Source organism: Alteromonas sp. ABH4_457 (genome assembly GCF_056160625.1).
This window is the reverse complement of record NZ_JBSWXN010000002.1, coordinates 576,715-634,385: the sequence shown is the minus strand read 5'-3', so window position 1 is coordinate 634,385 and position 57,671 is coordinate 576,715. Positions and strand designations below refer to the sequence as shown.

Sequence of the window (57,671 nt, the reverse complement as noted above, 5' to 3'; positions counted from 1 at the left end):
TTGGTTAATAACGGCGTGGTCTGGTTTACGCATTTTAATGATCAGCGTGTTTACCGCATGGTCATTGGCGCAGCGCCGGTGGCTATCACTCCGGCAGCAAACATTCGTTTTGGAGCCTTTGAGCTTGATGCGCCCCGTAACCGGCTGATTTGTATCCGCGAAGATCATCGCGTATCCGGTGAGCCGGAGAATACGCTGGTCGCCATTCCGGCTGAAGGGATGTCAGAAGGCGACGTGCTTTTTTCAGGCAGCAGCTTTGTGTCTGCACCCGGCCTGTCCCCGGATGGCAAATCCGTTGCCTTTATCGCATGGAATCATCCGGATATGCCCTGGGATAACACTACGCTGTGGTCGGCTGCCTTTGCCGCTGACGGCAAACTGGAAGGGCTGACAGAACATAACCCGGATACCGGTGAATCGGCTATAGATCCCCAGTGGGATGCTGAAGGTAACCTGTACGTGCTGAGCGACCGGAATAACTGGTGGTCACTGTACCAGGTGTCGGGCACTGCATTTACTCTGTTGTCACCGCAGCCGCAGAATTCAGAGACAGGCGGACCGGCCTGGCAGGTGGGTAAGCATTACTACCGCATCCGTCAGGATGGCTCCATTCTGGCGAATGTGGTTCAGGGAGCCATTGGCCAGCTTTATCTGTTTGACAGAAAAACCGGCGAAATGCATGTGCTGACGCCGGAAAGTGCGGCTATTGAAGACTTTGTTGAGTCGGACTCTGCATTGTATGTCATTCAGGATCCGCAAACCCGCCCGGGTGAACTGATTGCCTTATCTGATTTAACCGCTGACTCCCCTGAAGTCAGTGTGATCACAACCTCCAGTGATTCCACGCTGCCCCCGGCGTGGGTGCCAGCCATTCAGGCAGTGAGTTTCCCGGTGGGTGAAAACGCGAAAGCATACGGCACGTATTTCCCGCCGGCGAATCCGGACGTGTCAGCACCAGAAGGCTGTGCGCCGCCACTCATTGTGATGATCCACGGCGGGCCGACATCAAAAGCGTCACCCACCTATTCAGTGAGTAAGTATTTCTGGACCAGCCGGGGCTTCGGTATTCTCGACCTTAATTATCGCGGCAGTACGGGTTATGGCCGTGAATATCGTCATGCACTTTACGGTGAATGGGGTGTAACCGATGTAGAAGATGCTGTAGCCGGCGCGCAGTGGCTGGCGGATCAGGGGCTGGCAGATGCCGGAAAGCTCATTATTCGCGGTGGCAGTGCCGGTGGCTACACGACGCTTGCGGCCCTGGCGTTCAGTGACGTGTTCAAAGCGGGTGCCAGTCATTATGGTGTCAGCGATCTTGAGGCGCTGGCGGGAGATACCCACAAGTTTGAATCCCGCTATCTTGACCAGGTGATCGGACCGTATCCGGAGCGAAAGGACTTGTACATTGAACGCTCACCCATCCATCATCTCGATGGCTTCAATGCGCCGCTACTGCTGCTACAGGGCCTGGAAGACAAAGTGGTACCTCCAAATCAGTCAGAGATGATTTTCGAAGCACTGAAAGACAAAGGAATTCCGACAGCTTACGTGTCGTTCGAAGGTGAAGGGCATGGTTTCAGAAAGTCTGAGAATATTGTGACAGCCCTGAATGCTGAGCTGTATTTCTATTCTCAGGTGCTGGGCTTTGATACTGCAGAGCCGTTACCGGAAATCGATATTGCAGGGCCTGGTAAATAATCAGCGCAGCGGTATGGCTTACTCAATTCAAGCGCCGGCGTTCTGCCGGTGTTTTTGTTTGCAGATATGGAATTTCAGGCATAAAAAAGCCCGACCAAAATGGTCGGGCAAGAGGGCTTGGTTAAGCACCTAACGACAGAAATCGTTACACACCAATGATGGCTTTCATGTCCGTCATGTAGCCGCGTAATTCTTTACCGATAGCTTCTACACCGGTATTACGGATGGCATCATTTACTTCTACCAGGCGGCGGTTATCAACTTGATTAGAGCTGACATTTAAACCTTTGCCGATAACACTGGTATCGATAGACGGCATAAACTTCTCACGCATCAGCGGTACTGCAGCATTTGCGAACAGGTAGTTACCGTACTCAGCAGTATCGGAAATTACCACGTTCATTTCATACAGACGCTTACGTGCGATAGTGTTTGAAATCAATGGTGTTTCATGCAGTGATTCGTAGTAGGCAGACTCAGGTAAGATACCTGCTTCAACCATTACGTCGAAGGCAACTTCTACACCGCACTTGATCATGGCAACTAACAGGATGCCGTGGTCAAAAAATTCTTGCTCAGTGATTTTACCATCATACTTAGGTGCGTTTTCAAAACCAGACTGACCAGTTTCTTCACGCCATTTAAGCAGGTTGGCATCACCGTTTGCCCAATCTTCCATCATAGTGCGGGAAAACTCGCCGCTGATGATGTCGTCCTGGTGTTTTTCAAACAGCGGACGTAACAGATCGGTCAGTTGTTCAGACAAATCAAACGCTTTGATTTTCGCAGGGTTTGACAGTCTGTCCATCATGTTTGTTACACCACCGATTTTCAGTGCTTCGGTGATGGTTTCCAGACCATACTGAATTAACGCAGCGGCATAGCCGGCGTCGATGCCATCAGCAGTCATTTTTTCAAATGCCAGGATAGCGGCGGCTTGTTGCATACCACATAAAATGGTTTGCTCGCCCATCAGATCTGATTTAACTTCTGCAACAAAAGAAGATTCCAGAACACCTGCACGGTCACCGCCAGTAGCGCTTGCCAGTGCTTTTGCGATATCCCAGCCTTCACCTTTCGGATCGTTCTCAGGGTGAACCGCAATCAGTGTAGGTACACCGAAACCACGCTTATATTCTTCGCGTACTTCAGTACCCGGACACTTAGGTGCACACATCACTACCGTGATGTCTTTACGGATTTGCTGACCTTCTTCAACGATATTAAAACCGTGAGAATAGCCTAATGCAGAACCTTCTTTCATCAGCGGCATTACCGCTTCAACAACGCTTGCGTGCTGCTTATCAGGAGTCAGGTTGTATACCAGATCGGCTTCAGGGATCAGTTCCTGATAGGTACCAACTTTAAATCCGTTGCTGCTTGCACGCTGGAAAGAGTCACGTTTTTCGTCGATTGCTGCCTGACGCAATGCGTAAGCAACATCCAACCCTGAATCTCTCATGTTCAGACCCTGGTTCAGGCCCTGAGCACCACAGCCGACGATAACAACTTTCTTGCCTTTCAAGAACTCACAACCGTCTGTGAATTCGCTGCGCTCCATGAAACGACAGCGACCTAGCTGGTCGAGTTGCTGACGTAGAGACAGAGTATTAAAATAATTAGCCATATAAAATTCCGAACATCATTAATCTAGTCATTATCTACGGGCTCAAAGCCAGTCGATGACCTCGTCGATGACGACTTGCTGCGAAGATTACTTGATCACTTTTGTTTTGAAAAATGATATATTCGCAAAACAGTATTTCATTTTTTGCAATATTTATGGATTTCCGTTCACTTCAACTTTTCAATCATCTCGCATCCAGTTTACATTTCGGTGACACCGCTGAGGCAATGTATGTGTCACCGTCCACGCTAAGTCGTTGTATTCAAAGGCTTGAAGAAGAGTGCGGTGCAGTGTTGCTGAAGCGGAATAACCGTTCTGTGGTCCTTACCCATGCCGGCCATAAGCTGCTGGCGTTCTCTACGGAAGTACTGAAAGACTGGCAATCTTTGCAACGTGAACTGCACGATGACAGCGAAGCATTACAAGGAGAGCTCAGTGTATTTTGCTCGGTAACTGCCAGCCAGAGCCATCTGCCGGCCCTGCTCAGGCAGTTCCGCTCCCGCTATCCCGGTGTGGATATCAGGCTGGTGACCGGTGATCCGGCGCTGGCTAACGAAAAGGTGAAGCATAAGGAATGCGACGTGGCGATCGCCATCCATGCACCTGATTTTCCTACCGATATGACATTCACACCACTGGACAAAGTGCCGCTGGTACTGATTGCTCCCCGTGACTGGCGGCTTACTGAACTGGCTCAGATAGACTGGCGGCGGCATCAGGTGATCATGCCGGAACACGGCCCCACGCGACGGATTGCTTATCACTGGTTTGCAGAACACGGGATAAGACCTAACGTGTATGCTTCTGTGGGAGGCAATGAAGCCATTGTGAGCATGGTCGCACTGGAATGCGGTGTGGGGTTTGTACCTCAGGTTGTGCTGGATCATTCCTCTATGGCAGGCAGTGTCAGCAAAATACAGGTTGGCGATATTGAAGCTTATGAGCTGGGGATCAGCTGTTTGTCTTCCCGCCGGAACGAGCCATTGGTTGATGCTTTATTTCAGATCCCGCTAAGCTGACGGAGCAGATTATCCAGCGCACGGTAGCCCAGTGCCTCTGACAGGTGATTGCGCTGAACCGTATCCTGCCCTTCAAGATCGGCAATGGTTCTGGCCACCTTCAGTGCACGATGAAATGCCCGCATAGAGAGTGACAATTTCTCAGCCGCCATCTGAATAAACTGCGTGTCCTGTGCAGACAGCGCGCACATTTCTGCCAGTGTATTTACCGGCAACATGGCGTTCAGGCTCCCCTGGCGGGCGTACTGTATAGTCTGCGCCTGACTTACTTTTTGCTGTGGCTGGCGGATGTCTTCCGGTTCGTGGTTTTCCGGGGTCAAAGTTAACTGATAGTCCGGTAAGCGGGGCACTTCCACCTGTATGTCGATACGGTCAAGCAGCGGACCGGATATGCGGCTCAGGTATCGCAATATCTGGTCCGGTGGCGTTCGGCCGTCATCTGCATCGCCGGTAGGACTGGGATTCATTGCGGCTATCAACTGGAAACGTGCCGGGAAGGTGGCCTGCCCGGATGCTCTTGAAATATGCACTTCACCGGTTTCAAGCGGTTCGCGGAGTACATCCAGCGCCCGCCTGCCGAACTCTGGCAGTTCATCTAAAAATAGTACACCGTGGTGTGCCAGTGAAACTTCCCCGGGAGCCGGTGATGCACCACCACCGGTAAGTGCAACGGCTGAGCTGGTATGATGGGGAGAGCGGAAAGGACGACAACCGGCAATGATGTCGCGGGTAACGGTATGTTTGACTGAATACAACGCCGCCACATCCAGAGCCTCATCCGCTGACAGTGGCGGCAGTAAGCGGAGCAGCCGGCTGGCAAGTAAACTTTTGCCGGTGCCCGGTGGTCCTGTGAAAAGTAAATTATGCGCGCCGGCCGCTGCGATCATAAGTGCCCGTTTCGCCTGATGCTGGCCATGAATACCTTCCCACACGGGCTGTGCGGAGCCATGAACAGGCTTTACCGGATGGTTTTCATCAGCGGCAAGGGGCTCAAGCCCTGCCAGGTGCAGAAAAACGGAAATTAAAGAATCGGCAGCAAAGCGCCTTGCACGGTCAACCAGTGCGGCTTCATTTTTGTTTGCAGCGGGATGAAACAGTGTGCGGTCTGCAGATCTACAGGCAATGACAGCCGGGATAATGCCGCTGACAGCCATCAGCTCGCCGGTAAGCGACAACTCGCCGGTAAATTCCATTCCGTCACAGGCGCTGTCATTAAGCTGACCATGTGCCATTAAAATACCTATCGCGATGGCGAGGTCGTAACGGCCGCCCTGCTTGGGAATACTTGCCGGAGACAGGTTTACCGTGATCCGTCTGGCCGGAAACTCAAAGCCGCTGTTAACAAGTGCACTGCGAACCCTGTCTCTGGCCTCCTTCACTGAGGTTTCTGCCATACCCACCAGTTGAAATGCCGGCAATCCGTTTGCCAGATGCACTTCCACCCTTACCAGCGGGGCATCAATTCCCGTACCGGCGCGGGTCTTAACCACTGCCATTCCCATGTCCGCACTCCTGTGTTCTTCTGCTGTGCAGTTTACAGAGGTGGCGGATTGGGAATAACTGAACCGGTGAACAGTTCTCAGTCGGGCTTAAATACCGGCAGTTGCCAGTGCCACCGCATAGCACACAGGCGCATGACGACGGTGACAAGCAAAGCAGCCCAGGGGCAGTAATGTTGATCAAAGCCGGAATAAAGCAGCAATGCGTAACTCAATCCGCCGGTAATGCAGGTAATGGCGTAAAGCTCTCCGTTCAGTACCAGCGGGACTTCGCGACATATAACATCACGCAGCAGGCCGCCAAAAACGCCGGTAATCGTCCCCATGGCAATGGCCACAGACATGGGCGCTTCATGAATAAGTGCCTTTTCCATGCCGACGACATTAAATAACGCCAGACCGAAAGCATCGGCGATCAATAGGTAGTGATAGGGAAATCGCGGGCTGACTCTGAGCCACGCAATGGTCGCCAGCGCAGCAATTAAAGTGGTATAGATATAATCTGTATTCTGAATCCAGAATACCGGCAAATCGAGCATAATATCCCGCAGCGTACCGCCACCAATCGCGGTCACCGATGCCAGTACAACGACCCCGAAGCCGTCCATTTTTTTCTGGTAAGCCATTAAGGTGCCGGAAATGGCACAAACAGCCACACCCGCCAGGTTTAACCAGTGAAACCAGTCTGTCATTTCTTTACTCAGCTTTTTTTATTGTTTAACACGCACGCCGGTTAAACGGAAAATCGGCGTTCAGGGCGCAAAATACTTGATTATGGCATGGGTTTCATGCTATTTCTTCACACCATACAGATTCGTGGTCAGCCAGCCACGATCCGGGGGCCTGTTCCGGCCCTTTATAAAATTCCGAACTATCAACAATCCAGTCATAACAAGTCTGTATTCAGGGACTATCCTTTTCTGTGTCGACCTACAGGCGAAATCAGGCGTGAACAGGTGTGTCTGCAACCTTACAAAAGGTGTAAATATTCCTGTCCAGACGCAAGCAGAGTCCGGAGAGGTTATTGGGCACTTCACTGCGGTCATGTATCATTCGTCTTAAGACATTTGTCTTGTCACTTATTTTGTACCGAACTAACGGTTTCAGGCGAACAGCCTGCTACAGGAAGGAATTAACATGGCTAAGCAACCAGCAGAATTTATTTGGTTTAACGGTGAAATCAAGCATTGGAAAGATGCAACTGTGCATGTAATGACACATGCTATTCATTACGGTTCATCTGTCTTTGAAGGGATCCGTGCGTACAACACGCCAGATAAAGGAACCTGCGTCTTCCGTCTGGACGAGCACAACAAGCGTCTGCTGGACTCTGCGAAAATTTACCGCATGACGATTCCTTATACGCTGGACCAAATCAATGAAGCAACCATGGATATCATTCGTAAGAATGAACTGAAATCAGCTTATATCCGTCCAATCGCTTATTACGGTGATATCGGTATGGGTCTGGCTGTACCTTTCGGTACTGAAACTGAGCTGGCCATTGCTGCCTTTGAATGGGGAGCATATTTAGGTGAGGAAGCACTGAAGAATGGTGTGGATGCCGGTATTTCTTCATGGAACCGTCTGGCGGCCAACACCATCCCTACCGGTGCAAAAGCCGGCGGTAACTATCTGTCTTCACAACTTATCTCTATGGAAGCCCGTCGTCATGGTTACGGTGAAGGTATCGCACTGGACCGTAACGGTTATATCTCAGAAGGTGCCGGTGAGAACATCTTTGTTATCCGCAACGGTATTGTATCTACCACTCCGAAGACGGCAGCCATTCTGCCCGGTATCACCCGTGACACGGTTATCACGCTGCTGAAAGAAATGGGCTATGAAGTCCGTGAAGAGAATATCCCGCGTGAAGCGATGTACCTGGCTGACGAAATTCTGATGTGCGGTACAGCAGCTGAAGTAACGCCGGTTCGCAGCGTAGACGGTATTTCAGTAGGTAACGGTGCCCGCGGCCCGATCACTGAGAAAGTACAGGATATGTTCTTTGGCTTGTTCAACGGCAAGACTGAAGATAAATGGAACTGGTTAACGCCGGTTTATAAGTAATTTTTTGAATTGAATTAAGAAACGGGAAAGCATTATGCCCAAGTTACGATCTGCAACCTCCACCCAGGGAAGAAATATGGCCGGCGCACGTGCGCTGTGGCGCGCTACCGGTATGAAAGACACTGATTTCGGTAAGCCGATTATTGCTATTGCCAACTCCTTCACGCAGTTTGTGCCAGGGCATGTGCATTTAAAAGATCTCGGACAACTTGTTGCCCGCAGTGTCGAAGAAGCCGGTGGTGTTGCTAAAGAGTTCAACACCATCGCGGTAGACGACGGCATCGCTATGGGCCACAGCGGTATGCTGTACAGCCTGCCTTCACGGGAAATCATTGCAGATGCCGTTGAATACATGGTGAATGCCCATTGTGCTGATGCCATTGTGTGTATTTCTAACTGCGACAAAATCACCCCGGGAATGCTGATGGCGTCTATGCGTCTGAATGTTCCTGTGGTGTTTGTTTCCGGCGGCCCCATGGAAGCCGGTAAAACCAAGTTGTCAGATCAATTGATTAAGCTGGATCTGGTTGATGCTATGGTTGCTGCTGCGGATGACCGCGTCAGCGACGAGGACACAGACCAGATTGAGCGTTCTGCCTGCCCGACCTGTGGTTCGTGCTCGGGCATGTTCACCGCAAACTCGATGAACTGTTTAACGGAAGCCCTGGGTCTGTCCCTGCCAGGGAACGGTTCTATGCTGGCTACTCACGCTGACCGCGAGAAGCTGTTTAAGCAGGCGGGTAAGCTGATAGTCGAGTTGTGTGAGCGTTACTACAAGAATGATGATGAAACTGCGTTGCCACGCAACATTGCATCTTTCAAGGCATTTGAAAATGCCATGAGTCTGGATATCGCCATGGGCGGTTCTACAAACACCATCCTGCACTTACTGGCAGCGGCTATGGAAGGTGAAGTGCCTTTCACCATGGCAGATATCGACCGTCTGTCACGCAAGGTACCACACCTGTGTAAAGTGGCACCGTCTACACCTAAATATCATATGGAAGACGTGCACCGTGCCGGTGGCGTACTGGGTATTCTTGGTGAACTGAATAAAGCCGGACTGCTGAATCAGGACGTGCATCATGTTCTCGGTAAGACGCTTCCGGAAGTGATCAGCGACTGGGATATCACTAATCCTGAAAACAAAGATGCTGATACTTTCTTCCGTGCAGGCCCTGCAGGTATCCGCACTACGCAGGCATTCAGTCAGGATTGTCGCTGGGATGAAGCCGATGCCGACCGTAGCGAAGGCTGTATCCGCGATCTTGAACATGCTTACAGCAAGGACGGTGGTCTGGCGGTACTGTACGGTAACCTGGCGGTTGATGGCTGTATCGTGAAAACTGCGGGTGTGGATGAATCTATCCTCAAATTTACCGGTTCTGCGAAAATTTACGAAAGCCAGGATGATGCGGTAGCAGGCATCCTGGGTGACGAAGTGAAAGCCGGTGATGTGGTTATCATTCGTTATGAAGGTCCGAAAGGTGGCCCGGGCATGCAGGAAATGCTGTACCCGACCTCCTACCTGAAATCGAAAGGTCTGGGTAAAGCCTGTGCACTGATCACTGACGGACGTTTCTCTGGCGGTACCAGCGGTTTGTCTATTGGTCACTGTTCACCGGAAGCGGCCAGCGGTGGCGGCATTGGTCTGGTGGAAGACGGCGATAAGATTGAAATTGATATCCCTAACCGGACTATCAACATTGCGATTTCTGACGAGGAACTGGCTCACCGCCGTGCGGCGATGGAAGCCAGCGACAAGCCCTGGAAACCGAAGAACCGCGAACGTAAAGTGTCTCTGTCACTGAAGAACTTTGCCATGCTGGCTACCAGTGCAGACAAAGGTGCTGTGCGGGATGCCTCTAAATTGGAAGACATATGACCGTCAGCGATCACGAATACCTCAAAAAGGTCTTGTTAGCGCCGGTTTATGAAGTTGCGGTTAACAGCGAGTTGTCTGTGTTATCCAGACTCTCGCAGTTAACAGGTAATGATATTTATCTGAAACGTGAAGATCAGCAGCCAGTTAAATCATTCAAGCTGCGCGGTGCTTACACCAGATTAAGTGCGCTGAGCAAAGCGCAACTGGATGCTGGTGTTATTGCAGCATCTGCAGGCAATCACGCTCAGGGTCTTGCATACGGTGCGAAGAAGAAAGGCGTACATGCCACCATCGTAATGCCGGAAACTACGCCGGACATCAAGGTGGATGCGGTACGTCGCTTCGGCGGCCACTTCGCCAACATTGTGCTCCACGGTACAAATTTCGATATGGCCAGCAAGCACGCGCAGATGCTGGCGAAAACTCACGGCTACACCTTTATTCCTCCGTTTGATGACCCTGATGTTATTGCCGGCCAGGGAACTGTAGCCCGGGAGCTGCTGGAGCAAAATCCTAACCTGGATATTCTGTTTGTGGCTATCGGCGGTGGTGGTCTGGCTGCGGGTATCGCGGTATACCTCAAACAACTGAAGCCGGACATCAAAATCATCGGTGTCGAGTCGGAAGAATCAGCCTGCTTTAAGGCGGCCATGGAAGCCGGTGAAATCGTGACTCTGCCCTCGGTGGGTATTTTCGCCGACGGTGTTGCGGTAAAAACTATGGGGACAGAAACGTTCCGTCTGTGTGAAAGATTGCTGGACGGCGTGATCACTGTTACCAATGACGAAATATGTTCGGCAATCAAAGATATTTTCGATGACACCCGTGTTATCGCAGAGCCTGCCGGTGCGATGTCTGTGGCGGCTATTAAGAAATATGTGGCAGAGCATAATATCAAGGGCAAGAAGCTGGGTGGTATTCTGTGCGGTGCCAACATTAATTTTCACACGCTGCGTTATGTGTCTGAGCGTTGTGAATTAGGTGAGCAGAAAGAAGCTGTTTTTGCAGTGAAGATCCCCGAGCGTAAGGGGGCTTTCAAGCAATTCTGTGAAGTCCTTGGCGGTAAAGCTATCACTGAATTCAATTACCGTTTTGCTAACGGGAAAGACGCGCACATCTTTGTGGGTGTAAATCTTAAAGGCGGTAAGCAGGAGTTTTCTGCGCTTAATGACTCGCTGACTGAACAGGGCTACGACTGCTTCAATATGAGCGACAACGAACTTGCGAAGCTGCATGTACGCCATATGGTTGGCGGCAGACCGCCGGCGTTGCTGAATGAAGCGGTGTTTACTTTCGAGTTTCCTGAGCACCCGGGGGCGTTACTTAAATTCCTTGGAACGCTGGGTGAACGCTGGAATATAACACTGTTCCATTACCGTAATCATGGTGCCGCTGAAGGCCTGGTACTTGCCGGTTTTGAAATACCACCGGAAAGCCGTGATGAATTTAATGCTCACTTGCAGCAGTTAAGCTACGAGTTTAAAGAGGTCACAGACGACCCCGCGTATAAATTCTTCCTGTCATAAAAAAGGGGCTGAACAGCCCCTTTTTTATGTCTGAATGAACTGGAACAGGCTACTTACCAACGGCCTGACGCAATTGCTTCGCATCAAATATCTGAATAGTGTCGAGCACAGGGCCCGGTGAGTCCTGATTGCCGCCAATCAGATAAACAGCGTCGTTGTAGGTAACCGCTTTTGCGTGTCTGACACCGGTCATGGATAAGTCGCTTTGATGCCAGGTGCCAGCCTTAAAGTCGTAAGTCCACACAGCATCAAGATTGTTGTAGTCACCAAACACTATCAGGTAATCACGCCACACGGTGGTGGTATGTGCACTGACAGGCACCGGCAGCGGAGGCAGAGATTTCCACTTTTTAGTCGCCGGATCGTACTGTTCAAACACATCCAGTTGCTCTTCACCAGTGTAACCGCCAACGACATAAATTTTATTTTGCCATGTGACAGCAGAGGTGGACTTGGCTGTGGGCATCGGCGCGCCCAGAGACCACTCGTCCTTGCTGATATCATAAACTGCCATCAGTGCTGTAGGTTTAAGCTTGCGGGTCTGCCAGTCGTGGTGAGAGCCGCCCAGCACATAGATTTTGCCATCCAGATATACTGCGGTGTTAGTACGCGTAGGGTAAGGTAATGTCGCCGCTTTAGTCACTTTACGGGTTACGGTATTAAACACCTCGACGGTGCTTTCATAGTTTGCCCGTTGTTTTGACGCAGAGATCCCGCCAATCAGATACACGTGGTTATTGTCATCGTAAACCGACGAAAAATAGCGGCGGGGAATAATATGGTTTTTCAGTACCTGCACGTTTTTGGTCGCCGGGTCGAGAATTTCCACATCATTCAGCAGACCCTTCTGGTTACTGCCACCAAACACAAATATGGTTTTCTGATCGGTAGCTGCACCGGCACCAAGACGGGGACTCTCCAGCTTGAACCCTGCCGGTTTCCGGTATTCACTGATATCCGGTACAGATGAACATGACGCCAGCATCAGTGTCACTGCGAAGGCAAATAAATATCGACAAGTGCCCTGTATCATAACTTTCCTTTTCACTTTTACACGTGGATCCGTTACCCGCACGTTGCTTCCACATTCTGCAAGTGCTGGGTAATTTCAGGCCACACCAGAGACAACACATCCTGGCGCAGCGCATCGCTTTCTTCAGAATACTTCAGACTGCCATCCGGCGCAGAATCCAGCCAGTGGTTCTCCCGCAGGGCAGAAATGAAAGAAGAAAGCACATTCTTGTCGTAAAACTCCGGAGAGTTCATGCCGTATAAGGTTGACAGACGTTCCGCCACCTGACGGCTGGTCCGTTCCAGACTATTGCGGCTTATCACCCGATCACGCTCGATAATGGTAAGTACCACCGCGTAGCGCTGGAAAGTTTCCTGCATACACCGGCTCAGCAGCCAGGCTGAATGGAACGCCCGGTCTGATGATGCCGGCGGATGCAACAGTCCCTGCTCCATCTCTGTCAGCATGCCTTGTTCCAGCAAAGTGGTGATGAGCTTGTCGGTGTAAGCCAGCGCCTCATCCTGAGTCATGTAGATAAAAAGCTCACGTTGCAGCAAAGGATACAGTGCTGCCATCAGGCGTAATATCTCATGACGGTGAATGCCGGGCCGGCCGAAGACAGCTGAAAGGATAACGCCGGGCAAGGCAAACAAATGAAGAATATTATTTCTGTAATATGTAAGGAATACAGCGGCATCTTTTAGTGGCGCGATCATCGTGCCGTAGCCATCCTGACTGATATCAAAACGTTTCAACGCCAGGGTTTCTTCCAGCATGGTTCTGCCGTTGCTGGCGGGAATGGTGGCGTCATCACTGTACGGCGCACTGCGCAGCAAAGCCAGGTAGTTGTCCATCACCCTGACCAGCTCTTTTTCCGTCATGGTCTGTGTTTTAGACGACAACAAACATAAAGAAATCAGCGCCATACCGTTAATGGCAGCATTTCGGTTAATACGCAGCATTACCTCGTGGGCCAGATCGTTAACCAGTGGCGTCAGCCAGTTTGGTTTTTTCTCCGGGTCTGCAGGTAAGGTTTCACGCCAGTCAGGAACGCTTTGTTCAAGGAACTGATTCAACTGAATCGGCTCACCGAAGTTTACGTAACCGTGGCCATAATTTTTCAGTTTTCTGATGGCAGAAAACACCTGCAAATTAGACTCTTTCTTTTTGCCGCTGCCTTTCAGTTCACTGAGATAGCTTTTTACTTCCATCACGTTTTCGTACCCGATGTACACGGGCACAATACTCACAGGACGTTGAACACCTTTAAGTACTGCCTGCATAGTCATGGCAAGCATACCGGTTTTAGGCGGGATCAGACGACCTGTGCGGCTGCGGCCACCTTCCGGATAATATTTAACGGAATAGCCTTTATTAAACAGTAATTCCAGATATTCACGGAAAACCGCAGTGTAAAGCTTATTACCGGCAAAACTGCGGCGCAGGAAGAAGGCGCCGCTACGACGGAAAATGGGACCCGCCGGCCAGAAGTTAAGATTGATACCCGCAGCAATATGAGGTGTCACCATACCTTCGTGGTAAATCACATAGGTCAGTAACATGTAATCCATATGACTGCGATGACAGGGCACGTAGATGATCTCATGACCGTTGGCAGCCAGTTCACGGATCCGCTCACTGTGGCCCACACTGATACCGTTGTAAATCTTGTTCCAGATTCGGGTAAGTATGCGATCGCCGAACCGGATCAGGCCTTCACGGTAATCTGCGGCAATCTCATCGATATACTCTCTGACAGCTTCTTTAGGATCCTGTTTCTTTGCCTTTTTCGACGCAGATTCTTCAGCCATGGCCCGTTTAACCGCTTCCGATCCCAGGATAGCATTGTGCAGTTCCTGACGTTCGAGCAATGTCGGGCCCGTCATACTCTGGCGCTTACGATGGAAGTGAGTACTTGCTACGCGCACAAGTTTGTGAGCAATCGAGTCATCCGTACCCCGCTGGGTCGACATTTCTCTCGCTGATACGGCTTTGCTAAAATTAATGAAGTTATCGCGGCCCAGAAACATCACGATAAAGAATTTTCGCAGCCAGCTTGGTGAGGCATGATGGGCAATTAAATCACTCAGACCGGGTTTACCTTTACCCGGCGCACGTCCCCAGGTAACGAATACCGGTACAACCTGCACATCTACATCTTCATGGTCACGATGCAAGTGGAAAAGATCTGAGAATATTGATTCTACATCCGTCTGGGACGGCTGCCCGAACAAGGGTTCCGTTTTACGCAGAAAGACACTGGCGGGATAGGTTTTGCCGGCCAGTTCGACATCTTTCACAGGGCTGGGCAAACCTAACCGCTGTGTGCACATACGCAGCGCAAGCTGGTCGGTCACAGAGTTGGTGGGCAGCAGATAAATGATCGGCTTAGTGCGGTCGATACCCAGTTCTTTTTCGACATTCGCGGGAATGTTGTGGTCTTTCACCAGCAACTTTACGGGATAATGAAACACTGACAAAAGCGTTTTGCGCATCCACGACATGAAAATGGAATCCTGTGTTGAGAAAACGGGCGCAGTCTACCATAAATTTACTGCGATCCAGATGAACATAAGACGGGGTTACCATGATAGGGGGTCTTTGGGCCTGAGTCACCCTCAGTGCGCCAGTTTATCGCTGATTTTTTGTGCTGCAAAACCGCCGCAGGTGGCAATGATTCCTGTGGCCACGGTTCCCCATATCCAGTCAATCAAAGTCATATTCAATGGCCAGTCCCGGATAATGGAATAGCAGGTCAGATTGTAGGTGCCGTAGGCGGTAGCCCCCAGGGCCAGGCCCGCTAATGAAGTATGAATCAGGTTCTTTCCGGCATAAGGACGTATCGTTAAACAGACGACCGAAGCACAGTAAAGCAGATAGAATGCGATCCATGGCCAGGTAATAAATTGCGGTCGCAATAGACTTTCAAACGCTTCACGATACAACGGCATAGCAATAACGCCCAGCCAGACTGCGTCCAGGCAGGCAAAAGCCAGTAGTACGGCGATGTATGCGCCGGTGAGTGTTTTAAAAGAATAATGCATAAGATCATAAACGGAAAAAGCGCGTAAAAGGTTCAGCGAAAAAATAGCTCAACCGTTTATCGCAACATAAGCCATACTAAACAGACTTACCCTGTGGCGATGACAGGTTTATTTACTGTTCACCCTACAACGATAAAAGGACAGAACGCGGGGATACCATGCAGAAAAAATTGTTTGAATTCGGTGATTTATTTTGGGTTCCGGAGTTTTATCACGCCTTTCTGCGTCGCTTTATGGGCGCATTGTATAAAGTATTCGGCTATCACAGATTATGGTTGCCTGAGCTGAACCGCTTTATCAACAAAGCCGGCGGCACAGTGATGGATCCTTGTGCCGGCAGTGGCTATGTCAACGAACTGTTGATGAAGGAGCTGGGTAAGAAAGATCTGCGTTTTTACCTGTCGGATTTCATGATTGATAAAAACCCGGAATTCCGTGAGCGCATCAACAATCTGGGTGATGACCGTATTCATTATCTGGAACAACCCATTGACGTGCTGAAAGACAATCCGGATTTCCGCTGCCCGAAAATCTTTATTAACTCTTTCCACCACTTTGACAACGAACAGGTGGCGCAGATCTTCAAGCTCAATCTGTCACACGGTGACGATGTGCTGGTGCTGGAGTATTGTGATAACTCCTTTATGAGTTACGTGTCTATGCTGTTAGGCCCGCTGGTGGCGATGATCATGTTACCGTTTATCACCGAGCGCCGGCTATTGCTGGTGACTGCCATTTTCACCTATCTGATCCCGGTAGTACCGGTGATGTTATTGTGGGACGGCATTGTATCGAGCCTGCGTTGCTATTCGAACAAGTCCATTAAAGCCGTACTGAAAGATGCCGGATTTGACGATGTAACGGTAACTTCGACCTTTCGTCGCAGTTTATTATATCCGGCGGGAGTAACGGCACATCACATCGAGGCGCCGTCTGCCGCTAAGGCTGAATAAGCGGTTTTAACTGCAGATATACGCTGTCCTGCGGATACACCTTACCCAGTGCCGTGACTGCTTTCTGGAGCATCACGGCGTTTTTGCTTAAATAGGCGTATTTAGCGCGTGTTGTCAGCAAATCATAATCGCCCGGCCATCTTGTCGCCGCGTCATCCAGCACCGTGAGTGCTTTTTCGGGTTGTTTGAGCTGCCACAAGGATACGCCGTAAACAAAGGCGAAACGCGGGCTGGCATCTTCAGCCCGGGCGGCCTTTTCCAGATGCGTCGTCGCTTCTTCATATCGCTTGTCCCGCACCAGCATCAGTCCGTAGGCAAACTGCACGGCTCCGGAATCCGGTGCGATGGTCAGTGCATTTGTCAGATATTTTTTCGCGCCGTCCTCATTACCCATGTTGCGTAAAAAATCGGCAAAGCTCAGCAGAGCCGGTAAGTTGGCAGGGTCAATGCGAAGCGCCGCCTCGTAATACATTTTTGCGTCGATTATGTTTCCTTTACGCAAAGCCAGCTGGGCCAGACCCGTGTTGGCGCCCGGGTGATCCCGCGTGGCCAGTAATGTTGCTTCATATTCTGCTAAAAGGGGGCTGATTTGCGCCTCCGGCAGAATACTGTCTGCCGGCGCATTCAGCAGTGCCGCTGCCACCTCACTGCGTACAGACAATGCCGGATCATCTGCAAGTGAGGCCAGTACAGCTGCCTGTTGCTGAGCTGATAATGACGGTGCTGCCATGGCAGCGCCCCGGCGTAAAGCCGCAGATGGAGAAGCCGCATGGGCTTTTATCAGTTTTACGGCTTGCTGCGGCGCCTGAGCGGCCACTTTTCTGGTCAGGGCACTGGTGAGTAAATCAGGCAGCGTAATTTTTAGATCAGTAAGCAGTGATACGGATTCAGCAATGGCTGCGGGATCCCACGTGGTTAATGCCGCATTTAACTTTGCCCATTCACCTGAGGTATCCGGCGATGCGCCGTCACGGGCTGGCCATTTTTCAACCGCATCGCGCAGCCAGGCCGTGGATTTGTCTTCGTGACAGGTGGCGCAGGGTCGTACACTGTCTTCATTCAGGGCAGAAGGCCGGTGGAATTTATGATCCCGTCTGTCATCCACGCCCATGTAGGTGCGCGCGGGCATATGACAGTCCAGGCAGTTGGCGTCTTTATGCCCGAAGGTATGGGTGTCGGCCATGAATACGTCAGGACGGTGACACGTTGCACACACCTGTGCATCGGGCAGGCGGGTTTTGCCTGAGTGGGGATCATGACAATGGATACAGGTAACACCAGCCTGCGCCATTTTGCTCTGCATAAATGAACCGAGTACAAAAACTTCATCACGGATTTGACCGTCACTGAAATATAGCGATTCGTCGATGGCATCTAACTGGAATTGCTGGTGGTATGGCTGTGTCAGATCCGGTTCACCTAATTCTGCTCTGCGGCTGTGGCACCCTCCGCAGGTATTCAGGGCAAGTTCACTGATTGGGGCGGGAGAAGACTGAGGCCGTGCAATGGCGTCTCCTGGCTTAAAATGAAAAGCGATGGCTTTGCCCAGTGCTTTAAGGCCAGTGTTGGTTGCGCTTAACGTGCCTTCACCGGCCAGTTTGATATGTTCACTGCCCGGGCCATGGCAGCTTTCACAGGCCACATTAACGTCTGAGTAGGTAGTATCGAACGTATTATTAACGGGGTCATAGTGCTTTTGTAAATTGGTCGAGTGGCAGGAAGCACACCGGCTGTTCCAGTTTTGATAGTATCCTGTCCAGAAAAAAGGATGTTCCGGATCGGTGACTTCATTGTTCTGCAACTGATACCAACGTTGCCCGCCCTGCTCTGCCGGCCGGCTGTCCCATGCCACATCAAAAGCTTGCAGCCGTCCTCCGGTTGTCCGCAATAAATACTGCTGCAGTGGTCTGAAGCCGAACGTATAAACCACGTCGAACGTTTGTTTTTCTCCCTGCCCGTTCAGCGTTTCGACAAAGTAAGCATCACCTTCTTTGAAGAAACGGGAAGTGCGGGCTCCCGCACTGAAAGTCATGTCGTTAAAGTTTCCCAGCACGCTTTCGTCACTGGCAGGCAGCATGCTGTGATAGTGATCAGACTGACGCCAGGCGTCCCCTTCCTTCTGATGGCAGGACAGGCAGGCTTCCGCACCGGTGTAGTGCTTATCGCTACTGGCTGTGGCGGTAAAGGTAATGCATAAAAACAGGGCTGCCAGGCAGCCCCTTATCAGGTTGTTCACTATTATCTGCTTTTCGTTACTGACAAAGTCGCGACCCTTTTTGACACTTATCAAGCTGGTTTTCAACCGGTTTAATGCTTGCCGCGTGCTGTTTCCGCAGTGCAGCTAGCTCTGCAACAATGGCTTTTTTCTCTGAAGCAATGTTGTATTTCTCGGAAGGATCGGCGTTCAGGTCAAACAATAACGGCTCTGCCAGTGTTTCTCCGGGGTTACCGCCATAGCCTTCTTTGTAAATAAAGTGGGCTTTGTAGCGGCCTTTACGGACAGCGAACACTTTTGCTCCGCGGTAGTAAAAATACACATCACGGACTGCATCTTCACCGTCCAGAAGTGTGCTTTTAACTGAATAACCGTCGCTGTCTTTGGGAATTTCACCACCGGCTAAATCGACCAGTGTGGGCAGTAAATCAATGGTGGAACCAATATCGTGACGTATCCCCGGTTTGATATGTCCTGGCCACCAGAAGATGCCGGGAACACGCATTCCCCCCTCAAAAACGTCGGCTTTACCACCGCGAAGCAGTCCGGCACTGCCGCCCATGGTTTCGAACCACAGCCAGGGGCCGTTATCCGAACTGAAAATCACCAGCGTGTTGTCATCGATGCCTTCATCTTTCAATGTTTGCAGAATTTGACCTACCGACCAGTCCAGTTCTTCTACCACATCGCCGTAAAGGCCTTGTGTGCTGCGTCCTTCGAATTCCTCCGATGCGAACAGTGGCACATGAGGCATCGCATGGGCGATGTACAAAAAGAACGGATTGTCTTTATGAGATTTAATGTAATCCTGTGCCTTTGCGGTATAGGTTTTGGTGATTTGATGCTGGTCTGGCGCACGTTCAATGACTTCCTCTCCCTGCATCAGTGGTACACGGAAGTATTCTGATTCGGGGTTTGTCCACTGTTTGCCTTTATTCCAGTTTTTAACGCTCCAGTCCGGACCATTTAACTGCTGAATTTTCTCAAAATCCTGATCCATATCGTTGGAGTAAGGAATACCAAACCAGCTGTCGAACCCGTGATTGACCGGCAGGTATTGTGGCAGATGGCCAATATGCCATTTACCAATCATCGCCGTGTCGTAGCCCTGTGTTTTGAGTGCTTCAGGTATGGTGGTTGCGCTGTCCGGCATGCCCCCTAAGGAGTCTTCGCGGAAAACCTGACGCATCGGCGTGGATGATGCCAATCCCGCACGAACGGGATATTGTCCCAGCATCAGACCGGCGCGGCTGGGGGAACACACCGGAGCAGCCACGTAGAAATTTGTCCATTTCTGTCCCTCCATCGCCATTTTATCCAGATTAGGCGTGGTGAGTGTAGGATGACCGTTATTGCTCATGTCGCCATAACCCATATCGTCAGCGAAAATGATAATGACATTGGGTTGCCCGGTGCTTTTTGCGCTGGCTGGAAATGCAGGTAGCAAACATGCTGCGCCGATGGTGGCAGATAACAGTGTTGCTACAGAAAACTTAGTCATGATGATATTGCTCCACATTACTTTCCTGATAGCCATAGCGGACGGCTTTTGCTTCGATATAACTGTTGGGTTGAACAGGAACGGGTTGGGTATACAGTTGCCAGGGCTCCCCGGCTGCCATTCGCCAGGCAACGGATGCATTGTCACTGGACGAGGTAATCGCAACGCACACCTGCCGGTGACATTCAGTCAATTTAAATTGCGGGCTGGCGGTCACCGGCTGTTCAAACCCCGGCCACATGGCCCTGACCATACTGGTTTCCGGCTCAGTGCTTTTATCATGAACCTGTACCTCCCAGTTTTTCAGCGCTTTCTTCATCCGGCTCAGGCGTGCTTTTTGTGACGGATCGTCTGCCAGGTTGCGGGTTTCCCAGGGATCATTGTCTGTATCGTAAAGTTCATCACCGGGCCTGGGAGCTTCAAAGTAAAACTGCTGTGCGGGATTAAGGCTTTGTTTATCCAGCCCTTCCCACCAGGCAATCATCACAGGAAACATGTCGCGGAAAACCAGTGGTCTGAAGTACGGCAGTTCAGGCATGTCATTTCTGATGTATTTAAAGCGGAGATCTCTTACGGCGCGCACTTTATCCGGCACCATATCCATGCGGTCTCTGGCTGCGTAGATATACTCTCTCTGTTCGCCGGAAAAGATACCGGTGCCCTGCAAAAAATCATGGAGCGGTGCACCGGCAAAGGATAAAAACGTGGGCGCAAAATCCACCATAGAAATTAACTTATCGTTTTGTGTACCGGCGTACCACAGGTGTGTCAGGGTAATAAGGCGGCACGGTAACGGAAGCCGGGTCGGTGACGGCCTGCACCCTTGCCAGATCTTGTTTGATTAAATCCGTAAAGCCCTTAAATTTTTCTGCGGCTTTACCGTCTTCTGTTAACAGGTGTCCTTCGTGAGTCGACATCAGGTTTATCATTGCGAAGAATGGTTTCCCGCCGGAGAGTTCATTCCATAAATCTGCTTTCAGTGGCGAAAAATAGTTACCAATATCTTTATCCCAGAGGGTCGAAGGTGTGCCGAACTGGTAATCCTTCTTGGCGAAATTCACCGTTTCATAACCGGCCCGCCGGAGCAGTTCCGGAAATGCTTTCATCTGCGCGGGAGTAACGGTTTCGTACCCGGTTTTACCATTCGGCAAAGGTAACTGGGAGGTACGCATTTGATGGGTTCCCATGGAAATGGGATACATACCGGATATGAGTGCAGAGCGGTTCGGCGCACACACGCCGGCCGCTGCATAAACGTTGGTAAAGCGAATGCCTTGCTCAGCGAGTGCATCAATATTTGGGGTCTTAGCAATCTCATCGCCGAAGGTTCCTATGCGCGGACTCAGATCTTCGGCAACGATGAACAAGATGTTGGGTTGCTTTCCCCATGCGGTTAGGGATAAACCGGCAACAACGGTGAAAGTTAACCAGCGTAACATTCGCATTTACCAAACTCCTTAGTGACGCGGCTTGTCAGCCGTTTTTTCCATCCACGGGAAGTACATTTCACCTTTGCGCTGCATGTCGATTTTCATCGGCGTATCAGGAAACAGTCCCATGTACATGTCTTTGCGGTTGGGCTCAACCAGCCACCAGTCCGGGAAAGGAGCGGCCTTCAACCCGTCTTTCTTGCGCAGGTTCATACCTTCAGCCAGCCTTGCGTTAAAGGGTACCGAGGGCTTGCTGTTATCAGCAGGACGCAGAGCGGCGTAGAGCGCCTGACGCAGTGGCAGTAACTCATGAGCATATTTCGGATCGCGGATAAGGTTATGCATTTCTTCCGGGTCGTTTTTCAGATCGTAAAGTTCTTCGATGTCCCAGACACCGTGATACTGGATGTATTTAAGATCGCCGCGACGAATGGCGAAGGTGGTCGGCGTCATGGGGAAAGACCATTCCCAGTAGTACTCATAAACAAAATCAGGTGACTGCCACTCGTCTTCTGCTACCTTGCCGGATGCCACGGGTAAAAAGCTTTTTCCTTCAAACTGTTCAGGTTGCGCAGCGCCCGCCAGTTCGAGGAAAGTAGGAGCCATATCCAGATTTCTCACCAGTGCTTCATTGGTCGCACCTTGTGGCAGCAGGCCCGGCGCGCTGATCACCAGAGGAACGCGTACTGAGCCTTCATAAGCATTGCGCTTGTCGATAAGGCCGTGATCGCCAATCAGAAATCCGTTGTCAGAGTAAAATACCACCATGGTATTGTCGTACAGATCGTTGTCTTTCAGGTACTGCACTAACTCGCCCAGGCTGTCATCAACGGCTGACAAGGTGGCGTAATACTCTTTGAGGTATGCTTCCATAGTGCGGTCGCTGGCATAGAAAAAGTCAGTGCCGTGCCAGCTGTTGCGCTGGTTATGTACCCACATGGGCTTGTTTTTAGCGTCCTCTTCTGTCACCACCGCTGAGTCCGGTAATTTGAAATCCACATCATCGTACTGTCCTTTATGGCGCTCAGCCGGCGTGGCATCGGAATGCACGGCTTTATGGCTCAGGTACATGAAAAATGGCTGGTTTCCTTTCACATCATTTTTCAGCCAGTCCAGTGCGTAATCCGTCAGCTCGTCAGTGATGTAGCCTTTCTGATTAACGTGTTTACCGTCCACGTTGAGCTGATTCACCATACCTTTCGCCAGCATCGGAGCCGGAATGGCGTCAGTCGGATAATACGCTCCCTGTCCGGGAAAGCTGACCCATTTATCAAATCCGTCACGGGGCATATCTGAATGGCTGCCCATGTGCCACTTACCGAAAAAACCGGTTTGATAGCCTGCCTGTTGCAGGTATTTGGGAAAGAAGGTCAGGCCTTCTTCACTGGAGTTATTGTTATCAACAATCTTGTGGTTACGGGCGGTCATGCCGGTAAGAATGGTGGCGCGGCTGGGTGAACACAGTGAAGATGTCACTACCGCATTGGGAAAATACACACCGGTTTCAGCCAGTTTATCAATGTTCGGGGTTTGCAGTTCTTCCTGCAGAAAACCCATACCGTCGTAGCGAAGGTCATCCATCAGTACAAAAATAACGTTACGCTGTTGTTCTGCAGCGCTGGCATTCATCGACAAGCTTAAGGCGATGGCGCTGGCAGCAGTTAACAGCTTCTTAGTGAATGTGTCGGGCATGGTTGCTTATTCCGTATTCGTAAAAGTGAAAGAGTGCGGATAAAAGCAACGTTGTCTTTTATCCGCGAAATGTACCACCGGGTTAGTAAGCGCCGAAGCGGTATGTAAATTCAACACCCATATAACGCTGGAAGTCTCTGGTCAGCTGCGCGTTAATGTTGCTCTGATCAAAGATAGCGGTACCGATTTGAGCAACATAGGTGTCGTTGAGTGCGTTTTTCGCAAATACACTGGCGACCCATTTACCGTCATCAGCCTGCAGACCGACAGTCAGATCCAATACGCTGTAGCTTGGCAGAATAAGATACGGTGCCTGGTTCTGATTCATCTGGGTTTCATCCTGCCAGCGGTAATTGGCGCTGACGAACATATCCATGTCGCCGTCCAGGTAGATGTTGTATTTGCCGGACAAAGTAAACTTGGTATCCGGAGAGTTAGGCACATCTCCGCCGGTAATCGACTGGAAGCCGTCAATACAGCCTTGTGCTGCTGTTTGATTGAAATAGCATTGTTGATCCTGGAATTCACCGTAGGTTGCATCGATAAAGGCGACACCACCACTGATCAGTAACTCAGGGACAGGCTTGGCGTTAAACTCTACTTCCAGACCTTCGGTGATCACTTCACCGGCGCTGGTGAGTGAGAAGGTCACCGTTTCCGGGTTGTAAGCCTGACCCTGGAAATTCTCGAAGGTAGTGTGGAAACCGGTGACAGACAGACGCAATCTGCGGTCGAAAAACTCTGAACGCACGCCGCCTTCCCAGGCTTTGTTTGTTTCCGCCGGTACCGGTGCGGTTCGGCTTTCGTTCAGCGAGAAAATCAGGTCGAACGCAGGGGCTTTGTAACCTTCGGCATAGCTACCGAAAATCATGGTGGTATCGTTGATATCGTACGACAGCGCCAGGCGACCTGTCAGTGCGTCGTCTTCGGTTTCATTGGTGAAATACCCGGCTGACGCAGGCAGTGCCGGTAATCCTGAGAACGGGCCGGTAATGACTGTAGCGCCGCGGGCGAAATCAAAAGATATTTCATCTTTGGTGTAGCGCAGGCCCAATGACGCAGTAAAATCTTCGGTTACATCCCAGTCTGCCTGACCAAAGAATGCGTAGTTGCGGGTATCAACTTTTGAGTCCATCGCAGCAAAACCGATGCCTGAGCCTTCTTCTGAACAGGCGACAGTGCCCACAGCCGGATCGTAGGCATCGGCGCAGCGCATCACTTCACGTTCAAAATAACGCTCAACGGTTTGCTCCCAGTAGAATGCACCCGCTGTCAGGAAAATATTATCAGTGGCCTGGCCGGATAAACGCAGTTCCTGTGAGAACTGGGTTTGTTGCTGATCGCCGCCGCCGGAAGCGCCGTTTTTGGTGAACAGTACATGGCCTGTTACCGGCGACGTGTACGGATTGATATCTGCATCCTGAGCTGTTTCCAGGGTGAAGCCGCGATAAGCAGTAATTGAGGTCAGCGCAAAGTCTTCAAAGCTGTGGTTGTATTCAACTGAGATCCCGCCGGTTTCAGTGTTGGAATATGCCGGACTGGCAATCTTGACCTTGTTGTTACCCCAGGATACATCCACGTCGGCATAGTCTTCTCCTAACTGATGCAAGTCTGCCAGTGAACCCCGGCCAATACTTTGTAAAACTGACGTACAGCAGTCCCTTTCCTGCTTGGAATAATCGGCAATAATATAAACGTTGTCATTCATACCCAGGTCGATATCGAGTTTACCTCTTACACCTTTACTTTCGTCTCCGTTGATGGTGTCGCCATTAGTAACATTTTCCACAAAACCATCGAAATCACGGTTATAAAAAGACAACCGTCCGCGCACATTGTCACTGATCGGGCCGGTCACCTGACCCATCATGCCCCAGGCGTCATCATCAGTGAGCGTAAGGCGGACTTCACCAAAGAATGAATCTTCCGGACGTTTAGTAAAAATACTCAGTACACCACCGGAAGCATTTTTACCAAACAAGGTGCCCTGCGGTCCGCGTAGTACTTCAACCCGGTCAATATCTGCCAGATCCGACAAAAACTGTACCGTACGGCCAAGGGGGACACCGTCAATGACTGTACTGACAGTAGGTTCAACAGCAGTCTGGAACGCGGTGGTACCAATCCCGCGAATGTTCACACCGGAACCACGCATATCGCCGGACTGGTTAAATGTCACCGACGGACTTACCTGAACTAAGTCCTGGAATTCTGTGGCCTGAGCGGCATCTAAAATTTCGCCGGATACTGTGGTAACGGCAACCGGTACTTCCATGAAGCCCTGTACCCGCTTTTGTGCGGTGACTTCAATGACCTCCAGTTGTGAGTTCGTTTTCGCGTCATCACTGGTGTTGTCCTGAGCCGCGGCATAAGTGGATGTCATCGTGCCCAGTGCGAGCAACAATGCGCGATTTAGTGGTTTTTTGTTAAACATCGGATTTTCTCCTCAGAGTGTAGTCCTTTTCGGGGCTGTTATCAGCACCCGGCAAATTAACGGTTTTTATTTTTATCACTCACCGGTACGGCAGATTCCGGTGTGGCAAATGTTTAATATCTGTTAAATGTTTAACAATCATACTACGTTGATATTTGAAAAGTCTATCGTTGTCTTTTAACTGTTTGTTAAATTAGTTAAGTTTAATTTTATGATTTAATTTATATTTATTTTACATATTCTGAATGGTTATAAATCTATTTTTATATAATATATGCTATCGTTGTCTATTTGCGAAACTTTTTACAACTTGATGGATTCTCTGTCAGGTGTCTTCTGTGGCACAATGTGTTCATAAATAAACGAAGCTCGCCATAATGAAGACGGATAAGAATCTCACGGTACATGATGTCGCCCGGGTTGCCGGTGTATCAATTAAAACGGTATCGCGTGTATTAAATAATGACCCGACAGTCAGAGATAAAAATAAAGAAAAGGTGCTCAGTGCAGTGGCCGTTACCGGCTACCGGCCGGACCTCAATGCCAGGCGCCTGCGCACCAAACAGTCTTATCTTATTTGTCTCTTATATATGGACTATGCCTCGAACTCCTATTCGGCGAGACTGACATCCGGTGCTATCGAAGTGTGTGACGAAGCTGGCTACGATTTACTGGTGCGGCCGGTAAAAGACAGAACCTCGCTGGCGGAACAGGTTAAGGCACTGGCGGAACGTTCAAACCCTGACGGTTACATTCTTACGCCACCACTGTGTGATGATCAGGGAGTATTGTCAGTCATCGAAGCTGAACAAAAACCGGCGGTTAAAATTCTGCCTATGTCACTGGACGCCAACAGCTGCGTCTCCTGTGACATTGTGGCCGGCGTGAAAGAGGCGGTGAGTCATTTACTTACGCTGGGGCACCGCCGTGTTGCGATCATTAATTTTAACAATGTACACGGTGGCTTACTGCGTTATCAGGGCTATGAAGAAGCGCACCGCGATTTTGATATTCCTGTTGATACATCGCTGGTTTTTCAGGGCCCTATGTCGTCAGATGAAGAATATGAAAAGATTATCCGCCATCTGCTGTCCGGGGACGATCGCCCCACCGCATTTTTTACCTTCAATGATTATCTTGCCACTCTGGTTTACAAAGTGGCCAGCCAGCTGAAATTGCGGATCCCTTATGATGTATCGGTGATAGGTTTTGACGACGACCCTTCCAGTAAGAATCTGTGGCCACCACTCAGCACTGTGCACCAGCCGGTGGGCAATCTGGGACGCGCAGCGGCCGGCAAGCTGATCCAACAGCTTGTGTTGCATCGTCCCTATGAAGAGAAAGAAGATCTGACTTGTAAATACGTGCAGCGAAGCTCCTGCGGGCCGCTGCTCTGATATGAATATGCCGGTTGCTATCCCGCCCTCCGGAAGCTGCTCATGCTGACATCTTTCCAGAGACAGGCCTATGCATCCGGTGCTTTTACTAAAAGTACACTCTGGAACTTTACTGATTTACTGCTGCTTTATTATTTTGCCGATATACAGGGACTGGGGGCAGCGGCAGCGGGCCTGATCCTGATGGTGTCTCTGCTTGTATCCGGCGTGCTGGATATCTCGCTGTCTCTGCTTCTCGACAGATATAATTTGCACTACCAGAAAGTCATCGCCTCAGGTGCGCCGCTGACAGTACTGTCGTTCGCTATTTTGTTTTATCCCCTGCCGGCCGGTGCGGACTACCTGTTTACTTTTTATCTTGTGGTGACCATCCTCTTTCGCATTGGTTATGCACTGGTAGACATACCTCACAACGCGATGATGGGGTCACTGACCAGAGACAGCCATGAGCGGACACGTCTGTCTTCATCCCGCATTTTTTATAATTCCTGTGCAATCCTGCTCTTCGCCGCATTTGCCGGCGATACACTTGCTATGCTGGAGTCACAGGATAACGGGATGCGGACTATCTTGCTTATCACGGCAAGCGTGTTCATGCTGGTGAATATTTATTTATGTATTTTGCCGGTCTGGCGGGAAGGTAATCTGACAGCGGTCAAACACCCGCCTCCGCTCAGTAAAGCATTCCGTGCACTCCTGCGAAATAAGGCATTCATGGTACTGGCGGTATATTCATTACTGCCGTGTATCTTTATTCCGGTGTTCTACAAATCCGGCGTTTACTTCGCAAGCATGCTTTTTCACGACGAGAAGCTGACGACCTGGTTCATTATGAGTCTGGCGGCAGGAAAGCTGGTGGCGCTACCCTGGTTTAACCACCTCTCACAGCGCATGGAAAAGCATCATGCCATGATCCTTGCGCTGGCCGGGCTGGCTGTGACTTTCCTTAGCTTTCTTCTGCTGACCCCGGCCACGATGACCGGTGCATGTGTTTATTTCGCTGTTTGTGGTTTTTTCTCAGGCGGACTGCTGGTACTGGTGTGGTCAGCATTACCAGACACCATTGAGTACGGTGCGAGGGATCAGGGGATACCTAATCAGGCGCTTACCTTTGGCGCATTTCATCTGGTGATGCGGATAAGCGACGGGCTGTCTTTTGCTGTGATTGCCGGTGCGCTGGAATATGCGGCGCAGAGTGCAAACGCTGATATTGAGTCTGTGCTGTTTGTCGAAATCATTTCGCTGGTAGCCAGCGCAGGCTGTCTGCTCGGGGCTGTGGTGCTCTGGTTTTATCCTCTCACCCGGGCGGTGCATAACGCGTTAGCTACTGAAAAAGATAAGTAATGGCGCCGGGGTAAACGGCGACATTACGACCATAATTGAGTGAGTAAGGTCTGTCTTGCGTGAGCAACGCGGACTTGACGTAAAGCACTGGGTAACCAAATTAGGTAGTAGTGAATTTCATGTGTACCAACTGGCGAAGGGATCTCCATGAGTTCGCTTTGAGCAATTTGCTGCTGACATAAGAACTCGGGCATAACAGACCAACCAAAGTCTTGTGCTGACAATATGCGCTTTACGGTACTTGGAGCGGCCACTGGGAGTAATTTACTGGTATAAATCAGCTCGCTTTTTAAACGATCATCTAAGACTGGGTGGGCTGAGATTCCCAGATCACAGTGCCCCTCAAGTAACATGTCCGACACCATACTGCCGTTACCGGTGTGCATACGAATTTTCACCCCCGACTCCAATAACGGTAGCATCGGTACACTGAGTATCTCAGCTATAAAATCCGCATGTCCGACTATCTGCAAGACACCAGAGATGTCCATTGATCGAGCTCTTGCTTAAGCCAAAGCCGCCTCAGCTACTTCCAGCTTATCACCAATGTCCATGGCTAATTCATCCGCTGTGGAGGTAGGCTCGACGCCACTAGAAGAACGCTCAAATAAAGGTCGCCCAATGGCCACCTCTAGTCCTGCAATGTGTTGTGATACAGCAGGTTGCGTCAAGTTAAGTGACCGCGCTGTATAAAATTAATCCGTGATAACCATAAAGCCATTGCTTCTGCCATGAGCGAAGATTTTGGACACCGTAGCTTATATCAGTCTTACGTGGCCGATATGGTAACAACCAGTAATATGTTGCAACACGCCATCGATAATCTCGATACCTGGATGGAGGCAGAACAAACCGCCTCACCTGATCCTGAAATGCACACTGAAATACAGTTTCAACCGTTAGGGATTGTTGGTGTCATTAGTCCCTGGAATTTTCCAATCAATTTAGCATTTGGACCGTTAGCTGGTGTATTTTCAGCGGGTAATAGCGCCATGTTAAAACCTTCTGAACTGACGCCTGAGACTTCAGAATTATTGGCTGAGTTAGTGGCCCGTTACTTCGGCCCTGAAGAGCTAACCGTAGTACTAGGGGATGCGTGCTGCTGCAGAGAACCTTGTGCCAGTGACTCTGGAACTGGGTGGAAAGTCGCCTGTTATGGTGGCTAAAGGTGCTGACCTGAGCAAAGCAGTTGAGCGCACATTAACGATTAAATCCTTTAATGCAGGTCAAATTTGCCTGTCACCAGATTACGTTTTGCTGCCTGCAGAGCAAACTCAAGCGTTCAAAGCTCAAGCGCGAGAATTTATGGGACAAACCTTCCCAAGCATTCAAGAAAATACCGATTACACCGCAATCATTAACGAACACCATTACCAGCGCTTAGTCGATCTATTAGAAGATGCACGTCAAAAAGGCGCAGAGATCATCAATCTTGCGCCGCAAAATGAACCGGCTTATGACGCCTCAAGCCGTAAAATCGCTCCGCATCTAGTGATTGGGACAACCGACGATATGGCAATCATACAGGAAGAAATATTTGGTCCATTATTGCCCATTCGTCTGTATCAATAAGAGGACGAGGCAATTGATTACATCAATCAACACCCTCGCCCTTTAGCCGCCTATTACTTCAATGAGGACAGCACAGCAAGTATTTGCACAACAAACGACTTCCGGAGCGCTGGTCATCAACGACGTCATGACCCATGTATCTATTGATGAGCTGCCTTTTGGTGGTGTGGGCGCGTCAGGTATGGGGGCTTACCATGGTATTCATGGCTTCCGCCAGTTCTCTCATGCCAGGGCGGTGGTAGTACAAAGCGAAGCGGGTGTATCAAATCTTCGATTGCGAGCACCGTATGCAGACAAACAAGCAGCCGTAGACGCTTTTTTTTAATCATTGATTCATCCATATTGTTAAAAGATAGAGAGGTTTATATGAAAATCTTAATGGTACTTACATCGCATAATGAGCTGGGTAACACCGGTGAAAAAACAGGCTTTTGGTTGGAGGAGTTTGCAGCGCCTTACTACACCTTTACAGATGCTGGTGCTGAGTTGGTGTTGGCTTCACCTCTGGGGGGACAACCACCTCTGGATCCGAAAAGTGATTTGCCTGATTTTCAAACCCCTGCGACTGAGCGATTTAAGCAAGACCAACAGGCGCAGCAAGTACTGGCGAACACTGTCAAACTTGAAAACGTGTCACACACAGATTTTGATGCGGTGTTTTATCCGGGCGGCCATGGCCCCCTGTGGGATCTTGCTGAGTCAGAACAGTCTGTTTCACTGATCGAAGCGTTTGAGCGGGCAGGCAAGCCAATCAGTTTTGTGTGTCATGCCCCTGGGGTCCTGCGTCATGTAAAAACTGATAACGGCGAGCCGCTTATCAAAGGTCGTAAAGTTACTGGCTTTACTAACGGAGAAGAAGCGGGGGTGGAGTTGACTGATGTGGTGCCATTCTTGATAGAAGATGAATTCATTCGTCTTGGCGGTCACTATGAAAAAGGTGCGGACTGGGAGCCTCACGTAGTTGAAGATGGCCGATTGATTACAGGCCAAAATCCAGCCAGCTCCGAAGCTGTCGCGCAAGCCTTGATTAAACAACTTGCATAATCTCCCTCAAATTTAGCCGGTGGCGTTCTGATTAGGAGGCCCCTGGCTAAAATTTCTTGATAAGAAGATACCTTTTTATTCCCAAGGAGAACTAAAACAGCGTATTACAATGTACAACTAATGCATATCGTTGCAATGAAAACCAGGCGCTGTTAACTGCGCCCCCTGAATAAGCGTAATAATTTCGCCGGCAGCCCTTGTCAAACCAGCGCAACTGTATATACTCACAGGAACTGTATAGAAAAACAGGGCTGTTTATGCGTCCACTTACTCCAAGACAAACGGAAGTTCTCGAACTGATCAAAACCACCATGCTGGAAACCGGCATGCCGCCCACCCGTGCGGAAATTGCGAAGCAATTAGGGTTTAAATCAGCTAATGCAGCAGAAGAGCATTTAAAGGCGCTGGCCCGTAAAGGTGTAATCGAAATTCTGGCGGGTACCTCACGGGGTATAAAGCTGAATATTCCGCTGGAAGCAGAAAACGATGAAGACGCAGGCTTACCGTTAATCGGCCGTGTTGCGGCAGGTGAACCTATTCTGGCGCAGGAACATGTGGAAATGCATTACAAGGTCGACCCTGATCTGTTCCACCCCCGTGCGGATTTCCTGTTACGTGTAAACGGTATGAGTATGAAAGATATCGGTATTCTGGATGGTGATCTACTTGCCGTTCACCGAACTACTGACGTGCACAATGGGCAGGTAGTTGTTGCCAGGGTTGATGAGGATGTCACGGTAAAACGTCTGGAAAAACGCGGCCGCGAAGTTTGGCTGCATGCAGAAAATGAAGAATTCGATACCATAAAGGTGGATCTTGCTGCTGAACCATTCAACATTGAAGGTCTGGCTGTAGGTGTAATCCGCAATGCTGACTGGATGTAAGTCCTTTCGCTAAGCGCGGTGCAATAACTATTGTGTGCGCTGGCCACAGCGCTAAAAATTGGAAGGGCGATGATATAAACCATCATCGCCCTTTTTCTTTACTATTGGCTGGTATGTGCAAAGTGCAGTGTCTTGAGCGCCAGCAGAAAAACATCAGCATTGTCTTCACCACTGACATTTTTTACTACAGTAACCGCTGTTTTATGTTCACGGCAAAGAATGGTCATTGTAATGCCGCCCATACTGCCACCTGAGTGCATCACTGCATCAGGAATATCGTCCATCAAAGCCAGCGCGCTCACGTTATCTTTATACGCTTTACGTTTTTTGTAATCGCCAAAACCGGTTTTCCAGCCTATGCCGAAGCCCACGGTTTCACCATTGTTAAGCCTGGCAGGAGTAAACATGGCGCGGGTAGTCTCTGGTTTCAGGTAATCGCTTGCCACATGGGCTACAGCAAACCGGACAATATCTGACGGCGTAGAAATAAAACCGCCGCCGGCCCATTTATAGCTGTGATCCGTTTGTGGCGCATTAATCAGCTCACCTTCGTGTACGGTGTAAGGTCTCGCCCGGTGATCGATGATGGTGTACTGGTCGTCAAATACCGTGTTGTCCAGTTTCAGCGGCGCGAACACTTCTTCGTTTATGATGGCGCGGAAATCCCGGGACGCGTCAGCCCCTTCCATTGCGGCACTGACCAGTGTCCAGGCAAACGTTGAATAACGGTGATCTGTGCCGGGTGCAAACAGCAGTGGATCATCTTTAAACATCGCCAGTGCACTGTCGATATCCGGATAACTTTCATTCAGAAGGAATTCATTGGCACCTTCTTTGTAGTGCCTGATGCCTGCTGTATGTGAGGTAAGCTGGCGCAGAGTAATGACCGGTTTATCAGCAGGCCATGCGCTGACGTATTCAGTTACCGGTTTATCCAGATCAATGTTGCCCGCTTCCGCAAGACGCATTAATCCGGCCGTAGCGATGAGTTTAGAGACACTGCCGATACGCACCTTGTGATCTGTCGTCATCGGTACATGGTTTTCCACGTCGGCAAAACCGTAGCCTTTAGCCATCAGCATGCCCTTATCGTTGCCCAGTGCCATGGTTATACCCGGCACTGTGTCATGACTTACCGCTTCTTCAAACAGAGCGTTAATAGCGCCGGAAGGAAGATCTTTGGCAAAAACAGAGGGTGTTAAAAATAACAGAAAAGAGGAGAAAACAGCGCGGCGCAACATAGAAGCAATCCCTGACAATAAAAACAATCAGACTACCGCAGTTAACAGGCCGCTACCAATAAAAAAGCCCGCTCGCGCGGGCCGGGCATCTGGACGGTGATGCGAAAACTTATTTAGCTTGTGCTTCTGTGGTGATGTGCAGCGTGACTTCGTCACTCACATTCGGTACATACATATCAATCCCGAAGTCAGAACGCTTGATGGTGGTCATTGCATCAAAACCTATCGCTTCTTTCTGTGTCATCGGGTGTACACCTGAACCATTCAGAGTGACATCCATAGTGACGGACTTAGTCACACCTTTGATCGTCAGATCGCCGGTCACTTCCATCGTCTTATCACCTGTCATTTCAACATCTGTACTGGTGAAGGTGGCAGAAGGAAACTTCGCTGCATTGAACCAGTCAGCACCGACAAATTCTTCATTCAGCTTTTTAACAAATGAATCAATGGTATCAATTTTCACCGACACATCGATTTTGCTGTCTTCCGGCGCGTCTTTGTCAAACACGATGGTGCCTTCAGCGCCGTTGATGGCGGCTGTCGGGTTAGAGAATCCGAAGTGATTCCATGAAGCGATAACGCTGGTGTGAGTAGGATCAATCTGATAGCTCACAGGCGCCGCGAATGCGCCTGCACTGATTAAACCTGAAACTAATACTGCCGGGATAAATTTATTCATTACACATTCCTTTCATAACGTTGATGTCACAAGTGTGAGGACGATTTACTTACCTATAATACGGCGTTCCTTAAATACGGATGTGTCGAAGATCTGAACGAAACATTCGAAATATCAGAATGAAGTGCTTTGACCCTGTTTCTGAGGCCACCCCGGCCATTTATTTTTTCAGAAAGACTAGACACAAGATGAAATCTGTTTAATTCTTATACCGTTGTTAACGAAAAAATAACAAAAATAGATAAAAATTAACAGGCGGATAGCCTGATACGACAGGGTCCTGTGAGCAGGGTATTACACAAGATCCTCCATCACGGAGGTGTTGAGTGAAGAAACTCGTATGTAACGCAATGATGGTTTGGGGGTTAGCGATGTCTGTTATTCCGGCGTCGCTGCAAGCAGAAACCATGGCAACATCAGACCGGGCAGGTGAAATCAACCTGAGACAAGGTGTCACAGACATCAGTGGACAGGTGTACGACCTGCATATGCTGATGTTCTCAATTTGTGTGGCCATCGCTGTGGTGGTGTTCGGTGTGATGTTTTACTCCATGTTCAAGCACCGTAAATCCCGGGGCGCCAAACCGGCGCACTTCCACGAAAACGTGAAAGTAGAAATCGCCTGGACAGTCATTCCTTTCCTGATCCTGATATTTATGGCCGTCCCGGCAGCACAAACCCTCATCGCGATGGAAGATGCCAGTGAACCTGAAATGACGGTTCTTGTCACCGGTTCCCAGTGGAAATGGCATTACAAGTACATGGACAGCGATGTGTCCTTTTACTCCATCATGGCCACACAGCGTGAGCAGATTGAGAACAAATTCGAAAAAGGGGAAAACTACCTGCTTGAGGTAGATCGTCCTCTGGTCATTCCTACCGGACAAAAAGTCCGCTTCCTGATCACCTCTGACGACGTTATCCATTCCTGGTGGGTGCCAGATTTCGCAGTAAAGAAAGATGCTAATCCGGGCTTCATCAATGAGGCGTGGACCAAAGTGAATGAGCCCGGTATCTACCGTGGACAGTGCGCTGAACTGTGCGGGAAGGATCATGGTTTCATGCCGGTAGTGGTGATTGCGAAGAGCCCGGATGAATATAAAAACTGGATGACAGAGCAGGAAGCCATTGTGAAACAGGCGAAAGAAGAAGAGCAGCGCCTGCTGGCCATGAGCATGAGCAAAGAAGAGCTGATGAGTACCGGCGAGAAAGTGTACAACGCGACATGCGCAGCCTGCCATATGCCTAACGGTCAGGGGTTGCCGGGCGTTTTCCCTGCACTTAAAGGCAGTCAGATGGTATTGGAGGATCAGAAAGCGCACATCGATATTGTGCTTAACGGTAAAGCAGGCACGGCCATGCAGGCGTTTGGCAAGATGCTGTCCCTGAAAGATATCGCTGCGGTGATTACCTACGAGCGTAATGCCTGGGGAAATAACACCGGCGATGTGATCCAGCCTAAAGACGTTAATGCAGTAGCAACCGGTAAATAGGAGCGTGCGATGAGTAAAGCAACTGAAACTATGACGCCGGAGCACATTGCGGCACATGATGAATATCACGATGATCACCACGGACACGGCGCTCCGGCAGGCCTGATGCGTTGGGTGCTGACAACTAACCACAAAGATATCGGTACGTTATATCTGTGGTTCGCCTTCATCATGTTTCTTACTGGCGGCGCGATGGCGATGGTGATCCGCGCCGAACTGTTCCAGCCCGGTTTACAAATCGTAGACCCGAATTTCTTTAATCAGATGACCACAGTGCACGGCCTGATCATGGTATTCGGTGCTGTCATGCCGGCGTTTACCGGTCTGGCTAACTGGCTGATCCCCATGATGATTGGCGCACCGGATATGGCATTGCCCAGAATGAACAACTGGAGCTTCTGGATCCTGCCGTTTGCATTTTCCATGTTGTTAGGTTCACTGTTCATGGAAGGCGGTGGCCCGGCTTTCGGCTGGACCTTCTATGCGCCGCTGTCGACGACATACAGCAGCGACAGTACCGCGCTGTTTGTGTTCTCAGTCCATATTATGGGGATTTCCTCCATCATGGGCGCAATCAACGTAATCGTGACTATCTTTAATATGCGTGCGCCGGGTATGACGTGGATGAAAATGCCACTGTTCGTCTGGACCTGGCTTATTACTGCATTCCTGCTGATTGCTGTAATGCCTGTACTGGCTGGTGCAGTGACCATGGTGCTTACCGATAAATTCTTCGGGACGAGTTTCTTTGATGCTGCCGGCGGCGGTGATCCGGTGATGTTCCAGCATATTTTCTGGTTCTTCGGGCACCCTGAAGTCTACATCATGATCTTGCCTGCTTTTGGCATTATCTCGCAGATTGTGCCGACCTTCGCCCGCAAGCGCCTGTTCGGCTATGCCTCCATGGTGTACGCCACTGCCTCCATCGCCCTGCTCTCATTCATTGTCTGGGCTCACCATATGTTTACCACAGGTATGCCGGTGTTTGCTGAAATGTTCTTTATGTTCGCCACCATGCTGATCTCCGTACCCACCGGCGTGAAAGTGTTTAACTGGGTGGCCACCATGTGGCGGGGTTCCATGACCTTTGAAATCCCCATGTTATTTGCTCTGGCCTTCATTGTGCTGTTCACCATCGGTGGCCTGTCCGGATTGATGCTGGCAATCACCCCTGTGGATTTTCAGTACCACGATACTTACTTTGTCGTGGCCCATTTCCATTATGTTCTGGTGACCGGAGCGGTGTTTTCCATTATGGCTGCGGTGTATTACTGGCTGCCCAAGTGGACCGGTAAAATGTTTGATATCACGCTGGCTAAGTGGCATTTCTGGTGCTCACTGATTTCCGTGAATGTGCTGTTCTTCCCTATGCATTTTGTGGGACTGGCGGGTATGCCGCGGCGGATCCCTGATTACTCGCTGCAATTTGCTGATTACAACCAGTGGATCAGTATTGGCGGGTTTGCTTTCGGGTTATCCCAGCTGATTTTCCTGGTACTGCTCATTAAAGCCTGCAAAAAGCAGGGCGAACCGGTTACGTCACAAGTGTGGGAAGGTGCAGAAGGTCTGGAGTGGGAAATTCCCTCTCCTGCTCCTTACCACACGTTTGAAACGCCTCCGGTTGTGAAGTGAGTTATCAAAATGGACAACCGCGCAGCCGGTAACCGCACCCTTACCCTGCGACTGCTTGTGGTCGTAGCGGGTATGTTTGGCTTCGGTTTCGCTCTGGTGCCTTTGTATGACGTGTTCTGTGATATCACCGGTATCAACGGAAAAACGGCTAACCGGGCCGCAGTGTGGCAGGGCAAAGATATCGATACCAGCCGCACAGTGACCGTAGAATTTATTACCCGCACAAACAGCGGTATGCCCTGGGAATTTCGTGCAGAAACACAGCGTGTGAAGGTGCACCCCGGGGAAGTGAATACCGTGGCGTTTTACGTCAGAAACCCGGCTGCCAGTAACATCATTGCTCAGGCAATTCCCTCTGTCAGTCCGGGACAGGCGGCCCTTTATCTGAATAAAACAGAGTGCTTTTGCTTTAACCAGCAGCCCTTACAGGCTGGTCAGGAAGCGTGGATGCCTATGTCGTTCTACGTGGATGCCGGGCTGCCAGAGGATATTACCTATTTTACCTTGCAGTACACACTGTACGACGTGACCGCCAGGGCCGGCGATCTGAGCGGCAGTGACAACCCTTATTTACGACAGCCTGTAAGCGGCAGCCGCTGACAGGCCGGAAGGAGAGTAGCCATGCAACAAGAATATCAACGGTATTATGTGCCTGCACAAAGTCCCTGGCCCATTGTCGGGGCGGTAGCCTTATTTCTGATTGCGGTGGGAGCCGGCAACACCGTCATTGAAAGTACCAAAGGGGAAGGCGGCTACGGGCCGCATGTTCTGGCGGCGGGCATCGTCACGTTGCTGGTGATGCTGTTTGGCTGGTTTAAAAATCAGATTGATGAATCCATGGGCGGATTATACAGCGATCAGCTTGGCCGCTCTTACCGTCAGGGTATGAGCTGGTTTATCTTCTCAGAGGTGATGTTTTTTGCTGCCTTTTTCGGGGCACTGTTTTACGCACGTATGATTTCGGTGCCATGGCTCGGAGGCGCCTCGAACAATGCGATGACCAATGACGTACTGTGGCCGGCCTTTGAAGCCATGTGGCCCCTTGTTACCACGCCCGGGGGCACGACCACTCAGGAAATGAGTGCCGCCGGATTGCCTACTATCAACACCATTATTCTGCTGATTTCATCCGTAACCCTGCACTTTGCTCACGTGGGCCTTGAGCAGAAAAAACGCAAACAGTTGACCGTGATGCTGGGCGTAACCATATTACTGGGACTGGGTTTTCTGACACTGCAAGTCGAAGAATATATCCATGCTTATCAGGAGCTGGGTCTGACACTGCAGTCCGGCGTGTACGGCAACACCTTTTTCATGCTCACCGGCTTCCACGGAATGCATGTGACGCTGGGTACCATCATTCTGATTGTTTTGTTTTTAAGGGTGCTGAAAGGGCACTTTACACCCAAAAGCCACTTCGCGTTTCAGGCCGGCAGCTGGTACTGGCATTTTGTCGATGTGGTTTGGGTAATGCTGTATCTGTTTGTGTATGTGCTTTAAGTGACTGCGCACCGGCCCGCCTCAGTAAGGGGCGGGATTCGGACTGATAAGTCCGGTAGCCAGTGCGACAAGGATCAGGGTAACAATGATGACAGAAGTTAAAACACGGCGGCCGATGTATTTGCTCATAGGTTCGCCGTCAGGGTCATCTTTCATCATTACCCGCATGGCGAGAAACAAGTTAGCGATCATGTAAATCACTAAGCATACAAGGACGATTTTTATAATCATTTTTTTCTCCGTCAATAAGGGGAGCCAATTATGAATCAGGCAAACCGGTTCCGTTCCTTACCTCTCGCTGTGGTGGTACTGACAGCGGTTATCTGCATGATTTCGCTGGGCTTCTGGCAACTCGACCGGATGCACCAGAAAGAACAGCGTCTGGCTAGCATAGCGCAAAAAAGCAGCGAAGGGTCAATCTCTCTCAGTCAGCTGGATCCTGTGCGGGAAGATATCCGTGATTATCAGGTGGGATTTAACGGCCGCGCAGATATAACTCAGATCCTGTTTCTGGATAACAGGGTGGAAAACGGGCGCGTGGGGTATGACGTTATCGTGCCTGTACATAGCAGTGAAGGCACGGTGCTGGTGAATTTTGGATGGGTGGAGGCGCCGTTAAGCCGGAATGAACTGCCCGGAGTGGATGTAGAAAGCAAGTTCCAGCACTTCCATGGCCGTATAACTATGCCGGGACACAATCCGGTGGTGCGCGAAACGCTGTCGTCTGATGCTACGTTTCCCGTGGTGGTGCAGGCGCTGGATATCCCCTTTATCCGCCGCCTGACCGGACAGCCTCTGCAACCCTTTGTGGTTGAGTTAACTGCACCGGAAAAAAGTGCGTTTGTCCGCAACTGGCAGCCCGTTGTAATGCCGCCGCAGAAGCACCTGGGTTATGCCATTCAATGGTTCGGGCTGGCCATCGCTGCGGCTGCAGTCAGTTACTTTTCAATGAATTCGAATAAAAAAGGATGATCAGTATGGCAGGAAAAAACAGCAAGTTGACTATGTTAGGCGTTGCCGCCGTATTTGTACTTCCGGTTATGCTGGCAAAGCTGGCCCTGGACAATCAGTGGTTTACCAATGCAGCCACTAACAAAGGAGAGCTGCTGCAGCCTGTGAGGGATCTGACCCCGGTGTTTGCCGCTGAAAAGCCTAAATGGCGCATTGTGTACTCTGTGCCGGAGCAGTGCGATGCCGCCTGCCAGAATGCGATTTACAGTATTCATCAGGTGTGGATTGCCCTTGGCAGGGAGACTGACAGAGTTGAGGCAACGGTACTGCTTACCGGTAACAGTGATGCCGCCATTGCTGAGAAGTTGCAGTCAGAACAAAACCTGCATGTTGTAAAGGTGGCAGACAGTCGTCAGCAGGCAGCGCTTAATGTCAGTGATGCAGGGTCTATTCTGCTCGTCGACACCCTGAATAATGCCATGCTTCGTTACCCCACCTTTACCGACAAGCAAATGGCAATACAGCATAGCCGGGACATTCTGGCTGACGTGAAAAAACTGCTGAAACTGTCACGTATCGGATAATCCGGGAGGCAAGCATGAGAAAGTTAGTCCTGTTTAGTCTGATCCTCGCGGTGGTGGTTATTATTCTCGGGGCCTACACGCGGCTCACCGATGCCGGGCTGGGCTGTCCTGACTGGCCGGGATGCTACGGGTTGCTCACCGTTCCGTTACAAGACCACCATGTTGAGGCGGCGAATGCCGCTTTCCCCGAACGTCCGGTAGAAGCGGCCAAAGCCTGGAATGAAATGATTCACCGTTACTTTGCCGGTGCACTGGGTTTATGTATTTTTACTATCGCTGCCATCGCTGTGAAGCAGCGTCACAGCGGCCGTACCGTACGCCTGCCACTGTTGCTTGTTGCACTGGTTATCTTTCAGGCTGCCCTGGGCATGTGGACGGTGACGCTGAATTTACTGCCGGTTGTGGTTATGGGGCATCTGCTCGGCGGCTTCACCATACTGGCGTGCCTGTTTTTACTGCATCTCAAATTACGGGAGAGTAAACGAAAGCCCCGGCGTATTAACAGCATCACCAAATTTGCACTGTTTGGCATGGCTATTCTGCTGATGCAGATTGGCCTCGGGGGCTGGACATCAGCAAACTATGCCGCACTTGCCTGTACTGACTTTCCGGTGTGTGAAGATGGCTGGGCCTCCAGGCTCGACTTTTCCGGTGCATTCAGTGTGCCTTATGCCGAAACCTACGAATATGGCGCCCACGGATACGGTGAACGCATGACAATGCATATTGTGCACAGAGCCGGCGCGGTCATTACGTTTTTATATTTACTCTGGCTCGGCTTCAGGCTGTACAGCCGGGAGGTGGCTGCGCCGGTGAAAAGTGCCGCGCTGCTGCTCATCGGGGTGCTGATGATTCAGGTAACACTGGGCGTAAGCAACGTCGTGCTGAGTCTTCCCGTCATTGTGGCCGTTGCTCACAACATCGTCGCTGCCTGTTTATTACTGGTAATGGTATGGATCACTTATCAGGTGTCCCGCTATCAGGGTGATCCGCAACAGGGAGGAGCACATGGCTAAATCTGTTTCTGTTCATCAGCGCCGCTTAGCGACATCTCAGCCGGTCAGCTGGCGTGACTATTATGAGTTAACCAAGCCTAAGGTGGTTATGCTGCTGTTGCTCACAGCCCTGGTCGGTATGTGCCTGGCCACCGAGTCGCTGGTGCCGGCAAATGCACTTATTGCCGGTATGGCGGGGATTGGTATGCTGGCCTCTTCTGCAGCGGTAATTAATCATGTGGTTGATCACCGCATCGACGGCATGATGGCCCGTACTGTCAACCGCCCGGTCGTGAAGGGTAAGGTGAGTGTATCTCAGGCGCTGTTTTTTGCCGCTGTACTGGGGCTCGCCGGATTCGCATTACTGTGGTTTTTCGTGAATGCCCTTACTGCCATGCTCACACTGGCCAGTCTGGTCGGGTATGCGGTTATTTACACCATGTTCCTCAAGCGGGCGACGCCTCAGAATATTGTTATCGGCGGACTGGCAGGTGCGGCACCGCCGCTGCTGGGCTGGACAGCGGTAACCGGCGAGATCCACGCCCATGCTTTGTTGCTGGTACTAATTGTTTTTACCTGGACTCCCCCCCACTTCTGGGCGCTGGCGATACACAGGCAAAAGGACTACGCACGGGCCAACGTGCCTATGCTGCCGGTTACCCACGGGGAATCGTTCACCAAAACCTCGGTGCTGGCTTACACCGTGCTGCTGGTTCTGGTGTGTTTGCTGCCCTACCTTACCGGTATGTCTCACCTAATTTATCTGGCGGGATCGCTGGTATTGAATGCAGGGTTCTGTTTGTGGGCATGCAAGTTAAAGTTTGCGGCTAAGCCCGACACGGCAATGAAAACATTCCGCTATTCTATTTACCATCTCATGTTATTGTTTGTGGTGCTCTTAATTGACCACTACTTACCCGTAACACTATGACTCAAAGAACCTTAACCGGCATCATCGCTGTGGTAGCGTTGATCGCCGGCATTGCAGGTGCCCTTTATATCGCTCCGCCTTCCGGTGAAAGCCGGGCACCGGAGTACTTTCAGGCTTATCCTCAGCCCAAACCACTGGACGATTTTTCTCTTACAGATGCTGACGGACAGCCTTTTACCAGGGAAAATCTGACCGGCGCCTGGACATTAGTATTTTTAGGCTACACTTATTGTCCGGATGTGTGCCCCACAACGATGGCGTCTTTAAATAAAATATGGCCTGAACTTTCGTATATAAAACCCGGGGCTAATACTCAAGTACTATTTTTGTCTGTAGATCCCAAAAGGGATACTTTTCAAAGGCTTAAAAGTTATATAAGTTTTTTTAATAAAGACTTCATCGCTGCAACCGGTCCGCACGCCGAAATATTCCCCCTTGTCAGGAACATGGGATTGATGTACTCATTAACTGAGGACACTGATAAAGCTGACTATCTGGTCGATCATAGCGCGTCGGTGGTTCTCATCAGCCCCGAAGCGGAAGTGCTCGGAAGGTTCAAACCAATAATGGAGCCCGGGAAGTTAGCGATCATAGACAGCGAGCAAATTCTTGCAGATATGCCTAAGGTGGTTATCACCCGGTAGTATTCATGACAGTAGTAGTACGTCAGGCAACCGCAAGGGATGCGACTTATGCGGTGCCGTTGTTACTGGATGCGGGAGAGCATTTACTTACGAAAATATATGGGGACGGCGACCGTGATACGGCGTTTGCTTTCCTTTCAGCGGCCTGGCTTCGCGGCACGGGACAATATGGTTTTGCCAATCACTGGCTGGCGTGTATAGAAGACGAAATTGTCGGCATTATTTCATGCTGGCACGACAGCCTTCCGCAGCAATTTGATCGGGATACATTGACATCGATTACCGATTTCTTTGGTCTTGATGAGGCTATTGATGTGGTGATGCGAAGTCAAACTTACACCATCGCGCTTAACCCGCCTATGGTGCTGGAAATGTCTATCGGACATCTGGCTGTGGCAGCCGGAGCCAGACGAAGTGGTGTTGCCACCATCCTCGTCAGGTACATGGAAAACATGGCACGTGAACTGGGCAAATTATCTCTCGTCCTGGACGTAGAGGAACACAACACCAGAGCCATCGATTTCTATAAATCCATGGGCTTCAAATCAAGGCAGGGGATCCCGCCTTTCATTCAATTCACTAAAGGTATTGCGCCGGTTATCACTTAATCCGGATAGGTGCCGTCTTCGCCGGAAATAAAGAACGGTTGCGAAAACCAATAGTAGCGACCGTTCTGCGAATTCGACGGTGCGGTACAGTTAATACGTGAACGGCCAACCGGCAGCACGGTATTCAGCGTGTATGACAAGGTTTTGCCGTTGATGTTAACCGGCAGTGATTCACCCTGGTAGTAACAGGCGGCGCGGGTTAAGCCCACATCGTCGCTGTTAGTGGTGAACGACAGTGTTTCATCGATGACTCTGGCAGTGCGCTCAGGGTTATCGATATCGTTGTGTGTCACCGGCATACCCAAACTTGCAATTTTCACTTTCAAAGGCGCCATATTGGCAAAACGGCCAGCCGCGGGAAAGCGTGGTAATGCGGTAAAATCACTGTAACTGCTGATGCCGCCGGAATGCTGTCCGAATCCGGTGTATCCCTCTTTTGCCAGTTTATCAGCCAGTGTTTTATTGTATTCACCGAAGGGATACGCCAGGTATTTCAGTGACTCACCGGTTTGTGCCGTGAGTTTCTTCTCCGCTTCTTCTACATTTTGCCATACCCGTTCTAACCAGGCCTCTTTGGACTCATCCTGCTGACGGTCCAGCATGTGCAAATGGTCCAGTGTATGGTTGGCAAAATCCACACCGTCTTTGTGCATGGCTTTTACATCATCCCAGCTTAACTGGTTTTTCAAGCGGCCAATTTCATCAGGATTGATAAATACGGTGTAGGGAAGTTTCAATGACTGCATCACAGGGTGACCGTTTTCAAGAATATTCCGGTAGCCATCATCAAAGGTGACCGCAACGGCATTTTCCGGCAATGTCTGCTTGTTTTTCAGCGCTTCTGTAATGTCCTGAAGGGGCATGACTTTGTAATTTTCCGCCAGCCAGGTCATGTGGGTTTTAAATTGTTCAGGTGTAACACTGGTGCTTGCCGGCGTGTCTTCAGATACGTGGTGGTAAAGTAAAACCACTGCACTGTCCTGCCCGGCAGCGGCCGCAGATTGTGCCATCACTAACAGCGTCACAACGCTGGCAAACACACCTTTTCCCCACTTCATTGCGCGGTTTCTGATAAGCTGCATGCATATTCCTTAAACTGTGTTATTTCCGTTTTGACCACGACCGCCACTGCTGGCTGGCCAGCCCATAAAACCTTACTGGCCATCGCTTTTCCCATGATCCTGGCCAATATTACCACTCCCTTACTCGGGCTGGTTGATACGGCCGTAATGGGGCATATGGATTCATCTGCCATGCTGGCCGGTGCATCTATTGGAACATTGATCCTCACGCAAATCTACTGGGTGTGCGGCTTTCTCAGAATGTCGTCCACTGGCCTGAGTGCACAGGCAAAAGGCGATCCTAAACAGCCCGGCTTACTCTCCGCAAAAGTACTGTGGCAAACAGGCGCGGTTGCCTTCGTTGCCGGCTTACTTATCGTTGCTCTGCAAGTGCCTGTATTGCAGGCAGGGCTTGCGTTAGCCTCATCCGGTGCTGAAGTGGGTTCTTATACCCGGGAGTACTTTAATATCCGGGTATGGGGCGCACCGGCTGCGATGCTCAACATGGCATTAACCGGCTGGCTGGTAGGTCAACAGAAAACCCGTCATGTGTTATGGATTCAGGTGGCAGGCAACCTGTTGAATGCTGCGCTGGATATTCTGTTTGTGTATGGCCTTGATATGTCTGTTGGTGGTGTGGCGCTGGCCAGTGTGCTGGCTGAATACACCATGATGTTATCGGGCGTGGTGTGCGCCCTTAAGCTCACTACAGGGTGGCGTCCGCAAGCAGACTGGTTTAACCGCGCAGCACAAAAAATTCTGCTGAAGCTTAACAGCGATATGTTAATCCGGAACCTGGCGCTTCAGGTCTGCATTGCATTTCTGACCATTCAGGGGGCGAGGATCGGTGAAACCGCGGCAGCGGTGAATGCCATTCTCATGCAGTTTTTCGTGTTAATTGCACTGGGGCTGGACGGCGTTGCCTATGCTGTTGAAGCGCTTATCGGCGAAGCGGCCGGCGCAAATGACAAGGAACGCCTGGGCGGGCATGTGAAGCGGGGATTATTCTGGTCTTCGGCTTTTGCCCTCGTGTATGCCGCTTTGTTTTACCTTGCCGGTAATTTTATTATCGCATCTCTCACGGGGATTGCTGCGTTGCAAACCGCTGCGCAGGCTTATTTGCCCCTCATGGTGTTGTTGCCGCTGGTGGCACACTGGTGCTTTTTCTTTGACGGCGTATTTGTTGGGCTTACCCGCTCAGACGCCATGCGAAATACCATGCTTGTCAGTGCGGCTTTTGTGTTTTTTCCGGTTTGGTGGGTGTGTCAGTCACAGGGGAATGTGGCGCTCTGGTATGCTATGCTGGCTTTCCTGCTGGCGAGAGGTATCACTCTCGGTTTCGTTTTCTGGCGGCGGGATTCATCACTTTAAGACGTTGCCAAAGTATGGCCAGATAGCCACTCATGGCGATGACAAAACCACTGAACAGAACAATAAGCGAGATAAAATACAGCGCGGGATGGTAAGAGCTGATGGTCATCAGCGCCGTGGCACCCGCGATAAAGAGTGCCAGGCCTGTTTTGAACCGTCGCCAGCTGCGGTGTAGTGCAGTCAGCGACGCGTCAGACGGATTAATAATACGAGTGCTCGCCGGCTTCGTGCTCGGTGGCATCACGCACACCTGTCAGTTCTCCCGGGAACTGTTCAAGCAACTGCTTTTCAATCCCTTCTTTCAGGGTGACATCGACCATTGAACAACCGTTACAGCCGCCACCAAATTGCAGAATGGCGAAACCTTCTTCAGTGATTTCAAGCAATACTACTTTACCGCCGTGGCTGGCCAGTTGCGGGTTAACTTCCGACTCAATGACATAGCTTACACGGTCAACCAGGGGCGCATTGTCGTCCACTTTTCTGGCTTTTGCATTTGGCGCTTTCAGAGTGAGCTGAGAACCCATCTGGTCCGTCACGTAGTCAATCTCTGCTTCTTCCAGAAACGGCGCACTCTCTGCGTCAACAATGGCGTCGAATCCGTTGAAGTTTAAACGGATGTCGCCGGGTTCAACAGCAGACGGAGGACAATAAGACACACCGCATTCCGCTGTTGAGGTTCCGGGGTTAACCACGAACACTCTGATGTTCGTCCCGGCATCTTGTTTTTCCAGCAGTTTTGCGAAGTGAGCCTGTGCGTCTTCTGATATATTGATCATTAACAAATCCTACGTTGCATCGTGATAGCGCATATAATAACAAATTTACCTGACTAAAACAGTCAAGTATTGCATGCTTTTATACAGGTGTGGTCAAAAGTACAAAAAACAACAGGAAAAAGAAAAATGGATTCAAGTTTCAGACGCGCAGGAAAATGGGTGTTCGCCCTTTTTGCTTTTGTCGTGTATTCAGCATCAGCAGCACCGGTATTTAAAGATACCGGAGGTAAACCGGTTACCGCTTATCTGCCGGCAAATACCAGCTATGACCCTGCTATTCCGACCCCTGAATCTTATCTTGGTACTGAAGTGGGTACCTGGCATGTACGCCATGATCAGCTGGCCGGGTACATGTATACTCTGGCAGCAGCATCTGACCGCATCAGCATTGAAGAAACCGGCCGCACCCATGAAAACCGTCCGTTATTGCTGCTCACCATTACTGCACCGGAAAACCGCAGTAAGTTACCGCAATGGCGGGAAAACCATCTTAAAACAGTGAACAGCGGGGCTAAAGCCGCAAAAGATGCGCCTCTGTTTCTGTACATGGGATACAGCATTCATGGAAATGAGCCTTCCGGAAGTAACGCTGCACTGGTCATGGCGTATTACCTGGCCGCAGCGCAGGATGAAACGGTAACAGATTTGCTCAGCAAAAATGTCGTGTTGCTGGATCCCTCATTCAATCCTGACGGTTTGTCCCGTTTCGCACAGTGGGCAAACATGCATAAAAGCAAAAATCTTGTCGCTGACGGAGAAAACCGGGAGCACAAGGAAGACTGGCCTTCCGGCAGAACGAATCATTACTGGTTCGACTTAAACCGTGACTGGTTATTGCTGACCCATCCTGAGTCACAGGCGCGGATCAAACAGTTTCAGAAATGGCGTCCTCATGTACTGACCGATCATCATGAGATGGGGCCGGACAGCACCTATTTCTTCCAGCCCGGTGTGCCGTCGCGGAAAAACCCGAATACGCCTGACGGCAATGTGAGGCTTACAGAAGCGCTGGCAGCTTTTCACGCCAAAGCGTTTGATGACGCAGGTCAGTTATACTTCTCGGAAGAAGGTTTTGACGATTTTTACTACGGCAAAGGTTCATCGTATCCCGATTCCATGGGTAGTATCGGTATTCTGTTTGAACAGGCAAGCAGCCGCGGACACGTACAGGATACGGTGAACGGAGAGCTGGCCTTTGCACAAACTATCCAGAACCATGTGACTACCAGTCTGAGTACGATTGCCGGTTCGCTGGCCAATAAGCCTGCTATTCTGAATTACCAGAATACATTTTTCTCTGAGACGGCTGACGCGATTGATAAGGATGAGCACTTCGGGGCGATTGTGGCTATGCCGGATGACAGTGGCCGTAAAGAGGCTTTACTGTCGATCCTCAATCAACATGAGATCCAATACAGTTACGCAAGAGATGACGAGGAAATTGATAACAAGCGCTACAGCAAAGGCAGTCTGGTTGTGCCTTTTAATCAACCAAAATACCGCCTGGTAAAGAGCCTGTTTTCTACCCGTCAGCAATTTGCTGAGAACACCTTCTATGACGTATCTAACTGGAATATCGCGCTGGCGTTTAATCTTGATTACGACGTGCTGAGCAAACGTGCCGGGCGTGGCATCAAAACGGAAGCCGGGCCGGTGAAAATGCCGGTACCGCTCGTTGATGGTGAAGCGTACGCCTATGCATTTGAATGGAAAAGTTACTATGCGCCGGCAATGCTGCAACAGCTGCTGGAAAACGGGGCCACAGTGCGCAGTGCTGAAACGCCCTTTACCGCCAAACTGACTGATGGCCGGAATCGTGATTTCGCAGCCGGAACCATTATTGTGCCCACACCATTATCACAGCCTGATGATCTGCTCAGCCTGTTACAGGATACGTCGGCCTTAACCGGTGTGGAAGTGTTTGGTATAAAAAGCGGACTGACGCCGCAGGGCTCGGATCTTGGCGGTCGTACCCTTGCACCGGTAAAAGCGCCATCAATTCTGCTGGTGGGCGGTAACGGCACCAGTTCATCGGAAGCCGGAGAAATCTGGCACTATCTGGACACCCGTGTAGGCACCGCGCCGGTCATTGTGGAGCAGGACCGTCTGAGCACTATCCGCCTGGCTGACTACTCCCATATTATTTTCGTCAGTGGCAGTTACAGTGGTCTGAGCGACAAGCTCAACAATGATATCAGTGACTGGGTGAATAATGGCGGCGTGCTGATTGGACAGAAATCGGCGGTAAAATTCTTTGCACAAAAAGGCTGGCTGGATGCGGAAATCGTATCCCGCGATAAAGTCGACAGTGTTTTTCCGGTAGATAAGCTGACCTATGCAGATAAATCTGCGCTGGGTGCCAGTAAAATTATTGCCGGAGCCGTGTACGAAACCGGTATTGACCCGACTCATCCCATTTTCTTTGGTTACACGGGGAAAACACTGCCGGTATTTAAAACCAGTAATATGATTGTGCATGCTGACGCCGACCCGTTCACCAGGCCCGGTTACTATTCCGGCAGTCCGTTGATGGCCGGATTCAGTGCAAAACAACTGGAAACCATGATTGGCGGCACGGCATCTGTGCTGACTCAGCCGAAAGGTCGTGGCGTGGTGATTGGCTTTACTGACAACCTGCTTTTCCGGGGCTACTGGTATGGTACCGGTAAGCTGATGTCAAACGCGATCTATCAGTCAGGCCACTTAGTCCGCTAAGGGGAACCGGCAGGTCAGCGCCATCACCCAGACTTCAATGATGAGGTCGGGGTGATGTTGGCGCAGCTGTCCGGCGAGCACATTAGCCGTCGCGCCGGTAGTCATAACATCATCAATGATGGCTACGTGGCGAAGTTCCTTGCAGGGCCTCACCCGAAAAGCGCTGTGCAGGTTATGCATCCGGTGGTCCTTTTTCAGCGTGTGTTGTGATCGTCCGCCGGTGCGGCGGGCCCAGTCAGCGATGACCGGTCTGTCTATCCGGCGTCCGATGTGACGGGCCAGTTCTGTTGCCTGGTTGAACTGCCGGCGAAAAAAGCGGTGTAGTGGTACGGGAACGGGGAGTAAGGCATCCGGTAATAGTGTGTCTTCATCGATACACTGTGAGGTGAACCAGTTGCCAAGAATTGCCGGGCTTATCTGACAGCGCCGGAATTTCATGGCTTTGATAAGCTGGTCAAATGGCCAGCGATATTCTCCGCAGGCCCTTAACGCACTGTAGGAGGGCGGTAAAAATTGCTGGCTGATTTTTTTGTAGCGCAGTAAATTACCCTGATAGCCAAGCTGCAACAAAAAGCGGGTATCAAATTTGCAGAACGTACACACAGGTACGTCACTGTACTGATTACACAGCAAACAAGCTAAGTTGGGAAGTCGCATGGTTAAGTACTCTGTCAGCCCGGCAGTGGTGCTCTGCAGCGGCAAAATTGGAGGCATAGTCAAAGGATGTCATCAGTGTTAAATGCTAACGTCTCAGAAAATCTCGTCAGCCGTACCCGGGGTACAGGAAAAGATCTGGTTTTGCTTCACGGCTGGGGCATGAACAGTGGTGTGTTTGAACACTTCATTCCGTTGCTGGAAAGCGAATTCAAAGTGACCACCATTGATTTGCCGGGCTTTGGTGAAAACAACGGTGTGCTGCCGGAAGAGCCTTATACCGTGGCATCTGTGGCGAAAATGATAACGCCGTATCTGCCGGAAAACTGCGTGGTCGCAGGATGGTCACTGGGCGGTCTGGTTGCACAGCAACTGGCTCTGGATTTACCGGAGCATGTAAGTGCCCTCATCACCATTGCCTCAACGCCCAGATTTGTTAACGGTCCCTGCTGGCCGGGTATTGATGCCGAATTGCTTGCCCAGTTTGAAACTCAGCTGGCAAAAGATTACGGCAAAACCCTGGAGCGGTTTCTCGCCATTCAGGCCATGGGCAGTGATACCGCCCGCCAGGATATGAAAGCCATCAGACAAAGTATTACCGCATGGCCTTCACCGGCAGAAGAGGCGCTGAAAGCTTCTCTGGCGCTGCTTTCCAGTGAAGATCTCCGCGAACATATCGGGCGTATCAGGCAGCCGACATTAAGGATATACGGACGGCTGGACAGCCTGGTACCGACCAGCGGCATTGACCGTATCTGCGAGCTGCACCCGCAAAGTGACACGGTTGTGTTGCCCCATGCATCTCACGCCCCTTTTATTTCTCATCCGCAACAATCTGCCGATATTATTCGTCAGTTCATTGGGGCGACCTTTTGAAGTACCTTGAGCTATATATTGATGTGATATCAGCATCTTAATGAGAAACGCGCCTCCAGCGGTTTACAGGAGGCGCGTTTTTTTATCTCCGGTACTTCTCATTTTACTCATTTTGGTCAATAATTAACCGTGAGAGAGTATGAGGTGCAGATTGGTGTGGTAGCCAATATGCAAAAAAGAGGTATCAGTCATGTCGAGTATTATTGGTAATAATATCAATTCGGCGATCGTGTCTGGCATGAGCGGCATTCAGAATGCCTATCAGGGCATGACACAGGCATCCGTGAATATTGCCCAGCGCGCAGCGCAAACCAGTGTTGAATTAAATGGCACCAGTCAGGTGCTGACTAATGCATCGCTGAACAATTTGTCGAATATCCGCAACACATTGCCCACCGGTGGTGACAGCCTGACGTCTGATTTAATGTCATTGCAGTACAACCGCAACAATGCCCTTGCTTCTGCAAAAGTGGTCGATACGGCGTTTGATACCGTCGGCACCATTATCGATACGCTGACCTGATCACAGCTTCAATATCATGAATATTGTCACGCCCGTTCCGACTTCGTTAGTGTTCACCACCGCAAATGTGAACACCGAGTCTGCACGCCGTGACAACTTACTGAAAGACACCATTCCTCCCTCTAAAGATGCAGATCAGAGTGCGTCTGAGCAAGGATTAGGTTCTGAATCAGACCGTGCAAGACTGCCCGGTCAGAAACCTGCTCCCGTAACCTATGAACGCCCGCAAATTCAGGTTGATGCCCGTGCTGATGCACTGCAGCAGAATGAAAATGCAGACAACCCTGAAGCTGCTACCGATAACGCTAATCAGGAAAGCGCAGGTAAAGAATCGGCGGAAGAGAAGCAGCAACAGCAGGCTCAGCAGCAGGAAGTTGAAGAGCTAAAATCCCGTGACCAGGAAGTGCGTCAGCACGAGCAGGCTCATGCAGCCCGTGGTGGCCAGTATGCAGGTTCTCCTCAATATCAGTATGAAACAGGCCCGGATGGTCAGCGATACGTAACTGACGGGGAAGTCAGCATTGATGTGTCCGATGCTGAAACGCCTGAGCAGACCGTTCAGAAAATGGAGCAGGTGCGCGCTGCCGCTTTAGCACCGGCTGAGCCATCTTCGCAAGATTTAAAAGTGGCCGCAGAGGCATCCCGCAAAGCAAATGAAGCCCGTCAGGAATTGTCATCCAACGGTAACCCCGGCTCAACAGAAACTGAAAGCGGGGATAGTGCAGAAGCATTTTCTGTTGACGCTGTTGCTGACCGTTCGCTGGAAATTGGCGGCGATGCTTACCAGTCTCCGGCCATACAGTCACGTATTGGCGTAATTCAGCAATTCTATCAGGCCACTGTGACCCCGAAAGCAGGTGGTTTCTCCGCCAGCGCCTGATGCGATTTACCGGTATTTATTTTTAACCGGCATTTAGTCGTCGCTCAGATACTTCATTATGGTGTCCAGCAAGGTGTCTTTCTGCACCGGCTTACTGATGTGGTCATTCATACCCGCTGCACAGCAGGCTTCAATGTCCTGACTCATGGCGTTTGCCGTCAGGGCAATAACCGGTGTGGTAATACCCATTTCCTGTCTGATATGACGGGTTGCCTCATAGCCATCCATTTCCGGCATCTGAATATCCATCAGTACAATATCAAAGGTGTTGTCTACCATCTGTTGCACAGCCTCACGGCCGTTAGCAGCGCGGGTGATTTGAAGGCTGGTGGTTGAAAGCATAGCCAGAATCACTTCCACGTTAATATCGTTGTCTTCTACCAGCAGTAACCGCTGCCCCGAAAAAGTATTGTCTGACGTTTTTGTTACTGGTTTAACGGGCTTTATCTGTGTTGCGTAAGGCATGGTGACGGTGAAAAAGAAGTCAGAGCCTTTGCCTGTTTCACTTTCCAGTTCAAGCTTAGAGTCCATCAGCGACAACAGCTGATTACAGATATGCAGTCCCAGACCTGAGCCGCCATACTTGCGGGCGGTTGAGCTTTCAGCCTGAATAAAGGGTTCAAACAGGGTTTCTTTCTGTGCTTCACTGATACCGATGCCGGTATCTTTCACACCGGCCTCAAATGTGCAGCTTTCCTCGTCAATACGCAGTAGTTTCAGCCTGATTTCAATTTTGCCTTCAGATGAAAATTTAATGGCGTTACTGATCAGATTCGCCAGGATCTGCTTGAATCTCAATTCGTCGAATATCAGTACCGGAGGCAACTCAGGATCGATGGAGAAAACCAGCTTTAGCCCTTTATTCTGAGCCTGACCGTGGAAGATATCCGCCAGTTTTTTCAGACTATGGCGAATGTTGTACTGTTCGGCATCAAGCTCCAGCTTGCCGGCTTCAATTTTAGAGAAGTCGAGCAGGTCATTAATCAATTGCAGCAGCATTTCTGAAGAGTTAACGATCTGATTCGTAAGGCGTTTATGTTTCGGATTATCCAGTTTTTCGGTCAGCACCTGTCCAAAACCGATAATAGCGTTTAACGGAGTACGGATTTCGTGACTGATATTCGACAGGAAATCGGTTTTCAGCTTGTCCTGAAGTTCAGCTTTGGCTTTTGCATCTGCGTATAACTGGTTAGTGTGGCGTGATTTGCGAAGTAGATAGAGAATGATGAGCAGTGTGACAATACCCAGAACGATAACCACAACTAACCATTGATTGTAACGTTGCTGGGTTGCTCTGGCCGATTCTATGGCCGTGAGAAGTGCCGATATAGACTCATTTTCTTTCTCCAGTTCACTGGCTTTCTCTCTTTCCTGCTCTATCTGATGTACCAGGTTCGCACTCTCAATTAATTCCAGGTCTTCGTACTTCTTTGCATCCAGATAGTCTTCATGAAATTGTTCGTACTGAGCAAATGCGGTTTTGTAATCTCCTCTGGCCGCTGTTATATGAGCAGCAATCTGTTCCAGCTCTGCACGCCAGGTCGTCTGCTCAGCAGTTCTGTCTTCGTCGTACATTTTACGGGAAATATCCAGAGCCTCTTCTGCCTCTGCATATTGCTTCATATCCAGAAACGCTTTTGCCCGCCATTTATAAATTTCGGTATCGTAAAATGCAGATGTCAGCGGATGAGAGGTAACGGCTTCCGAAAGAGGTAGTGCGAGATCGTACTGTCCTGAATTGAAGTAGGTCGTTGCCATACCGTACAGAGCAAGGTATTCAGAGTAGTTTATATCGATGTTCTTATCGTTGGCCTCCGCTTTTCTGAAGTAGCTGATGGCGGCATCATAATTGCCCCGGTTACGGTGCAATATCCCAATGTCGTACAGGTTGTCGCTGACCAGCAGCCAGTCTTGCTGACTGAGCGCCCCGTTGAGTGACTTCTCATAATACTCCAGCGCTATATCCAGCGAATTAATGGAATGATAGTAATCAGCAACCATGTAATTGTGCAGGGGGAGTAACTGTTCCAGCTGATTACTGAATATAAGCTCGCTGAGCGTATTAATGAGCCTGGCGTTAGAGGCAAATACCTGGTTTTCGCTGTAGGTCACAATCAGGTAGGCGATGGTGAGTGCGCGGACGTCAGGTGCAAGGGAAGCTTGCTTCAGGAGTCCTTCGAACAGGTAATAGCTTTTACTGTATTCAGCATTGATGCCATACATTCTGGCCAGGCCCACGCGGATAACCGGGCCGGATTCATTGTCCTGCGAGACAGATTCCAGCACCGCGATCACCTTATCAGAGGCTGAATGATGAATCTTTAGCATGTAAACGACGTAAAGCGCCCCGATGCGGGCTTTTTCTGACTGTGTATAGTCGTTGCTCAGCAACCGGGATTCCAGTGTGTCGAGCACTTCACCGACCGGCATAGGGATTTCCTGCCGGAGTCTTTGCTCAAAGCTTTCCAGTTCTGAAGTCAAGTTGGTGGCAGATACAGTCAGGCTGATAAACCAGAGCGCAACAGCCAGTAGGCGCCAGATAAATTTAATAGTGATCACAGTGACATATAGCCTGTCCCGAATGTTTTATTAAATTTACTCAGAGCGGCGGGTAAAAGCAAGAAAGCCGGCATCATGCCGGCTTTCTGAAGGTTCTGTCCGCAATTACTTCTGTTTAGCTTTAGCAAATGCATCTGCGAATGCATTGCCCATGGCAGCATTTGCCGGCGCTTGCGCCTGTCGGTTATTACCACCGCTATTACGACCGGGTTGACGTCCTTTACCTTGCTTCCCGGCAGGTTTCCCGGCGCCGCTCTGGCGCTTTTCAGCGGCCGGCGCAGGGGTATCGTCAAGGCGCATAGTAAAGGAAATACGCTTACGCTGTACGTCTACTTCCAGCACTTTCACTTTTACGATATCACCGGCTTTTACTACTTCACGGGGATCCGAGATGAACTTGTTGGTCAGTGCCGAGATGTGAACCAGACCATCCTGATGCACACCCACGTCAACGAAAGCACCGAAGTTTGCCACGTTACTGACAACACCTTCCAGAATCATGCCCGGCTTCAGATCGCTGATGGTTTCAACGCCTTCTTTGAAGGTCGCTGTTTTAAATTCAGGACGGGGGTCACGGCCGGGTTTGTCCAGCTCTTTCAGGATATCTTTTACGGTTGGCAAACCGAATGCTTCACTGGTGAAGTCCTCCGGTGCCAGCTTACGCAGCAGATCGGTGTTACCAATCAGGTCGTTTACGGCGACCTGCGTACGGTCAACAATGCTGTCAATAACCGGATAGGCTTCCGGGTGAACGGCGGAGGCATCCAGCGGGTTTGTGCCTGCGGTGATACGCAGGAAGCCGGCTGCCTGTTCAAAGGCTTTAGGACCTAACCGTTCAACCTTTAATAAGGATTTACGGTCGCCAAAAGCGCCGTTGTTATCGCGAAATGCAACGATATTTTGTGCCAGTGTTTTGTTCAGGCCCGATACATAAGACAGCAGTGCAGGAGACGCGGTGTTCAGGTCGACGCCTACGGCGTTTACACAGTCCTCGATAACGCGATCCAGTGATTTGCCTAACTGACTCTGGCTTACGTCGTGCTGATACTGGCCAACACCAATAGCCTTCGGCTCAATTTTTACCAGTTCGGCGAGAGGATCCTGCAGACGACGGGCAATTGATACAGCGCCACGCAGCGATACGTCCATATCCGGCAGTTCTTTCGATGCCAGTTCCGACGCCGAGTACACCGATGCTCCGGCTTCACTGACCATGATTTTCTGAGCACCCAGCTCCGGCGCTGCTTTCAGCATTTCAGCAACCAGTTTATCCGTTTCGCGGGAGCCGGTACCGTTACCGATACTGATGAGCTCTACTTTATGCTGTTTGCACACATTAATCAGTGTGCGCATAGACTTATCCCAGGCGTTTTGCGGCGCGTGTGGGAAAATCGTATTTGTGGCTACCACCTTACCGGTTCTATCTACCACCGCGACTTTGACCCCGGTACGCAAGCCCGGATCCAGACCCATGGTGGTTTTCGCGCCGGCCGGCGCCGCCATCAGCAGATCATTAAGGTTTTTAGCGAATACGCTGATGGCTTCTTCTTCAGCCTGCTCACGTAAGCCCGAAAACAGTTCGGTTTCCATGTGCAGAGCAATTTTGATTTTCCAGGTCCACTGTACAACCTGCTTTAAAAACGCATCAGCAGCACGGCCTTTGTCACTGATATTGTAATGATCGGCAATGATGAATTCGCAGTGTGACGGTGCCGTGGCATCTTCATTTTGCGGGTCTGCGTTCAACTGAATATGCAGCATGCCCTCATTGCGGCCACGGAACATGGCAAGAGCACGGTGAGACGGCACGCTTTTCAGTTTTTCCTGATGGTCGAAATAATCTTTGTACTTAATGGCTTCCTGCTCTTTACCGGGAGCCACTGTACTGGTTACGAAGGCATTGTCATTCAGATAGCGGCGTACTTTCGCCAGCAGAGAAGCGTCTTCGGCAAACCGTTCCATCAGGATAAAGCGGGCACCTTCCAGTGCGGCTTTGGTATCGGCTACGCCTTTTTCAGCAGAAACAAATGCTTCTGCTTCGGCTTCCGGTGTCAGCGACGGGTCGTTAAACAGTTTATCAGCTAAAGGCTCAAGCCCGGCTTCAATAGCGATCTGACCTTTAGTGCGGCGACGTGGCTTGTAGGGCAGGTATAAATCTTCTAGCGTCGTTTTGCTGTCCGCAGTGGTGATGTCCTTTCTCAGCGCATCGGTAAGCTTACCCTGTTCTTCAATGGACTTTAAAATCACGCTGCGGCGATCTTCTAATTCACGCAGGTATGTCAGTCGCTGTTCGAGGTTACGAAGCTGAGTATCGTCCAGTCCTTGCGTTGCCTCTTTCCGGTAACGGGCGATAAAAGGAACCGTAGCACCCTCATCGAGTAATGAAACAGCCGCCTGCACCTGATTGGCATTAACGGCAAGTTCTTCGGCAATTTTGTTGATAATCATAAATAAGCTCTGTGGCGTTTTAATTTGTGTCCTGCTGGATTAAAAAAGGGAGATGAGCACTCTGCCCCGAGTCGCTGCCAGCTGTTACCTAAATAGGGTGCAAAAAAGAGGCGTAAGTATATCACCGATGGCTTATGTCAGAAGGGCTTTTGTCTCAGCGAACTTCATTTCATGCCTCTTTTAGCGGGTTTGCTATATCTTATCCGTCGTGTCGTACCAAATTTTATTTATCCACCACTCAAAGTTGCCTGCTTCGGTTTTGACAAAAATTTCATCTTCAGTGGTTTTTCCGATGAGTGCGCGGGCCATCGGCGCATCCACCGAGATATAGTCCTTGCGGCCGAAAATTTCATCATAGCCGACAATGCGGAGGGTCATGGTTTTGCCGTCTTCATTTTCAATTTCGACCCAGGCACCAAAAAACACTTTGCCTTCCTGTTGCGGCGAGTAATCCACAACTTTCAGATTTTCCAGACACTTACGCAAGTAGCGGACCCTGCGGTCGATTTCCCGCAGACGTTTTTTATTGTACTGATAGTCAGCATTCTCACTACGATCCCCGAGACTCGCTGCCCAGGTGACTTTGCGTGTTGTCTCCGGTCTTTCTTCACGCCAGAGATGATCCAGCTCTGCCTGTAATTTTCGGTACCCATTTCGGGAAATAAGCGGTGTTCGCATTTGCCTTTTTCGCTATGTTT

At 50.4% G+C, this 57,671-nt stretch carries 51 protein-coding genes and 1 pseudogene (1 of these 52 running past the window's edge); 28 read left to right on the top strand and 24 right to left on the bottom strand.

Annotation, left to right across the window (positions count from 1 at the left end):
* Positions 1-1,698, top strand: the 3' portion of a protein-coding gene (locus tag ACXAGR_RS05950) for an alpha/beta hydrolase family protein (RefSeq protein ID WP_474848672.1). Its footprint begins 267 nt before the window's first position; only the last 1,698 of its 1,965 coding nucleotides appear in the window; the start codon falls outside the window, past its left edge; its stop codon occupies positions 1,696-1,698.
* Positions 1,699-1,843: 145 nt separating this feature from the next.
* Here ACXAGR_RS05950 and ilvC read toward each other — a convergent pair whose 3' ends face one another.
* Positions 1,844-3,325, bottom strand: a complete 1,482-nt coding sequence (ilvC, locus tag ACXAGR_RS05945) for a ketol-acid reductoisomerase (RefSeq protein WP_119503171.1) — start codon at positions 3,323-3,325, stop codon at positions 1,844-1,846.
* A gap of 155 nt (positions 3,326-3,480) precedes the next feature.
* Between ilvC and ilvY the strand changes: the two genes are divergently transcribed.
* Positions 3,481-4,344 (top strand): HTH-type transcriptional activator IlvY, encoded by an 864-nt coding sequence (gene ilvY, locus ACXAGR_RS05940; protein WP_119503564.1) that lies wholly within the window; start codon positions 3,481-3,483, stop codon positions 4,342-4,344.
* On the opposite strand, the gene ACXAGR_RS05935 is transcribed toward ilvY, so the two are convergent.
* Complete coding sequence (locus ACXAGR_RS05935; RefSeq protein ID WP_474848670.1) at positions 4,326-5,846, bottom strand: YifB family Mg chelatase-like AAA ATPase; 1,521 nt, start codon at positions 5,844-5,846, stop codon at positions 4,326-4,328. The two genes, ilvY and ACXAGR_RS05935, sit on opposite strands and share 19 nt — an antisense overlap.
* Positions 5,847-5,923: 77 nt before the next feature.
* Positions 5,924-6,535 carry a trimeric intracellular cation channel family protein gene (locus ACXAGR_RS05930; RefSeq protein ID WP_119503169.1) on the bottom strand — a complete coding sequence of 204 codons (612 nt, stop codon included), beginning with the start codon at positions 6,533-6,535 and terminating at the stop codon, positions 5,924-5,926.
* A 445-nt stretch (positions 6,536-6,980) separates the two neighbouring features.
* On the opposite strand from ACXAGR_RS05930, the gene ACXAGR_RS05925 reads away from it, so the two are divergent.
* The 3 genes from ACXAGR_RS05925 to ilvA are packed head-to-tail and all read left to right on the top strand — an operon-like array spanning position 6,981 to position 11,324.
* Positions 6,981-7,913, top strand: a complete 933-nt coding sequence (locus ACXAGR_RS05925; RefSeq protein ID WP_119503168.1) for a branched-chain amino acid transaminase — start codon at positions 6,981-6,983, stop codon at positions 7,911-7,913.
* Positions 7,914-7,947: 34 nt separating this feature from the next.
* Entirely contained in the window at positions 7,948-9,798 is a 1,851-nt protein-coding gene (ilvD, locus tag ACXAGR_RS05920) for a dihydroxy-acid dehydratase (RefSeq protein WP_119503167.1), read from the top strand.
* Positions 9,795-11,324, top strand: coding sequence for a threonine ammonia-lyase, biosynthetic (ilvA, locus tag ACXAGR_RS05915; RefSeq protein ID WP_474848668.1), 1,530 nt, complete (start codon positions 9,795-9,797; stop codon positions 11,322-11,324). Before ilvD ends, ilvA begins: the two co-directional genes overlap by 4 nt.
* A 49-nt stretch (positions 11,325-11,373) precedes the next feature.
* Here ilvA and ACXAGR_RS05910 read toward each other — a convergent pair whose 3' ends face one another.
* The 3 genes from ACXAGR_RS05910 to ACXAGR_RS05900 form a co-directional block, all read right to left on the bottom strand.
* Positions 11,374-12,357, bottom strand: coding sequence for a Kelch repeat-containing protein (locus ACXAGR_RS05910; protein WP_474842218.1), 984 nt, complete (start codon positions 12,355-12,357; stop codon positions 11,374-11,376).
* A 32-nt stretch (positions 12,358-12,389) separates the two neighbouring features.
* Complete coding sequence (plsB, locus tag ACXAGR_RS05905; RefSeq protein ID WP_474842216.1) at positions 12,390-14,840, bottom strand: glycerol-3-phosphate 1-O-acyltransferase PlsB; 2,451 nt, start codon at positions 14,838-14,840, stop codon at positions 12,390-12,392.
* Between the two features lie 114 nt (positions 14,841-14,954).
* Positions 14,955-15,380, bottom strand: a complete 426-nt coding sequence (locus tag ACXAGR_RS05900) for a DUF2177 family protein (RefSeq protein ID WP_303572478.1) — start codon at positions 15,378-15,380, stop codon at positions 14,955-14,957.
* Between the two features lie 158 nt (positions 15,381-15,538).
* On the opposite strand from ACXAGR_RS05900, the gene ACXAGR_RS05895 reads away from it, so the two are divergent.
* A complete protein-coding gene (locus ACXAGR_RS05895) occupies positions 15,539-16,333 on the top strand; it encodes a hypothetical protein (RefSeq protein WP_474848666.1) in 795 nt (264 codons plus the stop codon).
* Here ACXAGR_RS05895 and ACXAGR_RS05890 read toward each other — a convergent pair.
* The 6 genes from ACXAGR_RS05890 to ACXAGR_RS05865 all read right to left on the bottom strand — a co-directional run bounded on the left by ACXAGR_RS05890 (position 16,320) and on the right by ACXAGR_RS05865 (position 25,605).
* The gene (locus ACXAGR_RS05890) at positions 16,320-18,569 is read right to left on the bottom strand and encodes an ammonia-forming cytochrome c nitrite reductase subunit c552 (RefSeq protein WP_474848664.1); all 2,250 of its coding nucleotides are present in this window, start codon (positions 18,567-18,569) and stop codon (positions 16,320-16,322) included. The two genes, ACXAGR_RS05895 and ACXAGR_RS05890, sit on opposite strands and share 14 nt — an antisense overlap.
* A 16-nt stretch (positions 18,570-18,585) precedes the next feature.
* Positions 18,586-20,049 carry a sulfatase family protein gene (locus ACXAGR_RS05885; RefSeq protein WP_474848662.1) on the bottom strand — a complete coding sequence of 488 codons (1,464 nt, stop codon included), beginning with the start codon at positions 20,047-20,049 and terminating at the stop codon, positions 18,586-18,588.
* Positions 20,042-20,773, bottom strand: a complete 732-nt coding sequence (locus ACXAGR_RS05880) for a hypothetical protein (protein ID WP_474848660.1) — start codon at positions 20,771-20,773, stop codon at positions 20,042-20,044. Before ACXAGR_RS05880 ends, ACXAGR_RS05885 begins: the two co-directional genes overlap by 8 nt.
* A gap of 10 nt (positions 20,774-20,783) precedes the next feature.
* Complete coding sequence (locus tag ACXAGR_RS05875) at positions 20,784-21,494, bottom strand: sulfatase-like hydrolase/transferase (RefSeq protein ID WP_474848658.1); 711 nt, start codon at positions 21,492-21,494, stop codon at positions 20,784-20,786.
* A 12-nt stretch (positions 21,495-21,506) separates the two neighbouring features.
* The gene (locus tag ACXAGR_RS05870; RefSeq protein WP_474842204.1) at positions 21,507-23,171 is read right to left on the bottom strand and encodes a sulfatase family protein; all 1,665 of its coding nucleotides are present in this window, start codon (positions 23,169-23,171) and stop codon (positions 21,507-21,509) included.
* Between the two features lie 82 nt (positions 23,172-23,253).
* Positions 23,254-25,605, bottom strand: coding sequence for a TonB-dependent receptor (locus ACXAGR_RS05865; protein WP_474848656.1), 2,352 nt, complete (start codon positions 25,603-25,605; stop codon positions 23,254-23,256).
* 377 nt (positions 25,606-25,982) lie between these two features.
* Between ACXAGR_RS05865 and ACXAGR_RS05860 the strand changes: the two genes are divergently transcribed.
* Together ACXAGR_RS05860 and ACXAGR_RS05855 are read left to right on the top strand one after the other, a co-directional pair.
* A complete protein-coding gene (locus ACXAGR_RS05860) occupies positions 25,983-27,002 on the top strand; it encodes a LacI family DNA-binding transcriptional regulator (protein ID WP_474842202.1) in 1,020 nt (339 codons plus the stop codon).
* A gap of 42 nt (positions 27,003-27,044) precedes the next feature.
* On the top strand, positions 27,045-28,346 hold the full coding sequence (locus tag ACXAGR_RS05855) for an MFS transporter (protein ID WP_474842200.1): 1,302 nt from the start codon (positions 27,045-27,047) through the stop codon (positions 28,344-28,346).
* A 23-nt stretch (positions 28,347-28,369) separates the two neighbouring features.
* Here the strand turns inward: ACXAGR_RS05855 and ACXAGR_RS05850 are convergent, their stop codons facing one another.
* Entirely contained in the window at positions 28,370-28,837 is a 468-nt protein-coding gene (locus ACXAGR_RS05850) for a LysR substrate-binding domain-containing protein (protein ID WP_474848654.1), read from the bottom strand.
* A gap of 15 nt (positions 28,838-28,852) precedes the next feature.
* Positions 28,853-29,020: pseudogene (locus ACXAGR_RS05845) on the bottom strand (helix-turn-helix domain-containing protein); the annotation flags it as partial.
* Between the two features lie 15 nt (positions 29,021-29,035).
* Between ACXAGR_RS05845 and ACXAGR_RS05840 the strand changes: the two are divergent.
* The 5 genes from ACXAGR_RS05840 (at position 29,036) to lexA (ending at position 31,846) form a co-directional block, all read left to right on the top strand.
* On the top strand, positions 29,036-29,512 hold the full coding sequence (locus ACXAGR_RS05840) for an aldehyde dehydrogenase family protein (RefSeq protein WP_474842406.1): 477 nt from the start codon (positions 29,036-29,038) through the stop codon (positions 29,510-29,512).
* Positions 29,439-29,918, top strand: a complete 480-nt coding sequence (locus tag ACXAGR_RS05835) for an aldehyde dehydrogenase family protein (RefSeq protein ID WP_474848652.1) — start codon at positions 29,439-29,441, stop codon at positions 29,916-29,918. Before ACXAGR_RS05840 ends, ACXAGR_RS05835 begins: the two co-directional genes overlap by 74 nt.
* Before the next feature lie 61 nt (positions 29,919-29,979).
* Entirely contained in the window at positions 29,980-30,243 is a 264-nt protein-coding gene (locus ACXAGR_RS05830; protein ID WP_474842194.1) for an aldehyde dehydrogenase family protein, read from the top strand.
* Between the two features lie 41 nt (positions 30,244-30,284).
* Positions 30,285-30,962 carry a type 1 glutamine amidotransferase domain-containing protein gene (locus ACXAGR_RS05825; protein ID WP_474848650.1) on the top strand — a complete coding sequence of 226 codons (678 nt, stop codon included), beginning with the start codon at positions 30,285-30,287 and terminating at the stop codon, positions 30,960-30,962.
* A 257-nt stretch (positions 30,963-31,219) separates the two neighbouring features.
* On the top strand, positions 31,220-31,846 hold the full coding sequence (gene lexA / locus ACXAGR_RS05820) for a transcriptional repressor LexA (RefSeq protein WP_119503154.1): 627 nt from the start codon (positions 31,220-31,222) through the stop codon (positions 31,844-31,846).
* A 101-nt stretch (positions 31,847-31,947) separates the two neighbouring features.
* On the opposite strand, the gene ACXAGR_RS05815 is transcribed toward lexA, so the two are convergent.
* Both ACXAGR_RS05815 and ACXAGR_RS05810 read right to left on the bottom strand, forming a co-directional pair.
* On the bottom strand, positions 31,948-33,087 hold the full coding sequence (locus ACXAGR_RS05815) for a serine hydrolase domain-containing protein (RefSeq protein WP_474848648.1): 1,140 nt from the start codon (positions 33,085-33,087) through the stop codon (positions 31,948-31,950).
* A 109-nt stretch (positions 33,088-33,196) separates the two neighbouring features.
* A complete protein-coding gene (locus ACXAGR_RS05810) occupies positions 33,197-33,769 on the bottom strand; it encodes a YceI family protein (protein ID WP_119503152.1) in 573 nt (190 codons plus the stop codon).
* A 407-nt stretch (positions 33,770-34,176) separates the two neighbouring features.
* Between ACXAGR_RS05810 and coxB the strand changes: the two genes are divergently transcribed.
* The 4 genes from coxB to ACXAGR_RS05790 are packed head-to-tail and all read left to right on the top strand — an operon-like array spanning position 34,177 to position 38,394.
* A complete protein-coding gene (coxB, locus tag ACXAGR_RS05805; RefSeq protein ID WP_474842404.1) occupies positions 34,177-35,262 on the top strand; it encodes a cytochrome c oxidase subunit II in 1,086 nt (361 codons plus the stop codon).
* A gap of 9 nt (positions 35,263-35,271) precedes the next feature.
* Complete coding sequence (gene ctaD / locus ACXAGR_RS05800; protein WP_474848646.1) at positions 35,272-36,894, top strand: cytochrome c oxidase subunit I; 1,623 nt, start codon at positions 35,272-35,274, stop codon at positions 36,892-36,894.
* A gap of 9 nt (positions 36,895-36,903) precedes the next feature.
* Positions 36,904-37,494, top strand: coding sequence for a cytochrome c oxidase assembly protein (locus tag ACXAGR_RS05795; RefSeq protein WP_119503150.1), 591 nt, complete (start codon positions 36,904-36,906; stop codon positions 37,492-37,494).
* 21 nt (positions 37,495-37,515) lie between these two features.
* A complete protein-coding gene (locus ACXAGR_RS05790; RefSeq protein ID WP_474848644.1) occupies positions 37,516-38,394 on the top strand; it encodes a cytochrome c oxidase subunit 3 in 879 nt (292 codons plus the stop codon).
* 21 nt (positions 38,395-38,415) lie between these two features.
* Here ACXAGR_RS05790 and ACXAGR_RS05785 read toward each other — a convergent pair whose 3' ends face one another.
* Positions 38,416-38,625, bottom strand: a complete 210-nt coding sequence (locus tag ACXAGR_RS05785) for a DUF2909 domain-containing protein (protein ID WP_303572462.1) — start codon at positions 38,623-38,625, stop codon at positions 38,416-38,418.
* Between the two features lie 30 nt (positions 38,626-38,655).
* Between ACXAGR_RS05785 and ACXAGR_RS05780 the strand changes: the two genes are divergently transcribed.
* The 6 genes from ACXAGR_RS05780 to ACXAGR_RS05755 are packed head-to-tail and all read left to right on the top strand — an operon-like array spanning position 38,656 to position 43,107.
* A complete protein-coding gene (locus tag ACXAGR_RS05780; protein WP_474848642.1) occupies positions 38,656-39,366 on the top strand; it encodes an SURF1 family protein in 711 nt (236 codons plus the stop codon).
* Between the two features lie 5 nt (positions 39,367-39,371).
* Positions 39,372-39,929: a hypothetical protein gene (locus ACXAGR_RS05775; protein WP_119503146.1), complete on the top strand. Its 558-nt coding sequence runs from the start codon at positions 39,372-39,374 to the stop codon at positions 39,927-39,929.
* Positions 39,930-39,943: 14 nt separating this feature from the next.
* Positions 39,944-40,945, top strand: a complete 1,002-nt coding sequence (locus tag ACXAGR_RS05770; protein ID WP_474842179.1) for a COX15/CtaA family protein — start codon at positions 39,944-39,946, stop codon at positions 40,943-40,945.
* Positions 40,938-41,855 (top strand): heme o synthase, encoded by a 918-nt coding sequence (gene cyoE / locus ACXAGR_RS05765; RefSeq protein WP_474848640.1) that lies wholly within the window; start codon positions 40,938-40,940, stop codon positions 41,853-41,855. The genes ACXAGR_RS05770 and cyoE overlap by 8 nt, the downstream gene beginning before the upstream one ends.
* The gene (locus ACXAGR_RS05760; RefSeq protein WP_474842176.1) at positions 41,852-42,499 is read left to right on the top strand and encodes an SCO family protein; all 648 of its coding nucleotides are present in this window, start codon (positions 41,852-41,854) and stop codon (positions 42,497-42,499) included. The genes cyoE and ACXAGR_RS05760 overlap by 4 nt, the downstream gene beginning before the upstream one ends.
* 5 nt (positions 42,500-42,504) lie before the next feature.
* Positions 42,505-43,107, top strand: a complete 603-nt coding sequence (locus ACXAGR_RS05755) for a GNAT family N-acetyltransferase (RefSeq protein WP_119503142.1) — start codon at positions 42,505-42,507, stop codon at positions 43,105-43,107.
* Here the strand turns inward: ACXAGR_RS05755 and ACXAGR_RS05750 are convergent.
* A complete protein-coding gene (locus tag ACXAGR_RS05750) occupies positions 43,104-44,189 on the bottom strand; it encodes a polysaccharide deacetylase family protein (protein ID WP_474848638.1) in 1,086 nt (361 codons plus the stop codon). The genes ACXAGR_RS05755 and ACXAGR_RS05750 overlap by 4 nt on opposite strands.
* A 21-nt stretch (positions 44,190-44,210) precedes the next feature.
* On the opposite strand from ACXAGR_RS05750, the gene ACXAGR_RS05745 reads away from it, so the two are divergent.
* The gene (locus ACXAGR_RS05745; RefSeq protein ID WP_474848834.1) at positions 44,211-45,539 is read left to right on the top strand and encodes an MATE family efflux transporter; all 1,329 of its coding nucleotides are present in this window, start codon (positions 44,211-44,213) and stop codon (positions 45,537-45,539) included.
* Here the strand turns inward: ACXAGR_RS05745 and ACXAGR_RS05740 are convergent.
* Both ACXAGR_RS05740 and nfuA read right to left on the bottom strand, forming a co-directional pair.
* Positions 45,496-45,780: a hypothetical protein gene (locus tag ACXAGR_RS05740; protein WP_349590763.1), complete on the bottom strand. Its 285-nt coding sequence runs from the start codon at positions 45,778-45,780 to the stop codon at positions 45,496-45,498. The two genes, ACXAGR_RS05745 and ACXAGR_RS05740, sit on opposite strands and share 44 nt — an antisense overlap.
* Positions 45,740-46,318 (bottom strand): Fe-S biogenesis protein NfuA, encoded by a 579-nt coding sequence (gene nfuA, locus ACXAGR_RS05735; protein WP_119503141.1) that lies wholly within the window; start codon positions 46,316-46,318, stop codon positions 45,740-45,742. The genes ACXAGR_RS05740 and nfuA overlap by 41 nt, the downstream gene beginning before the upstream one ends.
* Positions 46,319-46,444: 126 nt before the next feature.
* On the opposite strand from nfuA, the gene ACXAGR_RS05730 reads away from it, so the two are divergent.
* On the top strand, positions 46,445-49,033 hold the full coding sequence (locus ACXAGR_RS05730; RefSeq protein ID WP_474848636.1) for a M14 family metallopeptidase: 2,589 nt from the start codon (positions 46,445-46,447) through the stop codon (positions 49,031-49,033).
* Here the strand turns inward: ACXAGR_RS05730 and ACXAGR_RS05725 are convergent.
* The gene (locus ACXAGR_RS05725) at positions 49,022-49,690 is read right to left on the bottom strand and encodes a ComF family protein (RefSeq protein WP_474848634.1); all 669 of its coding nucleotides are present in this window, start codon (positions 49,688-49,690) and stop codon (positions 49,022-49,024) included. The genes ACXAGR_RS05730 and ACXAGR_RS05725 overlap by 12 nt on opposite strands.
* A 66-nt stretch (positions 49,691-49,756) precedes the next feature.
* Between ACXAGR_RS05725 and bioH the strand changes: the two genes are divergently transcribed.
* The 3 genes from bioH (at position 49,757) to ACXAGR_RS05710 (ending at position 51,966) form a co-directional block, all read left to right on the top strand.
* The gene (gene bioH, locus ACXAGR_RS05720; RefSeq protein WP_474848632.1) at positions 49,757-50,563 is read left to right on the top strand and encodes a pimeloyl-ACP methyl ester esterase BioH; all 807 of its coding nucleotides are present in this window, start codon (positions 49,757-49,759) and stop codon (positions 50,561-50,563) included.
* Positions 50,564-50,753: 190 nt separating this feature from the next.
* Positions 50,754-51,086, top strand: a complete 333-nt coding sequence (locus tag ACXAGR_RS05715) for a hypothetical protein (RefSeq protein WP_119503133.1) — start codon at positions 50,754-50,756, stop codon at positions 51,084-51,086.
* 16 nt (positions 51,087-51,102) lie between these two features.
* The gene (locus ACXAGR_RS05710; RefSeq protein ID WP_474848630.1) at positions 51,103-51,966 is read left to right on the top strand and encodes a putative metalloprotease CJM1_0395 family protein; all 864 of its coding nucleotides are present in this window, start codon (positions 51,103-51,105) and stop codon (positions 51,964-51,966) included.
* A gap of 33 nt (positions 51,967-51,999) precedes the next feature.
* On the opposite strand, the gene ACXAGR_RS05705 is transcribed toward ACXAGR_RS05710, so the two are convergent.
* From ACXAGR_RS05705 to greB, 3 genes are all read right to left on the bottom strand, one after another.
* The gene (locus ACXAGR_RS05705) at positions 52,000-54,525 is read right to left on the bottom strand and encodes a response regulator (protein WP_474848628.1); all 2,526 of its coding nucleotides are present in this window, start codon (positions 54,523-54,525) and stop codon (positions 52,000-52,002) included.
* Positions 54,526-54,630: 105 nt separating this feature from the next.
* A complete protein-coding gene (locus ACXAGR_RS05700) occupies positions 54,631-56,973 on the bottom strand; it encodes a Tex family protein (RefSeq protein ID WP_474848626.1) in 2,343 nt (780 codons plus the stop codon).
* A gap of 192 nt (positions 56,974-57,165) precedes the next feature.
* Positions 57,166-57,651 (bottom strand): transcription elongation factor GreB, encoded by a 486-nt coding sequence (gene greB, locus ACXAGR_RS05695; protein ID WP_474848624.1) that lies wholly within the window; start codon positions 57,649-57,651, stop codon positions 57,166-57,168.
* Between the last annotated feature and the right edge of the window lie 20 nt (positions 57,652-57,671).

Bases quoted from the DNA above. Each gene is read 5' to 3' on its own strand.
- coxB (WP_474842404.1), top strand. From the start codon at position 34,177: ATGGCAACATCAGACCGGGCAGGTGAAATCAACCTGAGACAAGGTGTC.
- ACXAGR_RS05710 (WP_474848630.1), top strand. From the start codon at position 51,103: ATGAATATTGTCACGCCCGTTCCGACTTCGTTAGTGTTCACCACCGCA.
- ctaD (WP_474848646.1), top strand. From the start codon at position 35,272: ATGAGTAAAGCAACTGAAACTATGACGCCGGAGCACATTGCGGCACAT.
- ACXAGR_RS05730 (WP_474848636.1), top strand. From the start codon at position 46,445: ATGGATTCAAGTTTCAGACGCGCAGGAAAATGGGTGTTCGCCCTTTTT.
- nfuA (WP_119503141.1), bottom strand. From the start codon at position 46,318: ATGATCAATATATCAGAAGACGCACAGGCTCACTTCGCAAAACTGCTG.
- ACXAGR_RS05700 (WP_474848626.1), bottom strand. From the start codon at position 56,973: ATGATTATCAACAAAATTGCCGAAGAACTTGCCGTTAATGCCAATCAG.
- ACXAGR_RS05795 (WP_119503150.1), top strand. From the start codon at position 36,904: ATGGACAACCGCGCAGCCGGTAACCGCACCCTTACCCTGCGACTGCTT.
- ACXAGR_RS05825 (WP_474848650.1), top strand. From the start codon at position 30,285: ATGAAAATCTTAATGGTACTTACATCGCATAATGAGCTGGGTAACACC.
- cyoE (WP_474848640.1), top strand. From the start codon at position 40,938: ATGGCTAAATCTGTTTCTGTTCATCAGCGCCGCTTAGCGACATCTCAG.
- ACXAGR_RS05830 (WP_474842194.1), top strand. From the start codon at position 29,980: ATGAGGACAGCACAGCAAGTATTTGCACAACAAACGACTTCCGGAGCG.
- ACXAGR_RS05865 (WP_474848656.1), bottom strand. From the start codon at position 25,605: ATGTTTAACAAAAAACCACTAAATCGCGCATTGTTGCTCGCACTGGGC.
- ACXAGR_RS05815 (WP_474848648.1), bottom strand. From the start codon at position 33,087: ATGTTGCGCCGCGCTGTTTTCTCCTCTTTTCTGTTATTTTTAACACCC.
- ACXAGR_RS05715 (WP_119503133.1), top strand. From the start codon at position 50,754: ATGTCGAGTATTATTGGTAATAATATCAATTCGGCGATCGTGTCTGGC.
- plsB (WP_474842216.1), bottom strand. From the start codon at position 14,840: ATGTCGTGGATGCGCAAAACGCTTTTGTCAGTGTTTCATTATCCCGTA.
- ACXAGR_RS05835 (WP_474848652.1), top strand. From the start codon at position 29,439: ATGCGTGCTGCTGCAGAGAACCTTGTGCCAGTGACTCTGGAACTGGGT.
- ACXAGR_RS05895 (WP_474848666.1), top strand. From the start codon at position 15,539: ATGCAGAAAAAATTGTTTGAATTCGGTGATTTATTTTGGGTTCCGGAG.
- greB (WP_474848624.1), bottom strand. From the start codon at position 57,651: ATGCGAACACCGCTTATTTCCCGAAATGGGTACCGAAAATTACAGGCA.
- ilvC (WP_119503171.1), bottom strand. From the start codon at position 3,325: ATGGCTAATTATTTTAATACTCTGTCTCTACGTCAGCAACTCGACCAG.
- ACXAGR_RS05725 (WP_474848634.1), bottom strand. From the start codon at position 49,690: ATGCGACTTCCCAACTTAGCTTGTTTGCTGTGTAATCAGTACAGTGAC.
- bioH (WP_474848632.1), top strand. From the start codon at position 49,757: ATGTCATCAGTGTTAAATGCTAACGTCTCAGAAAATCTCGTCAGCCGT.
- ACXAGR_RS05935 (WP_474848670.1), bottom strand. From the start codon at position 5,846: ATGGGAATGGCAGTGGTTAAGACCCGCGCCGGTACGGGAATTGATGCC.
- ACXAGR_RS05870 (WP_474842204.1), bottom strand. From the start codon at position 23,171: ATGCCCGACACATTCACTAAGAAGCTGTTAACTGCTGCCAGCGCCATC.
- ACXAGR_RS05780 (WP_474848642.1), top strand. From the start codon at position 38,656: ATGAATCAGGCAAACCGGTTCCGTTCCTTACCTCTCGCTGTGGTGGTA.
- ACXAGR_RS05930 (WP_119503169.1), bottom strand. From the start codon at position 6,535: ATGACAGACTGGTTTCACTGGTTAAACCTGGCGGGTGTGGCTGTTTGT.
- ACXAGR_RS05775 (WP_119503146.1), top strand. From the start codon at position 39,372: ATGGCAGGAAAAAACAGCAAGTTGACTATGTTAGGCGTTGCCGCCGTA.
- ACXAGR_RS05875 (WP_474848658.1), bottom strand. From the start codon at position 21,494: ATGCGAATGTTACGCTGGTTAACTTTCACCGTTGTTGCCGGTTTATCC.
- lexA (WP_119503154.1), top strand. From the start codon at position 31,220: ATGCGTCCACTTACTCCAAGACAAACGGAAGTTCTCGAACTGATCAAA.
- ACXAGR_RS05925 (WP_119503168.1), top strand. From the start codon at position 6,981: ATGGCTAAGCAACCAGCAGAATTTATTTGGTTTAACGGTGAAATCAAG.
- ACXAGR_RS05750 (WP_474848638.1), bottom strand. From the start codon at position 44,189: ATGCAGCTTATCAGAAACCGCGCAATGAAGTGGGGAAAAGGTGTGTTT.
- ACXAGR_RS05810 (WP_119503152.1), bottom strand. From the start codon at position 33,769: ATGAATAAATTTATCCCGGCAGTATTAGTTTCAGGTTTAATCAGTGCA.
- ACXAGR_RS05790 (WP_474848644.1), top strand. From the start codon at position 37,516: ATGCAACAAGAATATCAACGGTATTATGTGCCTGCACAAAGTCCCTGG.
- ACXAGR_RS05770 (WP_474842179.1), top strand. From the start codon at position 39,944: ATGAGAAAGTTAGTCCTGTTTAGTCTGATCCTCGCGGTGGTGGTTATT.
- ACXAGR_RS05860 (WP_474842202.1), top strand. From the start codon at position 25,983: ATGAAGACGGATAAGAATCTCACGGTACATGATGTCGCCCGGGTTGCC.
- ACXAGR_RS05755 (WP_119503142.1), top strand. From the start codon at position 42,505: ATGACAGTAGTAGTACGTCAGGCAACCGCAAGGGATGCGACTTATGCG.
- ACXAGR_RS05850 (WP_474848654.1), bottom strand. From the start codon at position 28,837: ATGGACATCTCTGGTGTCTTGCAGATAGTCGGACATGCGGATTTTATA.
- ACXAGR_RS05740 (WP_349590763.1), bottom strand. From the start codon at position 45,780: ATGCCACCGAGCACGAAGCCGGCGAGCACTCGTATTATTAATCCGTCT.
- ACXAGR_RS05910 (WP_474842218.1), bottom strand. From the start codon at position 12,357: ATGATACAGGGCACTTGTCGATATTTATTTGCCTTCGCAGTGACACTG.
- ilvD (WP_119503167.1), top strand. From the start codon at position 7,948: ATGCCCAAGTTACGATCTGCAACCTCCACCCAGGGAAGAAATATGGCC.
- ACXAGR_RS05785 (WP_303572462.1), bottom strand. From the start codon at position 38,625: ATGATTATAAAAATCGTCCTTGTATGCTTAGTGATTTACATGATCGCT.
- ACXAGR_RS05855 (WP_474842200.1), top strand. From the start codon at position 27,045: ATGCTGACATCTTTCCAGAGACAGGCCTATGCATCCGGTGCTTTTACT.
- ilvY (WP_119503564.1), top strand. From the start codon at position 3,481: ATGGATTTCCGTTCACTTCAACTTTTCAATCATCTCGCATCCAGTTTA.
- ACXAGR_RS05760 (WP_474842176.1), top strand. From the start codon at position 41,852: ATGACTCAAAGAACCTTAACCGGCATCATCGCTGTGGTAGCGTTGATC.
- ilvA (WP_474848668.1), top strand. From the start codon at position 9,795: ATGACCGTCAGCGATCACGAATACCTCAAAAAGGTCTTGTTAGCGCCG.
- ACXAGR_RS05900 (WP_303572478.1), bottom strand. From the start codon at position 15,380: ATGCATTATTCTTTTAAAACACTCACCGGCGCATACATCGCCGTACTA.
- ACXAGR_RS05880 (WP_474848660.1), bottom strand. From the start codon at position 20,773: ATGGTGGATTTTGCGCCCACGTTTTTATCCTTTGCCGGTGCACCGCTC.
- ACXAGR_RS05885 (WP_474848662.1), bottom strand. From the start codon at position 20,049: ATGACTAAGTTTTCTGTAGCAACACTGTTATCTGCCACCATCGGCGCA.